The organism is Arthrobacter sp. Bi83, from assembly GCF_918698095.1.
GTDB lineage: Bacteria > Actinomycetota > Actinomycetes > Actinomycetales > Micrococcaceae > Arthrobacter.
Map to the genome: position 1 here is coordinate 1 of NZ_CAKKLY010000041.1, position 43,727 is coordinate 43,727.

Sequence of the window (43,727 nt, forward strand, 5' to 3'; positions counted from 1 at the left end):
GGGCGGGTGCGGCGGTGGCCGGCGGAGGAGGAGCGGTGGTGGGAGCCGGTGAGCCGGACTCCGCGTGCACGGCCCCGGCAATTCCCACCGCCGCGGTCAGTGCCAGCACAGTGGCAGCGAGTCCGGGGACCAGCACGGTCCGCAGGCTATTGGGTGGGATCATGGGATTACCTTTGCAGCAGCGAGCAGGACTCTCCCGCACCGAGTTGTGTCCCGGGTATCTTCCTATAGGGTTCCGTGGATCGCCAAATTTCTTACTTCCGGTCTTCCGGCGGCAGCGCGATCTGAAGTTTGCGCACCTTGCCCCTGCCCACGATGTAGCCCCGGCCCGGAATGAAGTCGGAACCGACCCGTCCGAGCGGGGTGTTGAGCAGGCTGTCGCCGTCCATATCACCAGGGTTGATCAGCAGTCCCCGCCTCCCGGATTTGAACGGCTGGGCCAGGGACCATGCCGAGGACCAGGTGGAGGTCTCGGATTCGCCCACCACCCACTGGTCCGCCTTGACCGAGGACGTGACCAGCCGCTCAAGGCCGGATTCGGCAAGGGTGTCCGTGAATTCCGTGAGCCCCTCGATGAAGATGGCGAGCTTTCCCGGGTTGGCTGAGGAATGGTCCGTGAGCTCATCGACCGCCTCCTCCACGTCGTCCGCGCCGACGAGGGAGCGGCTCCAGACGGGCAGTGACGCGACCGCGGATCTCCGCGAGGCGATGTAGACCAGCTCGGTGTCCGGGTTCGAACGGCGCAGCGCGTAAGCCAGCGTCACCAGCGCCACGGTCCGCCCGGCACCCGGAGGGCCGGCCAGCAGCAGCGGACCCTTGGCCATCAGCGCGGCGGGCTGCAGCGTTTCGTCGTCGACGCCGATCACCGGCTGGTCAGTCTGTCCGGCCGGCAGGACATCCAGATCCACCTGCTCCGGCAGGCGTTCGATCCGCGGTGCCCTTTCGACGCCCTGGCGCAGCATGGCCTCACTCAGCTTGTGGACTTCGCGCGCCTGCAGCGCCAAGTTGGAGTTGCCGCCCAGGACAGCAAGCTGCACTTCGTGGCTTCCGAGGAGTCCGCGCCCTGGAGGTGACGCCTGGCCCAGGACGTCCTTGGGGACGTCCAGCGACATGTAGTCGTCCTCCGAGGACAGCCGCAGCACCAGCCGCCGCTGGATGGAGGCAAGCAACGACGGCGGGACGGAGTTGGGGCGGTCACCGGTAACGATGAGGTGGATGCCCAAGGGACGGCCGTCAGTGGCCAGCTGCAGGAAAATATCCCACAGCCCGGACAGCCGGGTGTATTCGTAGGCCTCGCGGAAAGCGGACATGCCGTCCACGAGGACGAAAATGCGTTTCTCGTCCGGCAGTCCGGCCAGCTTCCGGTATTCCACGATGGTGGACGCCCGGACTTCGGCAAAGCGGGAGGCCCGGTCCTCGGCAAGGTCGTGCAGCCAGCGCAGGAGCCGGCCCACGCGTTCGGCGTCGTCGCCGTCGATGATTTCGCCCACGTGCGGCAGCTCATCGAGCATCTTCAGTCCGGCGGAGCCGCTGTCAATGCCGTAGACCTGAACCGGGCCGCCGCGCGGAGTGACGGCTGCGGCAATGGCAATGCCCCGCAGCGCCGCCGACTTGCCGGAACCGCCCGTGCCGTAGATGGCCATGTTGCCGTCTTTGTCCGGTTCGTAGAAAACGGTGGGCTGGTCCTGGCGCGCAGGGTCGTCGGCAACTCCCAGCAGGAGCCGTTCGTCGGTGCGGGGGTTTGGCAGCAGGGAGAAATCGTAGGTCATGGCCAGTTCGTTCAGCCACGGCTTTCGGGGCGGCGCAATGGCCAGCATGTCGGCCGCCCGGATGACGTTGGCCGTCATCCGGGCGATGTCGTTGGGCCCGGCCGGCTCTTCCTTGGCCGCAGTTTCAGGCACGGGTGCGGCCCATGCGGGCCCGGAGCCGAAGGCCATTTCCACAATGTCGATCTGCGGACGCTGAGGCCGCTCGGTGGTCCAGCCGCCGGCATAGCCGGTCTGGAACCCCTGGATGCGGCCGGGGCCGGTTTTTACTGCGCCGCGCCCGGGAATGGACGGGTCGAAATACGCGGCGTCCGGGACGCCGAGAATGTCCGTGGCGTCGTCCTCATCGGCCATGCGCAGCGCCACCCGGAGGTTGGTATTGGCGCGCAGGCTCTCCTTGATGACGCCGGCGGGGCGCTGGGTGGCGAGGATCAGGTGCAGCCCGAGGGACCGGCCGCGGGCGGCGACGTCCACCACGCCGTCCACGAATTCCGGCACCTCGGTGGCGAGCGCCGCGAACTCGTCCACCACGATCACCAGGTACGGCGGCGCTTCAGGATCGGCCTCGCGCTGCAGGGCCAGCAGGTCCTTGGCTTTCTTCCTGTTCAGCAGGCGTTCCCGGTAGTGAAGTTCGGCGCGGAGGGATGTCAGGGCGCGGCGCACCAGGTGCGGGGAAAGGTCCGTGACCAGGCCCACCGTATGCGGCAGGTGGAGGCAGTCCGCGAACGCGGCGCCGCCCTTGTAGTCCACGAAGAGGAAACTGACCCTGTCCGGGCTGTAGGCGGTGGCCATGCCCATCACCCAGGACTGCAGGAACTCCGACTTGCCGGCGCCGGTGGTGCCGCCCACCAGGGCGTGCGGCCCCTCATTCTTGAGGTCCAGGTAAAGCGGCTCGATGCCTTTGGAGCCCACCAGTGCACGCAGCGACCCGTTGTCCTTGCGGTTTGCGACGGCGATGGAGCGGACGGAGTTGTTCTCCTGCCACCGTTCGGCCACGACGTCCGGGTTGTCCAGGAAGTCCTTGCCGATCAGCGCCGCGTAAGACACTGCCCGCGGCAGGTTCGAGTCGTCCTCCAAGGGTTTTCCGGCGTCCACCACGGGCGAGAGCATGCGGGCCAGCTGGCCGGCGAGTTCGGCGTCGAGGCTCTCGCAGCTCACGGGATAGGTGTGGCGTCCCAACCTGACCTGTCCGGTGGTGGTGCCGTGTTCGCCGTCGACCTCCATGAAGTCGCGGCACGCGGCCGGAAGGGCCTCAACGCCGGTGGCCACCCACAGAACGTGCACACCGGCATCGGGCCCCCGTTCCACCAAACGGGTGAGCCGTCCGCGGTCCACTGGTGCGTCGTCTTCAATGATGACCAGGACCGATGGCAGCACAGGAGCCGGGACGTCCCCGTTTTCCTCGTGGGTGCCGGGCCGGTGGGCAGGACCGGTCGACTGGATGGCGGTTTCGCGTGATTCCACCAGGTCCTCGAGCCGCGCCAGCAGGCCTGCGCCGCTGGCAGAACCGGCCGCCAGGTGGTCACCAGGGAGCGGGCTGTGGCTCGAGCCGACATGCGGCAGCCACTGCAGCCAGTTCCAGCGTTCCCGGGAACGGGCGGAGGTGATGGCTGCCACCACGGCTTCGGCCGGCGAATGGAGGCCCACAAGCTGCAGAACCATTCCCCGGGCAACGTCATCCACCAGCCCGCGCGGCCCGGCCAGGCCGAACGACCCCGCGGAGCGCAGCTGGGAAAGGATGGGCACGCCCTCGATGTCCCGGAACTGGTCCAGGCAGTCCTGGATTTCACGCCGGTACTCCGCTTCCGTTTCCGAAGAGTTGGGCTCCTCAAACGGAACCCGTGACGGCGCCGTCCCGAGCCCGAACCGGAGGCCCAGGAAGCCGGGGTGCTCGGGCCGGTGAGTCCAAAGCAGGGGGCCGAGCTTGTAGATGGAGTCGACGGTGTCGCTGACGGACGGGGCCTCCTGCAGCCGCACGGCTCGTTCCACCTGCTGAAGCGCAACGATGTCCTGACGGAACGCCGCCATGGACTCCCGGTACTCCTTGAGCTGTTCCTTTCGTTCCCGCTTGGTCTGCAGTTTCTGGTCCACGTAGTGCCCCACTATGAACAACGGCATCATCAGCACGAACAGCATCGACAGCAGGCTCTGGGTCACAGCGAAAAGGACGGCCCCCATCATCAGCGGGGCGATCAGCATGATGTAGGGGAACGGGTGATGGTCCTGGCGTTTTGGTCCCGCGGGCGGCACGCGTTTGGACGGATTGAACCGGGGAACCACGCGCGGTGACCGGTTGAAATCAACGAGGGGCGACGTCGGTGCTGCCGCGCCGCTGCGTGCCAGCGGCACCACCGTGATCTCCGTGTCCCCCAACGTCACGGTGTCCGAGGAGCTGAGCGTGGCACGGGTGGCAGGCAGCCCACCCAGCAGGAGCCCGTTGGCGGAGTTCGTATCGACGATCTCGACGCTCTCCCCCACGGTGATGCGCGCGTGCCGCTTCGATGTCAGGGGGTCCGTGAGCCGGATGTCCGCGTCCCGGTCCCGGCCTATGTAACTGGTGCCGGACGGCAGCGAAAACTCGCGCCCGACGTCGGGCCCGGACAAAATACGGAGCGTCGCGGCGGCAGGGCCGCGGCCGGCAGCGGACCCGCCGGCCTCCGCGGTGCCGAACTGGTCGCTGACCTGGGTCAGGGAAACGACGGATCCGGGTCTCAGGCCGGACTCCAGCAGGATGTCGCCCCGGTTGAGGACGATTCCCCGCATTCCGCCGGCCACAAACGCCTCGTCAATCCTGAGTGAGAGGTTGGACGGGGCGGGTTCGCGCCGCCGACCCGGGTCCGCAGTCCAGAGTTCCGTGGCGATGTCGGCCACCGTGGCCAGTCCGTCCACCGTGACGGCGAGGTCTTTGGCGTTGGCGGGCTCGCGCCGGAGCGTCAGTCGGATTCTCATCCTTCGTCAATCCCCCTCATCTTGTCGAGCAGGTGCAGGTCGTCAGGAGTCACCAGGTGCGAGGTGACAGCATGCTCCACGAGCCGGGCGCGCCGGTTGGTGGCCAGTTTGCCGCCACCTCCCCTGAGCCCGGCCACGCCAACCCGGTCCAGCTTGTCGCACACGTTGTCCAGCTTCCGATTGAACCGGGTGATTGCCCAGCCGAGGTTCTTGGCGGCAGCCGCGGACGACGGTATGGCACTGAATCCGGTGCCTTCCCGGCGCAGCATGGGTTCGGCGAGCGCGACGATCAGCGCCTTTTGGGAGTCGGTGAAGACCACCGGGCCGATGGTGGTGTCGCCGGCGGTGTCCTCGCTTCGGGTTTCCTGCCGGAACGAGGGCGTCTTCAGGTGGACGGCGAATTCGTAGGTCGTGGGGCCCGCCGTGAAGATGATGTTGGTGTGGCTGAAGACCAATGGCAGGCGGGCGCCCGGGGAAAGCCAGGCCTGCATGCCGCCGGAGGCGTCGGCCACGGTGGCGGAGAGCATGCTGCCCACGTTGCTGAGCCACCAGATGCCGTCGTACCGGACGATCTGCAGGAAGTGCCGGTGCAGGTACGGGTTGTCATCCACTTCCAGATCACCTTCGCGGCCGATGCTGAAGACGTCGTCATCCGACGGCTCGTACCACTCGCCGCAGAAATCTACCGCCAGATCTCCCATTTTTCCGTGTCTCCTTGTTGGGCTGTTCATGCTCTGCTGAGCCATCATGCTGTCCGCGGCTGCGGGGCCTTTGGTGCCGGGCCTTCGGTGCGGGGCGTCAGGCGCACGCGATGGAATCCTCCCCTGCCGGCGACGCCGAGCCGTCGCTGCGCACGATGATCACCTGCACGCACGTGGCTTCATCGGGATTGGGGCTCACGTCCACGCGCGTCGCGGACGTTGACAGGTAGTTCCCGCCGCCCTTGACGGTCTTGATCCTCCACTTGTACGTGTCTCCCGGTTTCGGCTGCGGGTTGGTCCACGTGAACCGGACCTTGCCGGCAGCAGCGCTGCCCGCAAGCCTGGCGACGTCCGGCACGGACCCGTCGTCCAGGGCGTCCGCCGGCGGCTTGCTGGGCTGTTCGCTGGGCAGGACCTTTGGCTGCGGCGCAGCTGACGCCACCACGATCCCCACGATGATCGCGAGCACCAGGAGCGTCCCGCCGGAGATGGCCAGCCAGAGGTTCCGCTTGCCGTGATCCGGCGCGGGCTCTTCGCTTTTCGGCTCGCCCTCGCTCCCGGCCGGGTTGCTCCGGAGGACCGTGGCTTGGGCCCAGTCATCGCCGCCGGCGGTCTCTGTGGCTGGCACGGCTGGCACGGCCGGGCGAACTGGTGCGGCGGAGGGAGCTGGTGCGGCGGACGGAGCTGGTGCCGGTACTTCGCTTTTCAGGGGCCTGGTCCGGGCCGGGAAGGTGGGCGCGCTTCCTGTTTTCTCCGGGTCGACCGAGGCAACGTTGCGGACCCGGGTTTCCTCGACGCCGTCGTCGGGGTGGACGTCCTCCTGCTGCCGCTCCTCCAGGACCTCGAACGGGGTCACGGACAGGTTCAGCTCCGCCTGGATGCGCTGCATTGCCAGGGCAAAGGCGTGGGCGGACGAATAGCGGGAGGCCGGCGACTTTGCCATCGCCGTTGCCAAGGCGAGCTCCAGCGACTCGGGCACGTCGGCCCGGCCCAGCCCCGGGACGGGCATGCCGGTGATCCGCGAGATCAGCTCGCGCTGGGAGTTGTCCGCCCCGGGAAGGACGAACGGTGAGCGTCCCGCGAGCAGCGTGTACAGCGTGGCGCCCAGCGCCCACACGTCCACCATGACGCCGTCGACAGTTCCCTCCCGGAACTGTTCCGGAGGCGACCACGGAATGGACATACCGGCGTCTTCTTCCGCGTCGCTGCCCAGCGTTCCGGAGATGCCGAAGTCTGTCAGCGCCGGCCGGTTGTAGTCGGTGACCAGGATGTTGGCCGGTTTGATGTCACGGTGCGCGATGCCGGCCCGGTGTGCCGTTTCGACGGCGGACGCCACCTGGATGCCGATGGCCAGGACTTCGTCCACGCTGAAGCGCTGCCCGCGGTACCGGACGTCAAGGCTGGGCCGCGAGCAGTACTCCATGGCGAGGTAGGAATGCCCGTCGGCCGTAACCTCGGCCTCGAAAATGGTGACGATGAACGGGTGCGAGGATAGCTGCGCCATCAGGTTGGCCTCGGACTCGAACCTCCGCCGCGCATCCTCCGTTTTCAGCCCCGACAGGAGTACCTTCACCGCCACCTTGCGGCGCGGCCGGTCCTGCTCATACAGATAGACGTCCGAGAACCCGCCCGATCCGAGCAGGCTGACGTAAGTGAAACCGGGCAGGCGGGGCGGCGGGGCCGCGGGCCGCTTGGAACTCAAAGGATCTCCTCAAAACGCAACGAAACGTCGTCGCCAAGCTCGGCGATGTCGCCGTCGAGGACGATCGCCATTTCATTCTGGGCAAGGCGCCGCGGCGGCTGCCCTTCGCGGATCAGCACCGTGCCGTTGGTGGCTTTGAGGTCGCACAGCATCACGTGCCAGCCCTCAAGCCGCACCTCCACGTGGGACCGTGAAATGTTGCCGCCGGGGCTGGCCACCTGGATGAGCCGGGGCATGGAGCCGCCCTGAACCCGGGACACGGACGGCTGCCGCCCGATCACCAGCGATTCCTCCAGCTCGATCACCTCCCCCGTGGAAAGCCGCACGAGTCCCAGCCGCGGACGGGGCGTCTGGACAGCAACGTCAGGAAGCGGCGAGCCGCAGCTGGAGCACTGGGCGCTGGTGGGCGGGTTCGCGTGACCCGAGCCGCACACGCGCGCCAGGACCAGCGGGCCGTCCCCGGGCGTTGCGCCGGACGCGGCCGGAGCCTGCGCGCGAGCGGCCCTGAGTTCACTTTTGAGTACGGTCTGTCCGTCGTGGTCGCCCTCGGCGGAGTAGGGCGGTGCCGGCGCCCCGGCCGACGCTCCGGCCGTGGCTGGAAGAGGCTGGCTTTGCGCAGGCTGGCTTTGCGCAGGCTGTGACGTCTCCGCCGCGGTGGCGCGGTGAACCGGCATGGCGATGAACGACGGCGGCGCGGACGGACGCGGGGCACTCTCACCGCCGGTGACCCATGGCACGGAATCAATCAACCCTCCGGGCGCCGGCGGGCTCACCTCTGGCGCCGCTGGCGGACTCACCGCTGGCGGCGCTGGCCGGCTCTCGGCTGGTGCGGCCGGAACGTCCTCCTCATGCGCAAACCCGGCGCCAGGAACCTCAGTTTCCACGCTTGCAGCGACTGCCTGAGGCCCGCCGTCGTCGTCCTCCCCGGTGCGGACGGCCGCATCCTCGATGCTCCGCATCACGGTTTTTTCCCACAGATGGTCGTACGAACTCGTGGCTTCCGTGGCGGGCGACGGCGCCTCCGCCGGATTTCCGTCGTCTTCCAGCGGCGCGTCTTGCAGCCCTGTCTCTTCCAGCCCCACCATGGTTTCCGCCGAAGCTTCCGTCAGGGCCCCGGTCACGGCAGCGGTTCCGGTGCCAGCGACGTCCACGCGCAGGGACTGGAGAAGGACCACGCCGTCGGCCACGGGCAACTCCAACGCACCGAACCCGCCGGACTGGGCCGCCTCGCCCGTTACCGAAAGGCTGAACCGCTCCGGGGAGTCCAGCCATCGCTCGGTCCAGGTGGTGACATTTCGGCCGTCCAGCTTCAGCGGTCCGGCCGGGAGGGTGACGCTGAGGTCGAGGTCGCCGCGGAGGAAGACCCGCAGTGATTCACGGAAGCCGATGATCCCAAACGGCGGGCAGCTGGACAGCGGAATGCCGAGCCCGCCCGTCACGGCGTGGAGCACCTCGTGCACTTCGGGCCCGTTCTGGAGCAGCTCCCATACAGTCCGGATGAGTGTCGGCGGGGATCCCGGGCCCAGGATGACCGCCGTACCGGAACGAACCAGCCCAAACCAGCCGCCCGGGACGTAGCTAGCTTCGGCCATGCGCATTTTCCTCAGTTCCGGCGGCTTCGGTGCTGTCGGCAGAGCCATCCCTTCCCCCAGGACGTGGCAGCGTGTCCTCATCTTCCGCCGCGGAGGCCGTCCTCGGCGCCGTGGTGGAGACGCCATCTTCATTGAGGACGTTCCGGGCATCGACCACTATCACCGTAACGTTGTCCCGGCCGCCGCTCCGCAGCGCGGCCTGGATCAGCAGGTCAACGGCCTCCTGCGGGTCTGCTGCCGAGCTAAGGACGCCGAGCATCTGGTCGTCCGAGAGCTCGCCGTTAAGCCCGTCCGAGCAGACCATGACACGGTCACCCTCCTCGATCGGAAGCAGCCAGTAGTCGGCTTCCGTGTCATCGCCCGTGCCCAGAGCCCGGGTCACGACGTGGCGGCGGGGGTGGACCGTGGCCTGCTCGGCGGTGATCTCCCCGCTGTCCACAAGCTCCTGGACCTCGGAGTGGTCCACGCTGACCTGGGTGAGCGTGCCCTGGCTCAGCCGGTAGGTCCTGGAGTCCCCGACATTCATGACCAGCCAGTAGGGTATGCCCATTTGTTCCACCACCACCACGCCGGTCAGCGTGGTGCCCGCCCGCGATCCGGTCGCAGTGCGGATGGAATCGTCCGCCATGGCAAGGTACTGCTGCACCACCGATGCCGTGGCTGTCCGCGCTCCTGTGGCCAGCTGGGGCATCTTTGCCAGGGCCCGCACGCACATGCCGCTCGCAACTTCACCTGCCTCATGGCCGCCCATTCCGTCTGCCACGGCGAATACGGGGTCGGAGGCAATGAACGAGTCCTCATTAAGCTCGCGGCGCAGGCCACGGTCCGTTCCATAGCCGTAGCTCAGGCTAAGGCCTGGCGTGCTTCCGGCCGGTTCGGTGCGGGCTGCCTGCTGTGAGTTCATGCTTGTCCTACGGTAAAGGTGCGGTCCCCGAAGTGAACGGTGGTTCCGGGGCTGACAAATGAGGGGACGCCCGGCTGCAAGGCCGTGCGGACGCCGTCCGGTGTGGTGACGGCGCTGCCGTTGGTGGAATTCCGGTCCGTTACCCAGACGCCCGCACCATCGGTGAGCAGGTGCAGGTGGGTCTTCGAAATGGTCCGCCCGGGATCCGGCACGGCGAGCAGTTGCGCCTGTGACTCTCCGGAACCGGCAGCGGGATTGCGCCCGATCAGCGCGTTCCGCTCCAGCCGGAAGTCCCGGCCGTCGTCGAGCCGTATCCTGAGCACCGCAATGGGCGCATCCTGCCCGACACCGCGCAGCCGGGTGCGGTCGACGCCGTCGTCCGGATGGCTGACGGAGGGAACGGCGTCGTGCACATGGCCGCCGGTCCTGGTGGCCACAGCCACCGGTGACGCCACCTGCTGGACGGGAGGAAGGTCCAGCGGGGCGAAGCTATACGGTCCCTGGATGCCACCCGACGTTACGGGATTGCGTCCGGCGGTGACGTCAAAAACGAGGGTTTTCGCGGCACGGTCCTGCCAGCCCTGGAGCCCGTCGTTCCTGTCCCAGGAGCTGGACAGCACCACGAGGAAAGCCCACGCACATCCCAAAAGGGCAAGGGGAACCAGGATCCACAGGGCTGAGTCGAACCACTTGAAAAACACCACCACGGCGGCGGCGAGGACTGCCGGCAGCACCCCGGCCCCCGTGACGGTCCCCCGGAGGAAGGCGGCGCCCGTGCCGGGTGCGTACCCGTCCCTGTCTGTACTGCGGATGCCCATGAGCTGGTTGCCAACGGTGTTGCCGGAACGGCCCTCGAAGCCGGCAAGGACGAACATGTAGATGAGGGTCAGGCCCACCGCGATGCTTCCCAGCAGAACCAGCGTTCCGGTGTCATAGATGATGAAGCCGCCGCTGCGCGAACTCGTGACACTGGCGAACCCGAGGGAGAAGAGGACCACCAGGACAACCGCGGGTGCCAGCCAGTCAAGCACCGCCGCGCCAAGGCGCTTGCCCGGCGCGGCCGGGACCAGCTCCAGTTTGGCTCCCATTTCCGTTCCTTCCCCCTGCCCTACCGGGATGCTACCGGGAAATTTCGCCGGGTGCGTCGCCGCCCCGCAGGCGGCGCAGTAGCTTGCGCCGGCTCGGACCGGCTGCCCGCAGCGGCCGCAGCGCTTCCGCTGCTCCGTCGAGCCGTTAGTCATGATCGGTCCCGGCATGGTCTGTTTGCTTCCCGGCGTCCCCGGCTGCCGTGCGCCGCACTGTGGCCGACGCCCACAGCCGCCGGACACTGAAGGCGCCCCTCGCATTGAAGGCGCCCCTGACATTGGTGGCGCGACGGCGGTTGAGAGCGCTCCGGGCGTCGCCCAGCAGCGATCTCGGCGAGAAGCGCGCCTGCTGGCGCCGCCAGAAGCCCACCGTTCCAGTCATTTCCTTGAGCGACCCGTCAACGATGGTCCAATACTCGCGGACATCTTCCTCGCTGGGTTGGCCGGCGCCGAAAATCGAAGCGTCCGCCCGGTGCGCAAGCAGTGTGGTGGTGGCACTCGTGCTCGGAAAGGTCTCGGCGACCATGGCTGCCGACTCACGCCGCGTCGCGCGGCTGTCCACGGCCGCGCCCATGTCGGTGGCCAGACTCAGCACCTCGTTCCAGCCGCCGCCCACGCGTTGCGCAGGGTGTCCGTCCGTGAATCGGGCCCTTCGCCGCCGCGACTTCAGCAGGGCGATGAGCACCAGCGGGATGGCAAGGATTCCGAGCGGAATCATGGCAATGCCGATGGCGCTGAGGATCGGTCCCCAAAAGAGCCACGGGTTGTTCTTCTTTTCGTCGGCGTCCAGCGCGTCAGGTGAGGAGTCCGGTGGAAGATCGGCCGGTTCCGGCGGCGGGGGCGGTGGCTGCAGGACCTGAGGCTTGGGCTTTGACTTATTTTCGGGGTCCGGCGGGATGGGGATGTTGTCCTTGGGCGGCGTGGGGTCGAAGGTGACCCAGCCGACACGGTCGAAGGCCACCTCCACCCAGGCATGGACGTCCTTGCCCAGGATCTTGATTTCGCCGGCACCGTTTTCGGGGCCCTTCGGGTCCGGGTAAAAGCCCATGACCACGCGCGCGGGCATCCCCAGGTGGCGAAGCATGAGGGACATGGCGACGGCGTATTGTTCGTCGTCGCCGAGCATTTGCTTGGCAGTCAGCAGGTCGCGGATGCGGGCGGCGCTGTGTCCGGACACGCTCGGCAGCTGTCCGTCAGCGATGAGTCCGTTACTGAAGGCACCCGCCTTCTGGAAATGGGCTTCGATCTGCCGGACCCGGTCAATGGCCGTGGGGGCATCGGCCGAGAGATCGTTGGCCTGGGCACCAACCACCGGCGGGACCTCGGAGGCGTCCGGGAGCGTCACCTTGGCGAAGTCGTATTGGGTCAGCTGGCCGTGTTCGAGTTTTACCGGATCCGAGACCTGGACGGTGTAGGAATCACCCGTGGACAGGCCTTTCGTGGTCACTGCCGTGTCGGTTCCGGAATTGAAATACAGCCCTGACGCAGCGCTCGCGGAGCCCGGGGCGAAGCTGAGGCCGGTGGTCTTCCTGCCGCCGGGAACGAAGTAGCCCTGGTAGTCCGCCACCGTGATGTCCAGGGTGTACTCGTTCGTGGGGACAGTTCCCGTGGGATCCGCCAGTGTGTTGATCGACTTGGCGTCGCCCACCTTGCTGAAGTTGCCCGACCCGTTCGGGTCCATGGTGTAGTTGGTGCCGTTAAAGGCATCGAGCGCGCCCAGCCGGACCCGGGCATCCTTGGGGAGCCCCTTGACGACAAACAGTGCGTCGTCCTTCTTGTCCTTGACGAAGTTGCGGAAGCTCGCCAAAGGCGTGACGTAGTCCTTGGGATCAAACGGCGGCACAACAACGTTGCGCAAGACCCTGCGTTCGTCGCCTGCGGAGATCAGTGGCGATACAGCTGCCGTGACGCCCACCGTCGCCGCAATGACGGCGGCCCCCGCAGCGAGCCGCCGCGTCCGGACCCGTGCTGCGGTATCGGCGTCGTGCTGGGGACGGTTGACCGACACCTTGCGCGTGTCGGTGCTCCGCAGGCAGTCCCGGCGGAAGGACGCCCACGCAATGGCCACCACAGTCAGGGCAACGCCCCTTTCCACCGTCAGGAACCCCGCATTGGTGCTGAAGGCGATGCCGGTGACAAACAGGAGCAGCACGGGCAGCAGCGGCCAGTACGGGCTCCTGAGCCGCCAGGTCAGCACTCCTGCGGCAACCGCGGCGATGAGCGAGCTGAGGAAGGGGACGATCAGCACTCCCCCGGCCTTACCCACCGGAACCCCGACGGTGAGCATGTCCTTCCAGGCGAAAACGACTCCCAGAAGGAGCGTCCGAAGCGAGTCCGGGCTCGGGATGACTCCGGCGATGGCTGCGCCCGGCACGGCGAGGGCGGTGCCACAAACCAGATACGCGCCGAGTGCCAGGGCGGTGGTGATCAGAAGCCCCAGCCGGAAATGCGCGTTGCAGGCAGCAATGGCCAGGCCAAGAATGATGCCGCCGAATCCTGCCACGAGATAGTACGGGTCGCCGCCGAAGCTGAGGCTGAACCCGAGGACGCCAAGGCCCAGCAGGACGGTGAGCGCACCGGCGTCGAGCAGGAAATGCCACGGCGGCTGGCCGCCGGCGAAGGCGGACGACGGCGGCGAAGCCTGCCGCCGCCGTCGGAGTCCTGTTGCCTGGCTCATGCGGCTGCCTTTCGCAGGACGGCGGGAAGGTCTGACAGGTCGCCGAGGGTCAGCACCGTAAGGTCGGCGATATTCGCCCGCGCCGGTGCAGCATGCTCGTCCACCCGCACGGCAAGGCTGCGGACGCCCGGCGGCACCGAGGCGGCCGCAGAGCGGAGCTGGGTTGGCGTCACACGGCTGCCCACCACGAAGAACACGACGGACGCGTTGGGGACGGTGTCCGCCAGGGTCCGGGCGAGGTCGACGGCGGTCTTCCGCAGCGGGGTGCCCACGATCCGGGTCATGCCGTCGAGCATGGTGCGGCCCGTCTCGCAGCGGAGCGGCCCCGCCTGTGTCAGGACGTCCAGTTCGCGCTGTTCGCGGATGGCCTGCCGGCCGATCGAGGCTGCCGCGGAGATGGCCATTTCAAATTCGTGTTCGGAGGCGTACTCATCGGTGTTGATGGACAGTGAGACGGCCAGGTGGGCGCGGCGGGTTTCCTCGAACTGGCGCACCATGAGCTTGCCGGTCCGCGCGGTGGTCTTCCAGTGGATGTGGCGCCGGTCATCGCCCGGCACATAGTCGCGCAGCGCGTGGAACGATACGTCTGCGCTGGAAAGATCGGTGGTGGGCATGCCCTCAAGGTCGCGGATGAATCCGGCCGCGGAACCGGCCAGCGCCACCGTTTTCGGGTGGACGTAGAGGTCCTCGGGCTCCGTCCAGAGGACCTGGCGGCGCAGCAGGTGCAGCGGATCGGCCCGGACAGAACGCACGGGCCCCACCACGATGACCGAACGGCGTGCAGTGGGAATGGTGAACAGGTCCTCGTGCACCTGCTGCGGCTTCATGCGCGGCAGGTGGAAGACGGCCGTCGCCGAGCCAACCGGCAGTTCCAGATCTGCGGGCAGCAGAGGCCGCGCGGAGGTGTTGGACACCACAATGCTCCCCACTGCGCTGTCCCCCACCGCCACCCGGGTACGGGCCAGATCCAGCAGGACGCCGTACGAGGACCTGCCCAGGATAAAACCGACGGCGATGACGAACAGCACGAGCGCTGCGATGGCCGCGGCCTTGGCCTCCTGCCAGCCGTAAGCCTGTCCGGCAGTCCACAGGAGGACCGCTGCCCCGACAACAGACCAGCCGAGGACGCTCACGACCGCCAGCACGGGCTGGATACGGCGTGTCCACCACCGGCTGACCGCACGCCAGGCCGGAACCAGGGCCAGGCCGGCTATGCTGCTGGCCTCTGACCATACTGCCGACGGGTGAAGCCTGCCGGGCCCGCCTGCCTTCGTGACGGGCCGCCCTTCGCCGAAGGGGCGCCGTTCGCCGAACGGCCGGCGGATGCGGTCAGCAAGCCTGGTAAAGGGAGTGCCGGAGGACATGTGGAAACCTTTGTTAGCGATGCTTCGGTGGGTGTCGGTTCGGTAGCTGCCGTGCTTTAGGGGCCGCGTCCTAGACTGCCGCGCGCTGCTGCGGAGCGGCGACGTCGGCCAGTACCCGGGAGAGGACGGCCTCAGGGGTGGCCCCGGAGAACTCGGCCTCGGGGTCCATGACGAAGCGGTGGGTCCAGACCACCGCCGCGAGGTCCTTGATGTCGTCCGGCAGGACGAAATTGCGCCCCTGGCCCGCCGCCCAGACCTTGGCTGCCCGGACCATGGCCAGCGCGCCGCGGACGGAAACGCCGAGGCGGGTCTCCGGGGCATTGCGCGTCTCCTCGCAGACCCGGGAGATGTACTCGAGCACCGCGGTGTCCACGTGGGTGGTTGCGGCGAGGTCGGCCATGTCCGCCACTGCCTGGGTGGTGATGACCGGCTGCAGGCCCTTGGAGCGGTCCCTGAGGTTGGTGCCGCCCAGCAGCTGGACCGTGGAGGCGTGGTCCGGGTACCCGATGGAGGTCTTGATGAGGAAGCGGTCCAGCTGTGCCTCGGGCAGCCGGTAGGTGCCGGCCTGCTCGATCGGGTTCTGGGTGGCCATCACCATGAACGGGCGGCCGGCCTCGTAGGTGGTGCCGTCCACCGTAACGCGGGATTCCTCCATGACCTCAAGCAGCGCCGACTGGGTCTTGGGCGATGCGCGGTTGATCTCGTCGGCAAGGACGATGTTGCTGAAGACCGGGCCCTTGTGGAACTCGAACTTCTGCGTTTTCTGGTCGTAGATGGTCACGCCCGTCACGTCCGAGGGCAGCAGGTCCGGGGTGAACTGGATACGGTTGTTGGATCCCTTGACAGTCGCTGCCAGGGCGCGAGCCAGCGACGTCTTACCGGTCCCTGGGGCGTCCTCGAACAGGACATGCCCCTCGGCGAGCATGGCTGTGAAGGTCAGGCGGATGACGTGAGCCTTGCCCAGAACCGCCTGCCCCACGTTGGCCACGAGCTTCTCAAAGGTGGCTGCAAACCACTCGGCCTGCTCGGTTGTCATGGTCATGTGTCGGTCCTCTTCCATCCGGCCTGCACTTGCAAGCTAAATCCGTGATGCTTCATGTGTCCTGCGTGGCTCGAGGGATCAGCACTGGCCCACGCCGGGGCCTCTGACGTCCACCGTGATGCCTTTGACGTACCAGCCGGAGTGCGGGCCGCCGTTCATCTTGTACCACCGGCCGTTGTTGTTGTAGATGTCGGCCCAGCAGGGTGTGGCGATCCAGCCGTCCGAATAGGACACCCAGTTGGCGTCGCTCCCGCCGCAGCTGCGGGTTGCGGCGTTGTACCGGTCCGGGACGCCTGGCTTGCCGGGGCAGCTGTTGTTGTCGCTTCTCTTGACCCTGACCTCAGTCAGCGGAGGTGCGGGATCGGCCCCCGAAGTGGAGGCTGCGGTGTCGGCCGCGCCGCAGTCCTTGATCCCGTTGGTGCCGTTGCAGGCGCGGACCGCCAGTGTATGCCGCTGGCCCCAGCCGCCGCCGGAGTGGTTGTACTGCCGGGTCAGGCCGACGGACTTGAAGCCGGTGCCGTCATAGTTGACCTCATAGCGGTTGATGGGCCGCCCGTTGTTGTTGGGTGCGCTCCATGTCCAGTGCACCTGGGGGTCTCCCTTGGCAGACGTCTCGCCGGAAACCGCCGGCGTGGCGGGCGGGCCGTACGGCACTGCTGATCCAATCGCCTTGGCGTCCCCGGACACGTTGTTCTTAGTGGACGTGGCGATGATGTTGACTGTCACGTTCCTGCCGTTGGGCTGGTTCGTGATGGTTCCTCCGCCGGCGGCAATGGGCCCTGAGCCGTAGGCGGTGGACCAGCGGTAGCGGATTTCATCGGCTTGGGAGCCGTTGCGCTGGGCTTCGGTCAGCGGCGTGAACGTCACGTCCAGCTGTCCGCTGTTTCCCGGCGCGCGCACGCTGCCGCTGTTGGCCGTGCCCGGCTTTCCTGCAGCGCGTATGGCCGCCGACTGGGCGCTGGTCCCGGACGTTCCCGCTTTGTTGGTGGCCGACACAGTGAAGGTGTAGTCGGTTTCGGAGTTTGCCACCGAAACGTTCAGGGACGTTCCGGAAGCCACCTGCTGGCTCTTGACCGCGGTCCCTCCGCGCAGTGTTGTCAGCGTGTAGGCGGACACGGCGTCGCCGTTGTTGTTTGGCGCGGTCCAGTTCACCTGCAGCTGGCTCTGGTTGCCCACGGAGCCGGCGCCGGAAACTGTCGGCGCGGCCGGTGTCACGGGGACTCCGGCTGGGGTTTCCGCGGCGGAGTAGGGGCTCCATTCGGAAGGGTCCTTGGCGTCGTTCTTGGCCAGGACGCGCACTTTGTAGGCAACGCCGTTCTGGAGGCCCTTCCAGACGTAGGTCGCGGCCGTGAGGTTCTGGATCTGCGCATTCTGCCCGGCGGGCGCCGGCGAAATCTCGAGGTCGTAGGACTTGACCGGCGAGCCCTTGCTGGCCGGCGCCTTCCACGTGATGGTGAGCTGCTTGTCGCCAAACTTCATCGCGGGAGCAAGAGGGGTGTCGGGCTTGACGTCGGGGCGGACCTCAGCCGAGACCGGCGAACGATCGGAGTCGCCGAAGTCGTTCGTGGCCGTGACCTGGAAGTGGTATTTGGTGTTGTTCACCAGGTTGTTCAAAGTGCACGAGTTGGCCGGGCAATCCTGCCGGTAGCCGCCCTCGCCATAGACCGTGTACTTGGTGATGGGTGAGCCGCGGTCCGCGGGTGCGGTCCAGTTCAGCAGGGCGGTCTGGTCACCGACACTTTGCGCCTGCGGCGTGGTGGGCGCAAGCGGCTTGTCCTTGACAGTCAGCCGGATCCGGGCCGTGGCGTAGCGGGAGGCTTCGTCGGTCTTATCCGCCACGGTGTAGGACACAATGAGCGTTCCGGAAAAACCGGCCGACGGCGTGACCGTCACCGAGTCCCCCGAGGTGGCCGCCGAGCCCTGGCCGGTTTCGGTCGCCACGCCAATGATCTTGAGGGGCACGTCCGGGAAGGGGTTGGAGTCGTTCGCCAGCACCTTCACAGTCACGGGCTTGCCGGCCGCCGCATCGGCCTCGATGTCGTCGTTGGCCACCGCCTTGGCGCGGTTGGAGGCAGTGACAGAGAGGCGGAACGTTGCGACGGCTTCCAGCCCGCGCGGGTCCTTCGCCTTGACCTGCACAGAGCCGGCCTCGCCCGGACGCACCCCGTCCCTCGCCGAGACCTTCAGGGATGCGCCGTCAATGTCCGCGCTGAAGCCCTGCGGCACCGCGCCGAGGACTTCGTACTTCATGTTCGGCACGTCGTCCCGGTCCGGGTCGGAGGTCAGCCCGGCCAGGTCTGTGCGCGCTGAGTCGCCCTGCGGGACGTCGACGGCTCCGCCCAGCAGCGCAGGCGGGTTGTTTCGGTTCGGATCAGGCAGGACCTTGGTCCGGATGCTCAGGGTGGACTTCAGGCCGGCAGGATCATCAGGGCCAGAGCCGTCCGTGACTTCAAAGCTGATGGACCCCGGGCCCACGTAATCCTTGCCTGCGGTGTACTTGACTGCGGTGCCGTTGCCTGCCACGGGGTCGCTGCCGTCCGCCCCGATGAGCTTGATCCGGTCGGTCTGGGTCAGGCGGGGTGAACGGCCTTCCCGGACTTTCACCCACTCCGCCAGGTTTGCCGTGACGGACTGGCCGGCAATGACCTCCAGGACGTCGTCCTTGGCGAGGGTCGGGACCTGCTGCCCGATGCCCGGCACCCAGATAATCGCGGTGGACTTCTTGCCGTCAACGTCCTCGACGCTGTACGGCACCAACTGCGGCTGCTCGGTCAGTTCGACGATCATGTTGCCGTCCTTGCCCGGGCGGGCGGTTTCGCTCCCGCTGGTGACCTTTAGGTTCTCACCGACGCCATCCGGGTCTTCGTCGTTTTTCAGCACAGGGACGTCGACGGCGGTTTTGCCCAGGGTCTGGGCAGACGTCACCCGGTCATCCCTGGCGATGGGCGCCTGGAGCGGGACCTTGCTGTCCACTTGCATGGTGATGGCCGCCTGCGCAGAGGCGCCGCGCTCGTCGGCGACGGTGTAGCGGACGTTGACGGTGCCCTCAGCTGCGGGTGCCTGCAGGAGAATGCGGCCGCTTTGCTTGCTGACTTCGGCCTTGAGTGCGGCGTCCGCCTCGATGCCGTCGCCCAGGATGCGGATCAGGTCGCCGTCGGGGTCGGTGTCGTTGCCGGCGGCGTCAACGGCGATCTGCCGGCCGGGGCGGACTTTGACCTCATCGTCCACGGGCGTGGGCTTCTGGTTGGTATCGCCCCGCGGCGCGATGCCCACGGTCACGGTGCCCGTGTTCACTGCCCCCTGCCGGTCCACCACCTTGTAGCGGAAGGAATCTGTCCCGCCGCCGTCTCCGGCTGCGACAAAGTCGATGAAGTTGCTTCCGGCCGTCGCGGTGCCCATGCCGGGCGTGCTGTCGATGCCGGTGAGCTGGACGGAGTCGCCGTCGGGGTCTATGCCGTCCAGCGGCACCGGGATGCGCACGGTGCCTGCGGCGACTACGCGGGCTGTCAGGTTCCTGGGCTGCGGACGGGAGTTCTCGGCACCCTCCAGGGGCAGGATGTGGATGGTGACGGCTGCAGCGCTCTTCTGGCCCTGCGGGTCCACGGCGTTGTAGATGGCCCGCACGGTCTTGGGTTGGCTTCCGGCGATGAACCGGAGGGTATTTTCCGACACGAAGCTCTTGCCGTCCTCGGCGGCCACGGGCTGGGGCAGGAGCGGGTCCACGGTCAGTTTTTCGCCCTGCGGATGGGTGTCGTTGTCCAGCACGGGTATGGTGACCACGTCGTTGACGCGGACGTTGACTTCATCGGGTTTGGGCTGCGGCGCCTCCACCACCGCAGGAGCGGGAACCGGGACAACGGAGACGCTGCCTGTGGCGGACGTCCTGCCGTTTGACATGGTGTAGCGGAACAGGAACGGGTCCTTGGCGCCGGCGATGTCGGTGATCCGCAGGACGCTGTGATCGAGCACGCTGACCGACGCGGTGGTATTTTCCGGCAGTGAGACGGATTGCAGCACCAGGACGCCGCCGGACGGATCGGAATCGTTGGCGAGAGGGTCCAGGAGCACACTGCCGCCCACCGGCATGAGGGCGACGTCGTGCACTGCCACGGGCTTTCCCGTGTCCTTGCCTGATTCGACGTCCACCCGGATCAAGCCCTGGCTGCTCTGCGGACCGTTGCTGGCAATGTACGTCAGGTAGACGGGGCCGGGAGTCCGGCTGCGGAAGGTGAAGGTCCCGCCGTCCGTGACGGGGCCGAGTTCCGCGGGCCCGCTGGCCTCCACCTGAGCGAGGCGCAGGGCGCCGCCGTTGGGGTCGACGTCGTTCTTCAGGGGCGCGATGACAAGGTCCTGGCCGACGACGGCGGTCACATGGTCGGCGTTGACGACGGGCGCCAGGGCGCCAGGCGGCTGGACGCTCACCACCACTTTTCCGGTGGTGGTGGCCCGTCCGTCCCACACGGATACCGTGACGCTTTTCTTGCCGGCAGTTGCCCCGGAGTCCTGGAAGGTGAGCAGCCCGTCGCGACGGACCTTCACCTGGTCCTGCTCGTTATCGGCGGTCGCTGACATGAGGACGAGGTCGTCGCCGTCGGGATCCGCCCAGTCCGTGAGGATGTTCTGGCTCACGGTCTTGCCCTGCTCCACGAGCAGGGTGGTGGGATCGCCGCGCTTGAAGGCCGGCGGCCTGTTCTCGTCCGGGCCCACCACGTTCAGCGTGACCTTGCCGCCGGCAGACAGCCCGCGGCCGTCGGCCGCGCTGTAGTCGAAGGCCTCCGTCCCGGGTGCAGCGTCGGCGGGGACGGTGATCTGGAACGCTGATCCGCCGTAGATGCTTTCGAGGCTCCCCGATCTTGGGCTCTCGTTCCCCACGGAGGCGGTGAGGACGTCGCCGTCGGGGTCGGAGTCGTTGTCCAGCACGCTCAGGACGGTGGTGCGGCCGGGCCGTACGCCGACGGCGTCGGATTTGGTTACCGGGGGACGGTTCGGTTTGGTGCGGTCCGGCAGGATGTTGATGGTGTTGTTGTCCGCGGATTCCTCGTCCTGGTCATCGGATTGGTTCTTCGGCGGAACCACATCGTCCCAGTTGTTGACCAGCTGCATGTTCTGGTTGACCAGCCAGACGTTCCCGGAATTGACGTCGTTGAGCACCACGACGTCACGGTTGACGCGGAACACGTAGCTTGGCGACGCGCTGGCCTTGGGGACCGCCACGTTTTTGTCGTCCGAGTCGTTGGCGCAGTCGCGGACATACTTGTTTGCACCGGACCAGGCGGCGTGCACGCAGCCGCCAAGTTGCACGGGGGCAGCGGGAACGCCCTGCCCGCCAAAGGTGACGGTCTTCGCCGTCGAGCCGTCCAGCGGCTGCTTCAGCAGCGCCTTGGGAGTGGCCAAGGCCACGGACTCCGACGCCGGACCGGACTGCTGGAGCTTCGCGTCCCGCGCGTCCGGCAAAGCCACCTCGCGGCCGCCCGGAAGGAACAGCCGGCCGGCGGCGGCATCCAGGGCCACCGGCTGGTCCCCCACCACAGCAAGCTGGAGATCGCCCGCGCCCTTCAGTCCGTTCCACGTGCTGGACTGGGTATCAGTGGGTTCGCCGTTGGAGTTCACGGCGGTGACCGTCACCTGCCCGGTTTTGGGATCCGCGGAATAGACCCTGTCATCGGACCCGACGGCGGACACCAGCCCCTGCGAGCCCGCCACCGCCGGATCGCTGGACTCCTCATCGAAGGCATTGACGGTTGACGGCGACATCGCCCACATCTTGCCGGCGGCGGGGTCCGTGACGGAGATGACCTCTGTGCCGAAGCTGACCTGCGCAGAGCCCGGAAGCTTTTTGTCCCCGCCCAGCCGCATGTTGGCCGCAGAAACCTGGTTCAGGGTTGAGCCCGACGCGTCATCAACAAACACTTTGCCGGCGTTCTGCAGGACGTCGAACGTGGTGCTGGCCGGGGTCACGGCTCCGTCCAGGACGCGTGACGGGTAGTTCAGCCGGCCCACGGCGTTACGGGCCTTGCTGACCACCCATACGCCGCCGTCGTTCAGGTCCACCTCGGTGGTTTTGAAGCCAGGGTAGATGACGGCGCCGGCCACGAGGGCTGCTGCGGCCGCGGAAAAAACGGTACCGGTGATGAGCTTGTTGCGGCGGTTCCTGAGCCCCAGCCTGCCGAACAAAGTTGACACAGCGTTATTATTCCCCCGAAATCACAGCCGCCTGAGTGCAGCCTGCGGGCCCCTGGTGAACACCAGAGGCCGTGACATTCCGCCACTCCCCCATAGAGACGCCGGAACAATTCTGAGTTTCGACTATTACATGGGCGCTGGCGGCTTGTCCAAGGAAAGCCCGGTGCGGGGCTCGCCGTTACCCGGCAAGCCTACCCACGGGCGCTGCGATCCGCGATGGGGAGGGCTGCCCACTGGCCTCAGTCCAGGACCAGGCCCTTGCCCTGGCCCCGTGCCAGCATCACGGGCTGGATCTCGCCGAAGCCGCGGACGTTCTCCGCTTCCTTGGGGAGGAGGACAAAGCGCTCGTCCCGGTCGAGGGCGGCGGCGGTCATGGAGTCCACCAGCACAGTGCCCGGATCAGCCAGCGTCGTCAGGCGCGCGGCAAGGTTGACTGTGGGCCCGTAGATGTCGCCCAGACGGGACAGAATCCGTCCCCACACCATCGCAACCCGGGCCTCGGGAAGGATTTCGTCCCGGGTGAAGGCCTCAGCCAACGCCAGTGAGATCTCCGCGCCGGCCGCGGGGGTCTCGGCGATGTAGAGCACTTCGTCGCCCACGGTCTTCACAAGCCGGCCGCCGCCTACGGAGATGATCTCGGCGCATTTGTTTTCAAACCGCTGCACCAGCTTGGCCAGGGTTTTTTCGTTCATCCGGCGGGAAAGGCTTGTGTAGGACACCAGGTCGGCGAAGCCCACGGCCCGCGCCAGGGGCAGCGGAGCGTCGTCCTCGTCCCCTTCGCGGCCTTCCTCACTGGCTTGAAGCCCGGCCTCGGCCCGGACGGCCAGTCGCTGGACCGCCGCGTTAAGCTGGCGCCGCCACGAGTAGACGAGCATCTCCTCAAGCGGGTCCACAAGCGCGGGAAGCTCGTTCACGAGGCGCTTGCGGGCCATGGCGTCCGTGACGCCCTGCTCATGGACCATGTCCTCCACGAGTGCCTCGATCTGCCAGACCACCATCCGGTCGGTCATCTGGCCGATGGCGCGTGTGACGGAAATGGCTGCCTCTTCGGTGAGCTTGCCGGTGCGGACAAGGTCCACCACGGTATTCAGGGCGGCCTGGTCGCGTTCGGTGAAGGCAACGTCATCGTCACCGAGGTTGGGGAACCCGAGGGCGCGCCACAGCTTCCGCGCCGACAGCAGCGAGAGTCCGGCACCACCGGCCACTTCGCGGCGGCGCAGCTTGCGCTCACCGCCTAGCAGCCTGGTCTCCAGGGCCTTCATGGCTATCCGCTCGGCGGACATGGTTCCGGTGGGAGGAGACCCGACGGCGGCATCGGTCACCTCGCCGGCACCCTGTCCCTGGCTCATGCGCTGATCCTCATCGCTCATCTCTTCCACCTTCTCTCACATCCCGCGGAAACCCGGCGTCGGACTCGTCCGCCGCGTGACCCCATTCAAAAAACTCTTCCTTCGGAAGCTCGTCCAGCGCGTCCAGTACGAACCTGTGAAACGTGGCCACTTCCGGCACATCCCGGAGCACGGCGCTGAATTGGTGCCCGGCATCCAAGGATATAGTCCCCGAGCGCAACATCCGCTGGAGCACGGTCTGGGTGACCGTGACATTACGCACCGACGCCAGGAACACCTGCTGGTCGCGCCGGCGGAGCATGCCGTAGCGCGCCAGTATCCTCCGGTTCGTCAGGAAGTAGCGCGTGCCCTGCCACCGCAGCAGCCGCGGCAGGCAATAGCCGCACATGGCCCACAGCGCGGCGAGCACACATCCGGTCACCAGCCAGAAGGTCCAGTCGGCGGAAACCACCGGAAGCAAGCTCCGCAGCCCGCCCCGGATGATCCAGGCGCTGGCGAAGGCGGCGAGCGCCGGGACGAGAATGAACACCACCGCCGGCATGAACAGCATCCTGGGCTGCGGGCGGGTCACGACTATGACCTGCTCCCCCGGCAGAAGGTCTTTACGCATTGCCGCTTTCCGTGGACGCCCCCGGCGGGGACCAGGGACGCAGGTGGACCACGTCGCCGGCCGTCACCACATGCTCGTGGGCCGAGGCGTCCACCACCAGGAGGGAGCCGGAGTCGTCGAGCCGGGACGCATGCCCGGTGATTTCGTGGTCGCCGGGGAGGTGCGCGCGCACCTGCTGGCCCAGCGTCACCATGACGGCTTCAACCCGCTTGTGGAGTGAGGGACCGCCGGCGAGACCGGCTGTGGGGTCGCCGTCGGCGTTGCAGAAACTGCGGTAGAGCGTGCAGAAGCGGGACAGGTAGCTTTTCAGGAGTGCGGTGCGGTCCACTGTCCCGGCACGTTCAAGCTGAACCGAGGTGGCGGTGGGGACCGGCAGTTCCGGCTCGGTCAGGGTGACGTTCAGCCCGGTGCCCAGGATCACGGGGGGCACGGAGCCGTCCCCCATCGGACCGAGCTGGGCCAGGATGCCGGCGATCTTCTTGCCCCGGACCAGGACGTCGTTGGGCCATTTGAGTTCAGCCCGCAGCCCGGCAGTCTCCAGCAGTGCGTCCCGGAGCGCGAGGGCGGCCAGGAGCGAGAGCCAGGAGTAGGTCTGTGTGGGCAGCGGCCGGCCGTCCGCGTTGACGGGTCGAAGGACGATCGAGACCAGGACTGAGCTGCGCGCGGGCGCCTCCCAGATGCGGTCCAGCCTCCCGCGGGCGGCCGTCTGGTGCTCGGCGGTGAGGACGGCAAGGTCCTGCCACGCCTTAGGCTCGACGGTGACGGCGCGCAGGAGGTCGGCGTTGGTGGAGCCGGTGGTGTCCACCACCTGCAGCTGGGAGATGCCGTGTGCGGACAGGAATTCCACGCTGGACAGGGCATCCCGGTCCAGGGCCGGGCGCTCCGGCAGCCCCTTCGCTCCGGTCAGGTTTTCCTGCGCTTCAGGGCTTTCGTCAGGGCGTGCGGCATCCATAGTTGCATCCTATCGAGTTGCCGGGCCGGAGCGGCCGATCCGGGGCAGCGGCCAGGGAAATCAGAGGAAGATGTCAGGAACCAGCCGATCCTCGGCGGCGCCCAGGCTGTAGGGCCGGAAATCAGTCACGCCCGTGGCGGCAAGCACCTGTTCATCCGTGTAGAAGTTCCCCGTTGCCGCGGCGCCCTCCTTGACGTTGCTGCCGGTCAGCACGGCGTGGGCCGCGTCCGCCATGATTTGGGGGCCGCGGGCGGCTTGGACGATCGCCTCCCCTCCCGGCATGTTCCGGATGGCGGCGGTATCAATCAGGGTGCAGGGCCACAGTGAGTTGACGCGGACGCCGTCCGCTTTGAGCTCCTCCGCCAGGCCCAGGGTGGTCAGGCTCATGCCGTACTTGGCCATGGTGTAGGCGAGATGCATGCCTGCCCACTTGGGGTCAAGGTTCAGGGGCGGCGAGAGCGTGAGGATGTGGCCGCCGTCGGATTTTCGCAGCGCAGGCAGGGCCAGCTTGGACAGCAGGAAGGTGCCCCGGACGTTGATGTCCTGCATGAGGTCGTACCGCTTCATGTCCACTGCGTCCGTCCGGGACAGATCAATGGCTGACGCGTTGTTGATCACTATGTCGATCCCGCCAAAGTGTTCGACGGCGGCGGCGACTGCGCGCGCGACGTCGTCGTCATTGCGGACGTCCCCGACCAGGGGAAGAGCCTTTCCGCCGGCGGCTTCCACCTCCCCGGCGGCGCTGAAGACAGTGCCCTGGAGTTTCGCGTGGGGCTCGCCGGTCTTGGCCAGCAGCACCACGTTGGCACCGTCGCGCGCCGCGCGCAGCGCGATCGCCAGGCCTATGCCGCGGCTCCCGCCGGACATCAGAATGGTGCGGCCCTGAAGCGAACCGGCGGCTTGGTAGGGCGTTGCAGTGGGAGGAAAAGCATCATCGCTTGAAGTCATAGGGACACTCTAGCCGCATTATGTTACCGGCGAGTAACATGCATGTCCCCGCCGCCGCCCGGACGAAAATTGTAGGATCCCTACAGCGGCCTGCGCAATAAGCGTCACTAGACTAGCCATCAGGGCCTTTGATTTGTACGGAAGCTACTTAACGGAGTTTCTCACCATCGCAACAGGTGCCCGCGTTACGCTGCTACAGCACCGATCAGCTACAGAGCCGGAGACACTTCATGAGCCACGATCTGACCACGACGGCGGGAAAGATTGCCGATTTCCGCGACCGCCAGGCCAGCGCAGAGCAGCCCTCCGGCCCGGAAGCGATCGAGAAGCAGCATGCCCGCGGCAAGAACACCGCCCGCGAGCGCATCGACCTGCTCGTGGACGCCGGCTCCTTCGTCGAGTTCGATGCCCTGGCCGTGCACCGCTCCACAGCGTTCGGCATGGAAAAGAAGAAGCCGCTGGGCGACGGCGTCGTGTCCGGCTACGGCACCGTGGACGGACGCCTTGTGGCGCTCTACAGCCAGGACTTCAGCGTCTACGGCGGTTCGCTGAGCCAGGTTAACGGCGAAAAGATTGTCAAGGTCCAGGAGTTCGCGCTGCGCAACGGCTGCCCGGTGGTGGGCATCAACGACGGCGGCGGCGCCCGCATCCAGGAGGGTGTGGCCTCGCTGGCGATGTTCGCGGACATCTTCCGCAACAACGTGCACGCCTCCGGCGTCGTCCCGCAGATCTCCCTCATCATGGGCCCCTGCGCCGGCGGCGCCGCGTACTCCCCCGCCCTCACCGACTATGTGGTGATGGTGGACAAGACCTCCCACATGTTCATCACCGGCCCCGACGTCATCAAGACCGTCACCGGCGAGGATGTGGACATGGAGACGCTGGGCGGCGCCCGGCAGCACAATGCGACCACGGGCACCTCCACCTACCTGGCGTCGGATGAAGCCGATGCGATCCTGTTCGTCCGGGAACTGCTGGACTTCCTGCCCTCCAACAACCTTTCCGAGGCTCCCGTCCTGGAGCACCAGCAGGACCTGGAGCTCGACGACGACGACCTCGCCCTGGACACGCTGATCCCGGACTCGGCGAACCAGCCGTACGACATGCGCAAAGTCATCGAGCAGATCGTCGATGACGCCCACTTCCTGGAGATGCAGTCCCTGTACGCCCCGAACGTGATCATCGGCTACGGCCGGGTCGAAGGCCACACTGTCGGCATCGTGGCCAACCAGCCCATGCAGTTCGCAGGCACCCTGGACATCTCGGCCTCCGAGAAGGCAGCACGCTTTGTGCGGCACTGCGACGCCTTCAACATTCCCATCATCACCCTCGTGGACGTGCCGGGCTTCCTGCCGGGCAAGGACCAGGAGTTCCAGGGCATCATCCGCCGCGGCGCCAAACTCCTGTACGCCTACGCCGAGGCCACGGTGCCCAAGCTCACCGTGATCACGCGGAAGGCCTACGGCGGCGCCTACATCGTGATGGGCTCCAAGAAGCTCGGCGCCGACCTCAACCTCGCCTGGCCCACTGCCCAGATCGGCGTCATGGGCGCTCAGGGTGCCGTCAACATCCTCTACCGGCGCGAGCTCGCCGCCGTCGCCGAGGCGGGCGGGGACGTTGAGGCCAGGCGCGCCGACGTCATCCGGCAGTACGAGGAGGAGCTGCTCAACCCGTACCAAGCTGCGGAACTCGGTTATCTTGACGCGGTCATCGCCCCGTCGGACACCCGGCTGCAGATTATCAAGGGACTCCGGGCGCTCCGCGACAAGCGCGCCAGCCTCCCCACCAAGAAGCACGGAAACATCCCGCTGTGACCCCGGCAACCGATCCATCGGAAATTCCGGCCGCAAAGCGGCCGGTTGAGCCCGTCGAAACCGCGGCGCCCGAAACCCCGCTCTTCTCGGTCGTCAAGGGAGAACCGACGCCCGAGGAGCTGGCGGCGCTGACCGCCGTCGTCCTTTCCATCGGCTCAGCCGAGACGGCCGATTCCACGAAGCCAAGCGTTCGCCACTGGGTGCGCCGGGAGCAGCTGCGGCTGGCGCCGACACCCGGTCCGGGCGCCTGGAAGCGAAGCCGGGGCTAGCCCCCGCAAAGTTCAGTAAGTCTTTCATAACTGGGCTTCCGCGGTTAGTCTCTTGGGGTGACTAGTGAAACCTCAGCGCCCGTGCGCCCCAAAACCGCCATCGATGCCGTCGCAGACGCCTACACGGACACGCTCATCCGGCTCGATCCGAGCCTTGCCACCACCCTGGGCGTGCCTGGCCACGACACGGAGTTTCAGGACTTTTCGCCTGCCGGGATCGAAGAATTCGCTGCCGCAGCCCGCGAGACCCTCGATGCCCTCGCTGGGCTGGCTCCCGTGGACGACGTGGACGCCGTCACGCTGGATGCCCTGCGTGAACGCCTCGGGCTGCAGCTGGAGTTCCACGAATCGGGCTGGGATACCGCCGAACTGAACAACATTGAATCTCCGGCCCAGAACATCCGCTCCATCTTCGACCTCATGCCCACGGAGACTGAGGAGCACTGGGAACACATAGCCGGCAGGGCCGGCAACGTACCCGGCGCCATCCGCGGCTACATCGAGTCCCTCCGCTCAGCCAGGCAAGCCGGTCGGGTATCCGCTTCGCGCCAGGTGTCGATCGTCATCGAACAGGCCACCAAGTACGCAGCAGGGGACGGTTTTTTCGCGAAGCTCGCGGCCGGCGCCAAGACCGCCGACGGCCCCCTGCCGGCCGGGCTCCAGGAAAAACTCGACGCCGGCACTGCCGCCGCCCGCACCGCCTATGCCGGACTCGCAGCGTTCCTCAAGGATGAACTTCTGCCCGCCGCCCCCGAAAAGGACGCCGTCGGAAGGGAACGGTACGCCCTGGCCTCCCGCGGTTTCCTCGGGGCGGCGGTGGACCTGGAGGAAACGTATGCGTGGGGCATCGGGGAACTCGAGCGGATCATCGCCGCGCAGGAAGCCGTTGCCAGTGAGATCCGGCCCGGGGCTTCGATCGCGGAAGCCAAGGAAATCCTGAACGGCGATCCGTCCCGCCAGCTGAAGGGCACCGATGCCCTGAAGGCGTGGATGCAGGAGCTTTCGGACCGTGCCGTGGCCGACCTGGCCGACGTTCACTTTGAAATCCCGGATGTCATGAAGACTCTGGAGTGCCTCATCGCTCCGACAGACGAGGGCGGCATCTACTACACCGGCCCGTCGGACGACTTTAGCCGTCCCGGACGCATGTGGTGGTCCGTGCCGGCCGGCGAGGACACGTTCACCACCTGGGCGGAAACCACCACCGTGTTCCACGAGGGCGTGCCCGGGCATCACCTCCAGATCGCCACTGCCGTCTACCGGCGCGAACTCCTGAACAGCTGGCGCCGCAACGTCTGCTGGACCTCCGGACACGGCGAAGGCTGGGCACTGTACGCGGAAAAGCTGATGGAGGAGCTTGGCTACCTCAAGGATCCCGGCGACCACATGGGCATGCTGGACATGCAGCGGATGCGGGCTGCCCGCGTGGTCTTCGACATCGGCGTCCACCTGGAGCTAGAGGTACCGGCGCGCTGGGGATCAGGTACGTGGACGCCGGAAAAGGGCTTCGACTTCCTCAAAGCCAACCTGGAGATCAGCGAGGGGCAGCTGCAGTTCGAATTCGCCCGCTACCTCGGCTGGCCGGGCCAGGCACCGTCCTACAAAGTGGGCCAACGGCTGTGGGAGCAGATCCGTTCGGAACTGGAATCCCGGCCCGGCTTTGATCTCAAGGCGTTCCACACCAAGGCACTGAACATCGGGTCCGTCGGGCTCGACACACTCAAGCGCGCGATGCTCGGGTAGGTCTCACGCTGATTGAGCCTGTCGAAATCCCGGGCCCAACCGCCCACCGCTGATTGAGCCTGTCGAAATCCCGGGCCCGGGGAGATGTCTGCCATATGCGCTGTGGGAACTGCTTCACAAAGCGTTGGATTGGTGCCGAATGTACGGCGATCACAGCGTGACGGGCAGAGAGCACTTAGGCCTCTCGGTCACCTAAGCCATTGGAGCGAACGCTGGACTGTGCCTGATCACCGTCCTGCTCGTGGCACTGCTGCTGCGTAAACCGGCGAAGTCATGATCCTTGCTCCCTAGCGATTCGCCTTCGAATGGCTAGGGGGCAAAATTGTCCTCGTAGGTTCCTCGAACCGAATAGCGGAGCCGATGATCAGCTGGCCCAGCGGGCCGATGTCGGGGCAGTGAACGTCGCTATTTAATAATCCTCTGCGACCACTTGCTCGCTTGCTGCCACTCGGACGCACTCCAGCACGGGTGTCCGGAGTACGTCTTCGATGCACTCTGCAGATCCCCCTACGTACACGCTGCGCGCATAGATGTCATTGCCGACTGCCCAGGAACCGTCCTCGGGGATCCACCAGAGAGGCATATCCGCCTCTCTAGCCGCCGCAGATGGGCCCACATCTGCAAGCGAACCGTGCAGCACATGCATCTGCCTGCCATAAGAGCCAAGGACAGTCTCCGAACCACGGTAGGCATCATTTAGGCCGGCGTAACCCTCCCACGCAAGAAAATAGACAGGGTCTGGAGTCTGGGTGTGTTCACCCAAAACGGACGCCAACGCAGCCGCTACCTCCATGTCGATGCCGCCCATTATCGGGTCCAAGCGGGGCAGTCCAGAGGCACCGGGCTGGATGGCGACATCCCGCCATTGCGTGCGACCGGTAATAGTGGCGGCCTTTCCAGCCACTTCTGTCCAGCTCCTGGAGACTCCGGTAGCGCGAGCAGGGTTGAAGACCCGGCAAAATGCTGGAAGGTCCATGGGAAAGAACTCAGACACAGTGAGTTCCGTTTTTGCATTTCCACCGCGCATTTCAGAAAGCCAGGAAGGGAGAGCTGATCGCGCCGGCGTCTTCATTCCGACATGGTAGTCCTACTGTCCTAAATCGAATCGCAGGAGTTGTGGGGCATCCAGAACGCCAAGATCAGAAGCGCAGAGACAACCGGGGCAATGGCCCGGAAAATATTTCCGACGACTTACCCAGCCGGCAGCAACCAGATCGCCACGAGTGACAATCCGAACGAAATGGCAAATACAAGAACGGTCAGTACTGCTTCTGCGGGTCGCATCGTGGCTGGTCTTGACCAGATTCGGCCCACTCGTGGGCGAATTGGGGGGCCGCGATTGAATTGAAGGCCGGATTGGCTTAGGAGGAAACCCTGTCGGCGACCCGCCGCCGGAGGCGGTCGGCGAGGATGCCATCCCGTGCTAGCATCGCCACAATCCACACGCGACCGCATGCAAGTCGCATTGACTCAGGAGGTTCGCGGTGCCAGACACCACCTGCCACATGTCAATCTCGCTGGACGGCTTCGTCGCCGGGCCGGACCAGAGCCGCGAGGACCCTCTGGGCAAGCGGGGGCTGGAGCTGCACGGCTGGCACATCGGCGACCCGCGAGCGAACCATGCCGACAAGGTCGCGAACGAGTGGCTCATGCGCCCGCGGGGCGCGTATGTAATGGGTCGGAACATGTTCGGCCCGATCCGCGGGGACTGGGATGAGGAATGGACCGGGTGGTGGGGAGCCGAACCGCCGTACCACGCGCCGGTGTTCGTGTTGACCCATCACGGCCATGACCCCATCCAGATGGACGGCGGGACGACCTTCCACTTCGTCACCGAGGGCTTCGACGCGGCCTACTCCGCAGCGTGCCAGGCCGCCGGGGACAACGGCGTGGACATCGCCGGTGGGGCCTCGACCGTCCGACAGGCACTCATCGCCGGCGTGATCGACGAGCTCACCCTCGACATCGCACCGGTCCTGCTCGGTTCGGGCGAGCGCATCTTCGACGGGGTTGAATCCTTCGGCTTCGAACCCGCCGAGGTGCTTCACTCACCGCTGACCACCCACATCCGCTATCGCCGGCGTCAGCTAACTCCGTAGGCGCTGCCGGCCTCCCGCACGGCTGTCAACGTGGCCGGGCAGGCCCTCGTACCCGCCCCTGTGGCCAAGCGCCGGGGCATCCTGGACGAGGCGCTCTGCACCGCCCCCTCCAGTGATCCCTTCTCGGATGACTCCCCCGCGGATGACCGGGCAGCCGCCGATGGTTCCGCCGCGGCTGCGCAGGGCCGGGAGCTGGCCGACCCCAGGCATAGCTTAAGCCGAATCGCCGCCGGGGCACCTGCCGTGCGCGGGCGTTGGGGTAGGGTACCGTCCATGGACGTCATCCTGGTTCCCGGATTCTGGCTGGACGCTTCTTCGTGGTCGGAGGTGACGCCCCCGCTCGTCGCGGCGGGGCACCGCGTCCACCCCATGACGCTGCCCGGCCTGGAGGCAGCAGACGCACCGCGTGCCGGCATAGGCTTGCGCGACCACATCGACGCCGTCGTGGCGGCGGTAGACGCGCTCGACGGCCCGGTGGTGCTTGTGGGCCACTCGGGCGGTGGCGCGATCATCCATGGCGCCATCGACAGGCGTCCGGACCGCGTGGTTCATGCCATCTACGTGGACAGCGGTCCGCTGGGAGAGGGCGGCGTCATCAACGACCAACTACCGGCCGAAGGGGACGACGTGCCGCTTCCGCCGTGGGACGGCTTCGACGACGAGGACCTCGTCGATCTGGACGACGGGCTGCGGACCATGTTCCGGGCACGCGCCATCCCGGAGCCCAAAGGCGTGGCTTATGACCGGCAGCATCTTCATGACGAGCGGCGTTACGAAGTCCCGGCCACCGTGATCGCCTGCGAGTTCCCGACGACCCTGCTCACCGAGTGGATGGACGCGGGCCACCCGTACGTGGAGGAATTGGCACGCATACGCGACGTCGAGCTGGTGGACCTGCCAACGGGGCACTGGCCGCAGTTCACCAAGCCGGCCGAACTGGGCGCGGCTATCCTGGCCGCGGTCAACCGCGCCTCATAGCCCGCGCCGGACAGGGCACGCAGCATTCGGAAGCGGCGCAGCATTCGGAAGGCTAGTGGCCGCCGCCGATCACGCCGTTTTCGACCGCCTTAGTCACCGCGTCCGCCTCAGCCTGCGTCAGCGTGCCGTCAGTAACCGCGTGGTCGAGGCGCGACTTCAAAGCTGCCGCCCGGCTCTTCTGCGCCTCAGTGCGCAGTTCTTCCAGTGCGGTCTTGACCTTGGCCTCGTCTATTCCGAGGGACTTTGCCAGCGATGCGGCCAATGCCGACTCCATCGCAGCCTGGTCCGGCTTTTGCCCGTCGGCGCGGGGCGCAGAAGGCCGGTTTGCATCACGGAATGTCCTTAGCGCGTCGGCGACCTTGGCCTGATCGACGCCCAGTTTGGACGCGAGCGCCGCGGCCCTGTCGCCGTGTTCCCCGTGTCCGTGCCCATGCCTGCCCCCGCCGTCGAACCGCTGCGCGTCGGGAGCATTGCCGGAAGGGCTACTGGAGCTGGGCGTTGGAGTCGGAGTGGCCGTCGAGGCGGCAGCCATTCCCGTCACGCCAAACCCGGCACCAAGCGCCACGGCCGCCATGCCAAGGCTGAGTGCCATTTTCTTCGTACGCTTCATGATCTCTCTCCTGGATCTGCCTTACGGAGACGACGGCTCCATCCTCGCCGGCCGTACCGGCCATGAGACCAGCTTGCACCACCCACATAAGTGGCGGCTATGAAGGGCCTGTGAAGTACATATGAATCCCGTGCGGAACCTATGACGGCTGAGGCTGACGTTGAGGGCTTTTCTTGCGCAGAGTGCAAAGATGCACGTAGTGTAACTGCGTGTTCACTTCCATTTCTCCGCCGGCCGCCCAGCCGCCGGCACCACCTTCGCGGCGCGAACTCAACAAAGCCGCGACCCGCCAGGCCATCTCGGATTCAACCCTCGGGCTTCTGCGCAGCGCAGGCCCCGGCAATTTCACCGTGGAGGACATTGCCGAGTCGGCAGGCATCTCCCGCCGCACTTTCTTCAACTACTTCAGCAGCACCGAGGCGGCCATCGCTTCGGTGACGCACGGCTTCCTCGACACTGCGCTGGAGCAGTTCCGGCTCCGACCGGCGGACGAGCCCATCCTTGAGTCAGCCCGCGCAGCCCTCGTTGAGCTCGCCGACCCCATGACGGTCGCACCGATGGCCGAGCTCTTCAGCCTGACTCAGGCCAGTCCCCTGCTGGCCCGGTCCGAGCTTGAGGCGTGGGACCACTGCACCGAGCAGATCATCGCTGCCGCCCGAGAGCGCGCCGCCCGGAACCCGGCCGTGGACATGGACGGGGACATGGACGAGCTCTACCTGCGATCCCTCGCCGGTTCCGTCATCTCCTGCGGGAAGGCCGCGATGGAGGTGTGGTTCAGCCGCTGCGGAACAGACCTCTCGGCGGAATCACTGGCCATCCTCCGGCAACTGCTGATCGATTCGATGGCACTGCTGGGTTCCGGCTTCGCCGCCTCGGCTCCGCAGCACCCGGATTCTCCGGCATCCCAGCCCCTACAAAGCGACTCCCCTGCCCCGCACTCCTCAGAACGGTCCTGACATGGCACTTCTGCTTTACCGACTCGGCAAGTTTTCCTACGGGCACCGGTGGATCGTCATCTCGCTCTGGCTGGCGGTCCTCGTGGCTGTCGGCGGCTCAGCAGCCGCGTTCCACGGAACCATGTCCAACAATTTCCAGATCCCGGGTACTGAAACCCAGCGCATGCTGGACAAGCTGAAGCAGGATCTTCCCCAGTCTTCGGGAGGTTCCGCGGGAATTGTCTTCGAAGCCAATGACGCCCGGTTCAGCCAGGCCGGAAAGGACGCCGTCTCCGCCGCCCTCGCCAAGCTGGAGACTCTCCCCGATGTCCAGGGGACCGTGGATCCGTTCGCCACCCAGGCGCAGGTGGACAAGGCCGCCGAGGCCATCACCGCCGGTGAGCAGAAGGCGGCGGCGGGACAGACCGAGCTGGATAGGGCACGCGCTCAGCTCGTGGCGGGCAAGGCCCAGCTCGACGCCGCCGCGCAGCAAATGTCTGCCGCCGGGCTTCCGGCGGCAGCGGTTGAAGGGCAGCTGGCGCAGCAGAAAGCAGCCCTCGCTGCGGGTCGGGAAAAGCTCGACGCCGGCATCAAGGAACTGGAGACCGGCGCGGCAAATCTGGCACTCGCCAAGCGCCAGCTCGCCGCTTCCCAGGGGATGCGTTTTGTCTCCGCTGACGGCAAGGCCGCCATCGCCCAGGTCCAGTTCAAGACCTCGATCAATGCCCTGGCGCCCTCGGTCAGGGAGCAGGTCCAGGACATCGCCAGTGGGGTGGACTCCGCTGGGGTCACCGCCTTGGCCAGCAAGGAAATCACCGAGGATGTCTCGGAACTGTTCGGCATCTCCGAGATCGTAGGCATTGCCATCGCCGCCCTGGTCCTCATCGTCATGTTGGGCACTCTGATTGCGGCCGGGCTCCCGCTGCTCATGGCCCTCGTGGGCGTGGCGGCCGGGGTGGGCGGAACCTTTGCCCTGACGGGGGTAATTAGCATGAGCTCCATCTCGCCCATGCTCGCGCTGATGTTGGGCCTCGCTGTCGGCATCGATTACTCACTGTTCATAGTCAACCGCCACCGGAGCCAGCCGCTGGCCGGCATGGAGGGCGAAGAATCGGTTGCGCTGGCGACGGGCACCTCCGGCAACGCCGTACTTTTCGCCGGGCTGACCGTGATCATTGCCCTGGCCGCACTGGTGGTCCCCGGACTGCCGTTCCTCGCTGTCATGGGTGTGTCGGCCGCCGCGACCGTGGCCGTCGCCGTCGTCGTGGCCCTGACCCTGACTCCGGCAGTCCTCTCGCTAGTGGGCAGGAAGCTCATCTCCAAGAGGGCCTGGGCGAAAGCCGAGGCGCACAACGCCGCGCCCGGCCACGACGCAGAGGACCGGGCCAAGGAAGAGCACCGGAGCAGCCACGGCTGGGGTGGGCTGGTCACGCGGCACCCAGTTCTGGCGCTGCTCGCCGGCGTGGTCCTGCTCGGTCTGGTGGCGCTGCCGGCCAGCCAGCTCCGGCTGGCGCTCCCCGACGGCGGTTCCGAACCGGTGGATTCCCAGGCCTTCAAAGCCTATGACGTCACCGGCCGAAGCTTCGGCGAAGGCGTCACCGGCCCCATCGTGGTGGTGGGCGATTTCCCCGCCGGACTTAGCGAGTCCGAAGCGCAGACCAAGCAGTTCGACGTCGCCGACATCCTCCGAGGCGTGGACGGCGTCACCGCCGCGGTCCCCGTGGCGCTGAGCGAGGACCGCCGCACCGCGGTGTTCCAGGTGATCCCCAAAGAAGGCCCGGCAAGCGCCAGCACCGTCAGGGTGGTTTCCGAGCTCCGCGGCCGGAACGCGGAAATCAGGGACGCCACGGGAGTCAGTATCGGGCTCACCGGCCAGACCGCCGGCAACGTGGACGTCTCCACGAAGCTCGGTGACGCCCTGCCGCCCTATCTGGCCATCGTCGTCGGGCTTTCCCTGATCCTGCTGCTGCTGGCGTTCCGCTCCGTCGTGGTGCCGCTGCTCGCCACCGGCGGTTTTCTGCTCTCACTCGCCGCCGCGTTCGGCGCGGTGGTTGCCGTCTACCAGTGGGGCTGGCTGGGGACCGTGTTCGACGTCGCAAACCCGGGTGCGGTGCTGAGCTTCCTGCCCATCATCCTGATAGGCGTGCTGTTCGGGCTGGCCATGGACTACCAGGTGTTCATCACTTCCGGAATGCGCGAATCGTACACGCATGGGCAACCGGCCAGGCACGCCGTTCGCAGCGGGTTCAGCCACGCCGCAGCCGTGGTCACCGCCGCTGCGATCATCATGGTCAGCGTCTTTGCCGGCTTCATCTTCTCGCACCTGACCATGGTCCGGCCGCTTGGCTTCGCGATGGCCTTCGGCGTGCTGGTGGACGCGTTCGTGGTGCGCATGACGATCGTCCCGGCCGCAATGTACCTGCTCGGCGATAAGGCTTGGTGGCTGCCTCGCTGGCTGGACCGCATCCTGCCCGACGTGGATGTGGAAGGCGCGCGCCTCCGCAAACCAAGCACGACGGCGGCCGCTGCCTCTGTGCCCGAACCCGCCGAAGCTCCGGCCGGCTGATCTCGTCTGGCGCTGCTGGCAGCTTTCGCACCGCTCCTGCGACGTGGAGGTGCATTCTCATCCTGTCGCCCCACCTGATGTTCAAGCAGCTGATCGCAAGTGGGACGCCTACGCTGCCTCGCATCCCTAGGCCGTCGCCGCGTCGCCCGACTGCACGCTCGAACACTTCGGTGATGCGAAACGACTCGCCAACGAACTCCTCGGCGTTGTCCTGAGCGGAAGAAAACGCGCGACATCGGTCTGGCCACCCGAGCACGCGGACGGGCACGCGCCGCAACAGTGAAGGTGCACGGCTGCATGACACGGCGGACCACTCGCTGCCAGCTCAGGCCGCGCGAGGAGCTTCCGCCGCGAGCACACCCCTTGCCCGCCTACGAACCTTCGCGGAGCGCCGGAGTTCACGTCTGCGCCGGCAGGCTTCCGCGTTCGAAGCGTCAAGCTGAGTTCCGGGCAAAGGTGGCGCAGTGGAGCGGTAACTGTGGTCCGTCGGGGTCCGGATTTCGAGAGTGTGCCTGAACCGGCCGGCGTCGCGGGAACCAAGGGGCTTCACTGTCCAACCAGGCGCTTCTTTAGTGTGGTTGCAGGCTTCGCAGAGCCCGGCACCGTTTCCGTGGGTGGTGGGTCCGCCGCGATGCCACGGAACGATGTGGTCATAGTGGCGGACCGGAGCATCACAGTACGGGGCGCGGCAGGTGTGGTCGCGGGCCTCGATGAAGCGGCGCAGCCCGGCGGGGAACAGTCTGGCCCGGGAATCCATCGCAACCAGCTCTCGGGCACCCGGAGCCGCGTAGAGCCGTCGCAGCCATGCCTCAACGTCGTTGGAAGCGGAGAACACGCCTTCCATTGCAGCGGCTTCCTTGACGGCATCCCTTGCCCAGCCCGCCGGGACCACACCGTAACCGGGCAGCCGGGCCGGTTCGGAGTCGCCCTGGAACAGCGTGCGGTCGGTCATGATGAGCTGGATCTCGATCCCCGTGATCCCGCCTGGTGTAACCGTGATCCTTTCAACCAGGGCGTCGGCCATGATCTGCCCCCGGGAACGTTCATCCCCGCCGGAGCGGAGGGAGTCCGCGTGGCGGCTGAGCGCTGCGTGCACGGCCACACCGGCCGAGACGGGCAACAGGGCGGTCAAGTAGCACATGGTGTCCGGAGCGGGACGGAGGCTGACGTGCCGTTCGGTGGCGGCGTGGGCGGCGCGCTGCGTGACGGAGCGCGGGTCGCGGCGATAGGCGGCGGTACGGGCGGCGGCCACCAGTGCCCGGTCTCCTACACCGGCCAGCGTTCCTGCGTCGGGCGCGAGTTCCTCGTCGACGCCACAGCGGTCCGCGGAGGACAGACACGCCGTTTCGCGCACCAGCAACGTGGCCCGCCACTCGTTCAGCTGCCCCGCCTCCAAGGCAGCGAGCGTGTGCGGCATCTCAATCACCAAGGCCTTGGCCAGGCCCAACAACCGGTTTCCCTTGGCCGGGGATTCGCGACGCGCGAGGGCAATCTGTGCTCCAATGCCTGCCCCGAGCTGGTCAGCGGGGATCCCGACGTCAGACTTCTGCCGGCGCTGCAGCTGGTCGAAGGCGACGGACAGGCGGGCCTGACGGGCAGCCAAGGCAGACTTTCTGTCTTCCAGTGTCCGGATCTCATCAATCAGGCGGGCACCGTCCTGCTCGGCCATGCCTGCGCACAGGGCTAAGGCTGCATCGTCCGTTGCCGGCGCCTGACAGCAGCTGCAGGCGCAACCGTACCCCACTGCGGCCGGAACCGCGTCGGACCCCCAATTACCGTTCATAGCTCAAGTGTCGCTGTGGGCTCTGACAATAAGGGCCATCACGTTACTGAGGGCCCGCCGAAGCCGATCATCCGCTTCGGCGGCCATCGGGGAGGCCCCCATCCCGGACGTAGCTGCCGGCACACGGCTGAGGACGACCGCGACTTCAAGACGCGTCCTAACGGTCCTCAGTGCAGAGCTCAGCTCGTCCAGCCGCCGGTAGTGTTCGATCAGCCCGGCAGTATCCTCGGGCAAAGTCATTTCCCGAAGCATGCGGTTCCCCATGGTGATCAAGCCACGGCTGTCGTAATCATCGCGTCCGGCCATTGTTGAGGCCCCTTCCGATCCCTGATTCCGTCGATGATGCAAGTGTTCCTGTGGGCTGTGACATTTAAGGGTGGGCTGTTGCAGCGGATCCGAAACGGCTTCCGGGATTAGGCTGGAGCGGTGACCCGCCTCATTCTTGCCTCCCAGTCCCCCGCCCGCACCAAGTTGCTCAGCAACGCAGGCATCGCTCACAAGGTCCTCGTCTCCGATGTGGACGAGGACGCCGTTCAGGCCCGCTACGGCGTGACCGACCCGCACGATACCGCCCTGCTGCTGGCCCGGGCAAAGGCCGAGGCCGTAGCCTCGCTTCCGGAGGCCGAGGGCGCCCTGGTGATCGGCTGCGATTCGGTCTTCGAGTTCGACGGCGAGGCCCACGGCAAGCCCTACACCCCGGAGGTCGCCAAGGAGCGGATGCTCCGGATGAGCGGCAGCATGGGCGTGCTGCACACCGGACACTGGCTCGTGGACTGCCGGGACACCGATTCAAATGACGACGGCGGCCCCGGCTCCGGGGCGACGCTCGGTTCCGTCTGCTCCGCCGAGGTGCACTTCATGGACATGAGCGAGGCCGAGATCGACAGCTACATCGCCACCGGCGAGCCGCTCCAGTGCGCGGGCTCCTTCACGATCGACGGCTACGGCGGAGCCTTCATCCGCAAGGTCGACGGCGACCCGCACACCGTCGTCGGACTCTCCATCTCGACCCTGCGCGGGTTGCTGGGGCAGGCGGCGGTGGACGTCACCGACCTTTGGACCGGCGGGGCCGTTGATCCCGCGGAGGTCCGCGCAGAGTGAGTTGATTCGCAGCTCTTTGTAGCTTCCCTACAAAGGTTCGGGGCATTACGCGCGGAATCCGCAAGCAATATCGGCGGAACCCTCAAAATCGCGCTAGGCTCCCTGAAGGAAAGAAGGAGACGCCTTGTCAGCAAATTCGGAGCAGTCCGCAAGTCCAGAGCAATCCGCGGCGAGCGGCGGCCCTAACGCCAGCGCCATCGCAGGTGCCGGCACCACCGTCCCAAGCTCCGCAGGCGCCGCCCTGACGAGCTCCAAGCGACTGACCAAGGTTCTGATCGCGAACCGCGGTGAGATCGCAGTCCGCATCATCCGCGCAGCACGTGACGAAGGCATAGCCTCCGTTGCCGTCTATGCCGATCCCGACCGCGATGCCCTCCATGTCCGGCTGGCAGACGAGGCCTATGCACTGGGCGGCAATACCGCCGCAGAATCCTACCTGGTGATGGAAAAGCTGATCGAGGCAGCCCACCAGTCCGGCGCCGATGCCATCCACCCCGGTTACGGCTTCCTCGCTGAAAATGCGCAGTTCGCGGCCATGGTCATCGGGGCAGGCATCACCTGGATCGGACCGTCCCCGGGAGCCATTTCCGCCCTCGGCGACAAGGTCCAGGCCCGCCACATCGCCGAAAAGGTTGGCGCCCCGCAGGTTCCCGGCACCGCCGATCCCGTTGAATCCGCTGAGGAAATCCTCGAATTCGTGGACAAGTTCGGCCTGCCGGTCGCCATCAAGGCGGCCTTTGGCGGCGGCGGACGCGGCATCAAGGTAGCCCGCACCCGCGAGGAAATCCCCGAGCTCTTCGAATCCGCCGTGCGTGAGGCCACCGCGGCGTTCGGCCGGGGCGAGTGCTTCATCGAGCGCTTCTTGGACGCCCCCCGCCATGTTGAGACCCAGTGCCTCGCCGACGCGCACGGCAACGTCGTCGTCGTCTCCACCCGTGACTGCTCGCTGCAGCGCCGCAACCAGAAGCTCGTCGAGGAGGCGCCTGCCCCCTTCCTCACCGAAGAACAGAACCAGCGCCTCTACCAGTCCTCCAAGGCCATCCTGAAGGAAGCCGGGTACCTCGGCGCCGGCACCTGCGAATTCCTTGTGGGCCAGGACGGCACCATCTCCTTCCTTGAGGTCAATACCCGCCTCCAGGTGGAGCACTGCGTCTCCGAGGAAGTCACCGGGATCGATCTCGTCCGCGAACAGTTCCGCCTCGCCCGCGGCGAGGAACTGGGCTACGGTGATCCCGAGGTCCGCGGGCACTCCATCGAATTCCGCATCACCGGCGAGGACCCGGGCCGCAACTTCATGCCCGCCCCGGGCACGATCACCGCGCTGAAGAACCCCACCGGCCCGGGCATCCGCATCGACTCGGGCGTGGAGCAGGGCGACGTCATCAGCGGCAATTTCGACTCCATGCTGTCCAAGCTGATCGTCACCGGCAGTACCCGCGCCCAGGCCCTGCAGCGTTCCCGCCGGGCTCTGGAGGAGATGGTGGTGGAAGGCATCCCCACCGTCATCCCCTTCGACCTGGCCGTCGTCAGCAACCCGGACTTCGCTCCCGCCGAGGGCCCCTTCAAGGTCCACACCCGGTGGATTGAAACGGCGTTCGTCAACGACCTCCCCGCCTGGACGCCCGCTGGAGCCGTCTCCGAAGCGGAGGAAGCCGGCGAACGCCGGACCGTCGTGGTGGAGGTTGGCGGCAAGCGCCTTGAAGTGGCACTGCCCGCGTCACTCGGATTCGGCGGCGCGCCCACCGGCGGCGGAAAGCCGGCCAAGTCCAAGAAGCGGAGCCGCTCAGGCGGCGCCGCAGTGGCGGCCGGCGGCAATGCGCTGACCTCGCCCATGCAGGGAACTATCGTGAAGGTGGCCGTGTCCGACGGTGACGTCGTCGCCGAAGGGGATCTCGTCGTCGTGCTTGAAGCCATGAAAATGGAGCAACCGCTGACAGCCCACCGTTCCGGCACAATCACCGGACTGGCCGCAACAGCGGGTCTGACGGTGGCCGCGGGCGCCGTCATCACCACCATCGAGGACTGATCCGCTCTAAGGCCGCCCCACCCCGAGGTGACGCGAAACAGCACATGAAAATGCCCGGTGTGAATTTCACACCGGGCATTTTCATCTGCCGAACCAGTGGGCCGGCAGGAACCGAGGCGTCAGGCCACGTTGTTTTCGTAGTCCAGGTCCCGGGTTTCCTTGCTCAGGAAGAGTGCAATCAGCGTCAGCACTGCCATGACGCTTAGGTACACGCCCACCAGGACCGGGCTACCCTTCGCCGTTTCCCACAGCCACACGGCGATGAACGGCGCCACGGCCGCACCGAGGATGCTGGAGACGTTGTAGCTCACGGCCGATCCCGTGTATCGGACGTTGGTCGGGAACAGCTCTGGCAGCAGGGCGCCCATGGGTCCGAAGGTGAGGCCCATCAGGGTGAAGCCGAGGATCAGCACAGCCATGGTGCCCACGAAGCCGCCGCTGAACAGCGGGACGAACAGCAGGCCGAAGACAAAGATGCCCGAGGTGACGGCGATTAGCATCTTGCGGCGCCCGTACTTTTCGGCCAGCGGGCCTGAGACCAGCGTGAAGATTCCGAAGAACACCACGCCCGCGATCAGCATCCACAGGAAGTCGTTGCGCGTGTAGCCCAGGCCCGGGACAAAGGCAGCGGCTGCGGCCTCGGTCATCGGCTTGCCGGTCTTTTCCGCTGCCGCTTTGGCCGCTTCCAGAGTGGCCGGGCGGGTGCCGTAGGTCAGCGTGAAGGTGGTCATGAGGTAGAACAGCACATACGTTGCCAGCATGATGAACGTGCCCAGGATGAGCGGACGCCAGCTGGACTTGAAGACCCGGCCGATGGGGAGCTTGGCCACTTCGTTGGATTCGAGGACCTTTGTGAAGGCCGGCGTTTCGATGAGCTTGAGCCGCACGTAGAGGCCGATGATCACCATGACGGCGCTGAGCAGGAACGGCACCCGCCAGCCCCAGGCTTCGAAGGCGGCCGGGGTGAGGGTGTAGTTGGCCACCAGGAAGATCACGTTGGCGATGATGAAGCCGATGGGCGCGCCCAGCTGCGGGAACGTGCCGTAGATGGCGCGTTTGTTGGCCGGGGCGTTCTCGGTTGCAAGGAGGGCCGCTCCGCTCCATTCGCCGCCGAGGGCCAGGCCCTGTGCAAAGCGCATGATCACCAGCAGCGCCGGAGCCCAGAACTGCCAGCCCGGGACCGTGGCCGTTGGCAGGCAGCCGATCAGGAACGTTGCAATACCCATGGTCAGCAGGGACGCCACGAGGGTGCCCTTGCGGCCGAACTTGTCCCCGAAGTGGCCAAAGACCACGGATCCAAGCGGGCGGGCGATGAACGCGACGCCGAAGACTGCGAAGGAGCTCAACAGCTGGGTGGTTTCGTTCTGGCCCGGAAAGAACAGCTTCGGGAAGACGAGCACCGCGGCGGTGGCGTACACGTAAAAGTCGTAGAACTCGACGGTGGTGCCGATGAGGCTCGCGACGATCACGCGGCCGCGCGAGTTCACCTGCTTGGCGGAGCCGGGCTGCGAGGTGGCAGTGGATGACATGTAGTGGCGCTTTCACTAGGACTGGACGGACGATGCTTCCGACCGCCGTCCAACTACGGGATAAAACAGAGTTCAATATTAGTTCCCGCAGTCCATTCAATGGACAAATCGTCCACCATGCGGACAAATCGGGTTGTCTCAAAATGGCGTCGCCCAGTTAGCCTAACGCTGCAGGCAGAAGGCTGATAGGCAAATGTCACAGCACGTTAACAAACCGCGACCGTCCGCGAAACGCGGCTTCCCTACCTTGGAAGAACAACATTCCCCAAGGAGGTACACCGTGACTGCTGACCGCCCCGCAGATACCGGCACCGGCAATTCCCTCGATCTTGCCGCCGAGCCGTGGCTCGGAAGCGCCTCAGGTTCCGCCAACGCGCAGCCCGCTTCAGCCCCCACCACAGACGCCCCCGCCCTTGAGGTCCACCCCGTCCGCTTGATCGCTAACTCGGA

At 66.7% G+C, this 43,727-nt stretch carries 28 protein-coding genes; 9 read left to right on the plus strand and 19 right to left on the minus strand.

Annotated elements, in window-relative coordinates; all coding sequences use genetic code 11:
• Positions 1-254 precede the first annotated feature (254 nt).
• From LQ144_RS17090 to LQ144_RS17155, 14 genes are all read right to left on the minus strand, one after another.
• Positions 255-4,715 carry an FtsK/SpoIIIE domain-containing protein gene (locus LQ144_RS17090; RefSeq protein ID WP_230119900.1) on the minus strand — a complete coding sequence of 1,487 codons (4,461 nt, stop codon included), beginning with the start codon at positions 4,713-4,715 and terminating at the stop codon, positions 255-257.
• Positions 4,712-5,416, minus strand: a complete 705-nt coding sequence (locus LQ144_RS17095) for a hypothetical protein (protein ID WP_230119901.1) — start codon at positions 5,414-5,416, stop codon at positions 4,712-4,714. Before LQ144_RS17095 ends, LQ144_RS17090 begins: the two co-directional genes overlap by 4 nt.
• 97 nt (positions 5,417-5,513) lie before the next feature.
• The gene (locus LQ144_RS17100) at positions 5,514-7,118 is read right to left on the minus strand and encodes a serine/threonine-protein kinase (protein WP_230119902.1); all 1,605 of its coding nucleotides are present in this window, start codon (positions 7,116-7,118) and stop codon (positions 5,514-5,516) included.
• The gene (locus tag LQ144_RS17105) at positions 7,115-8,710 is read right to left on the minus strand and encodes an FHA domain-containing protein (protein WP_230119903.1); all 1,596 of its coding nucleotides are present in this window, start codon (positions 8,708-8,710) and stop codon (positions 7,115-7,117) included. Before LQ144_RS17105 ends, LQ144_RS17100 begins: the two co-directional genes overlap by 4 nt.
• A complete protein-coding gene (locus tag LQ144_RS17110; protein ID WP_230119904.1) occupies positions 8,697-9,614 on the minus strand; it encodes a protein phosphatase 2C domain-containing protein in 918 nt (305 codons plus the stop codon). The genes LQ144_RS17105 and LQ144_RS17110 overlap by 14 nt, the downstream gene beginning before the upstream one ends.
• On the minus strand, positions 9,611-10,702 hold the full coding sequence (locus LQ144_RS17115) for an RDD family protein (RefSeq protein WP_230119905.1): 1,092 nt from the start codon (positions 10,700-10,702) through the stop codon (positions 9,611-9,613). The genes LQ144_RS17110 and LQ144_RS17115 overlap by 4 nt, the downstream gene beginning before the upstream one ends.
• Positions 10,703-10,847: 145 nt before the next feature.
• Positions 10,848-13,376 (minus strand): transglutaminase-like domain-containing protein, encoded by a 2,529-nt coding sequence (locus LQ144_RS17120; RefSeq protein ID WP_230119906.1) that lies wholly within the window; start codon positions 13,374-13,376, stop codon positions 10,848-10,850.
• Positions 13,373-14,740: a DUF58 domain-containing protein gene (locus LQ144_RS17125; protein ID WP_230119907.1), complete on the minus strand. Its 1,368-nt coding sequence runs from the start codon at positions 14,738-14,740 to the stop codon at positions 13,373-13,375. The genes LQ144_RS17120 and LQ144_RS17125 overlap by 4 nt, the downstream gene beginning before the upstream one ends.
• A 70-nt stretch (positions 14,741-14,810) precedes the next feature.
• On the minus strand, positions 14,811-15,782 hold the full coding sequence (locus LQ144_RS17130) for a MoxR family ATPase (protein WP_230119908.1): 972 nt from the start codon (positions 15,780-15,782) through the stop codon (positions 14,811-14,813).
• Between the two features lie 78 nt (positions 15,783-15,860).
• Complete coding sequence (locus LQ144_RS17135) at positions 15,861-21,965, minus strand: Ig-like domain-containing protein (RefSeq protein ID WP_230119909.1); 6,105 nt, start codon at positions 21,963-21,965, stop codon at positions 15,861-15,863.
• A gap of 239 nt (positions 21,966-22,204) precedes the next feature.
• Positions 22,205-23,314 (minus strand): adenylate/guanylate cyclase domain-containing protein, encoded by a 1,110-nt coding sequence (locus tag LQ144_RS17140; RefSeq protein ID WP_230119924.1) that lies wholly within the window; start codon positions 23,312-23,314, stop codon positions 22,205-22,207.
• Positions 23,315-23,324: 10 nt separating this feature from the next.
• The gene (locus LQ144_RS17145) at positions 23,325-23,924 is read right to left on the minus strand and encodes a PH domain-containing protein (RefSeq protein WP_230119910.1); all 600 of its coding nucleotides are present in this window, start codon (positions 23,922-23,924) and stop codon (positions 23,325-23,327) included.
• Positions 23,917-24,876 carry a biotin--[acetyl-CoA-carboxylase] ligase gene (locus tag LQ144_RS17150; RefSeq protein ID WP_230119911.1) on the minus strand — a complete coding sequence of 320 codons (960 nt, stop codon included), beginning with the start codon at positions 24,874-24,876 and terminating at the stop codon, positions 23,917-23,919. Before LQ144_RS17150 ends, LQ144_RS17145 begins: the two co-directional genes overlap by 8 nt.
• Positions 24,877-24,936: 60 nt before the next feature.
• Positions 24,937-25,824 (minus strand): NAD(P)-dependent oxidoreductase, encoded by an 888-nt coding sequence (locus tag LQ144_RS17155; RefSeq protein ID WP_230119912.1) that lies wholly within the window; start codon positions 25,822-25,824, stop codon positions 24,937-24,939.
• A gap of 230 nt (positions 25,825-26,054) precedes the next feature.
• On the opposite strand from LQ144_RS17155, the gene LQ144_RS17160 reads away from it, so the two are divergent.
• From LQ144_RS17160 to LQ144_RS17170, 3 genes are read left to right on the plus strand one after another with little or no spacing between them, the layout of a single operon-like run.
• Complete coding sequence (locus LQ144_RS17160; protein ID WP_230119913.1) at positions 26,055-27,638, plus strand: acyl-CoA carboxylase subunit beta; 1,584 nt, start codon at positions 26,055-26,057, stop codon at positions 27,636-27,638.
• Between the two features lie 23 nt (positions 27,639-27,661).
• Positions 27,662-27,907 (plus strand): acyl-CoA carboxylase subunit epsilon, encoded by a 246-nt coding sequence (locus LQ144_RS17165; protein ID WP_230119925.1) that lies wholly within the window; start codon positions 27,662-27,664, stop codon positions 27,905-27,907.
• 57 nt (positions 27,908-27,964) lie between these two features.
• Entirely contained in the window at positions 27,965-29,650 is a 1,686-nt protein-coding gene (locus LQ144_RS17170; RefSeq protein WP_230119914.1) for a DUF885 domain-containing protein, read from the plus strand.
• 409 nt (positions 29,651-30,059) lie between these two features.
• On the opposite strand, the gene LQ144_RS17175 is transcribed toward LQ144_RS17170, so the two are convergent.
• Complete coding sequence (locus tag LQ144_RS17175; RefSeq protein ID WP_230119915.1) at positions 30,060-30,722, minus strand: hypothetical protein; 663 nt, start codon at positions 30,720-30,722, stop codon at positions 30,060-30,062.
• A gap of 412 nt (positions 30,723-31,134) precedes the next feature.
• Here LQ144_RS17175 and LQ144_RS17180 point away from each other — a divergent pair, with 412 nt between their 5' ends.
• Entirely contained in the window at positions 31,135-31,749 is a 615-nt protein-coding gene (locus LQ144_RS17180; protein ID WP_230119916.1) for a dihydrofolate reductase family protein, read from the plus strand.
• A gap of 273 nt (positions 31,750-32,022) precedes the next feature.
• Positions 32,023-32,727, plus strand: coding sequence for an alpha/beta hydrolase (locus LQ144_RS17185; RefSeq protein ID WP_230119926.1), 705 nt, complete (start codon positions 32,023-32,025; stop codon positions 32,725-32,727).
• 52 nt (positions 32,728-32,779) lie between these two features.
• On the opposite strand, the gene LQ144_RS17190 is transcribed toward LQ144_RS17185, so the two are convergent.
• Complete coding sequence (locus LQ144_RS17190; RefSeq protein ID WP_230119917.1) at positions 32,780-33,337, minus strand: Clp protease N-terminal domain-containing protein; 558 nt, start codon at positions 33,335-33,337, stop codon at positions 32,780-32,782.
• A gap of 209 nt (positions 33,338-33,546) precedes the next feature.
• Here LQ144_RS17190 and LQ144_RS17195 point away from each other — a divergent pair, with 209 nt between their 5' ends.
• Both LQ144_RS17195 and LQ144_RS17200 read left to right on the plus strand, forming a co-directional pair.
• Positions 33,547-34,293 carry a TetR/AcrR family transcriptional regulator gene (locus tag LQ144_RS17195; protein ID WP_230119918.1) on the plus strand — a complete coding sequence of 249 codons (747 nt, stop codon included), beginning with the start codon at positions 33,547-33,549 and terminating at the stop codon, positions 34,291-34,293.
• A gap of 1 nt (position 34,294) precedes the next feature.
• A complete protein-coding gene (locus LQ144_RS17200; RefSeq protein WP_230119919.1) occupies positions 34,295-36,838 on the plus strand; it encodes an MMPL family transporter in 2,544 nt (847 codons plus the stop codon).
• Between the two features lie 325 nt (positions 36,839-37,163).
• Here the strand turns inward: LQ144_RS17200 and LQ144_RS17205 are convergent, their stop codons facing one another.
• Complete coding sequence (locus LQ144_RS17205) at positions 37,164-38,507, minus strand: HNH endonuclease signature motif containing protein (protein ID WP_230119920.1); 1,344 nt, start codon at positions 38,505-38,507, stop codon at positions 37,164-37,166.
• Positions 38,508-38,624: 117 nt separating this feature from the next.
• Positions 38,625-38,861, minus strand: a complete 237-nt coding sequence (locus LQ144_RS17210) for a hypothetical protein (RefSeq protein WP_230119921.1) — start codon at positions 38,859-38,861, stop codon at positions 38,625-38,627.
• A 186-nt stretch (positions 38,862-39,047) separates the two neighbouring features.
• Here LQ144_RS17210 and LQ144_RS17215 point away from each other — a divergent pair, with 186 nt between their 5' ends.
• A complete protein-coding gene (locus LQ144_RS17215; protein ID WP_230119922.1) occupies positions 39,048-39,722 on the plus strand; it encodes a nucleoside triphosphate pyrophosphatase in 675 nt (224 codons plus the stop codon).
• Between the two features lie 241 nt (positions 39,723-39,963).
• On the plus strand, positions 39,964-41,748 hold the full coding sequence (locus LQ144_RS17220; protein ID WP_230119927.1) for a biotin carboxylase N-terminal domain-containing protein: 1,785 nt from the start codon (positions 39,964-39,966) through the stop codon (positions 41,746-41,748).
• 119 nt (positions 41,749-41,867) lie between these two features.
• Here LQ144_RS17220 and LQ144_RS17225 read toward each other — a convergent pair whose 3' ends face one another.
• Positions 41,868-43,277 carry an MFS transporter gene (locus LQ144_RS17225; protein ID WP_230119923.1) on the minus strand — a complete coding sequence of 470 codons (1,410 nt, stop codon included), beginning with the start codon at positions 43,275-43,277 and terminating at the stop codon, positions 41,868-41,870.
• Between the last annotated feature and the right edge of the window lie 450 nt (positions 43,278-43,727).

Bases quoted from the DNA above. Each gene is read 5' to 3' on its own strand.
- LQ144_RS17090 (WP_230119900.1), bottom strand. From the start codon at position 4,715: ATGAGAATCCGACTGACGCTCCGGCGCGAGCCCGCCAACGCCAAAGAC.
- LQ144_RS17095 (WP_230119901.1), bottom strand. From the start codon at position 5,416: ATGGGAGATCTGGCGGTAGATTTCTGCGGCGAGTGGTACGAGCCGTCG.
- LQ144_RS17105 (WP_230119903.1), bottom strand. From the start codon at position 8,710: ATGGCCGAAGCTAGCTACGTCCCGGGCGGCTGGTTTGGGCTGGTTCGT.
- LQ144_RS17110 (WP_230119904.1), bottom strand. From the start codon at position 9,614: ATGAACTCACAGCAGGCAGCCCGCACCGAACCGGCCGGAAGCACGCCA.
- LQ144_RS17115 (WP_230119905.1), bottom strand. From the start codon at position 10,702: ATGGGAGCCAAACTGGAGCTGGTCCCGGCCGCGCCGGGCAAGCGCCTT.
- LQ144_RS17120 (WP_230119906.1), bottom strand. From the start codon at position 13,376: ATGAGCCAGGCAACAGGACTCCGACGGCGGCGGCAGGCTTCGCCGCCG.
- LQ144_RS17125 (WP_230119907.1), bottom strand. From the start codon at position 14,740: ATGTCCTCCGGCACTCCCTTTACCAGGCTTGCTGACCGCATCCGCCGG.
- LQ144_RS17130 (WP_230119908.1), bottom strand. From the start codon at position 15,782: ATGACCATGACAACCGAGCAGGCCGAGTGGTTTGCAGCCACCTTTGAG.
- LQ144_RS17140 (WP_230119924.1), bottom strand. From the start codon at position 23,314: ATGAGCCAGGGACAGGGTGCCGGCGAGGTGACCGATGCCGCCGTCGGG.
- LQ144_RS17145 (WP_230119910.1), bottom strand. From the start codon at position 23,924: ATGCGTAAAGACCTTCTGCCGGGGGAGCAGGTCATAGTCGTGACCCGC.
- LQ144_RS17150 (WP_230119911.1), bottom strand. From the start codon at position 24,876: ATGGATGCCGCACGCCCTGACGAAAGCCCTGAAGCGCAGGAAAACCTG.
- LQ144_RS17155 (WP_230119912.1), bottom strand. From the start codon at position 25,824: ATGACTTCAAGCGATGATGCTTTTCCTCCCACTGCAACGCCCTACCAA.
- LQ144_RS17160 (WP_230119913.1), top strand. From the start codon at position 26,055: ATGAGCCACGATCTGACCACGACGGCGGGAAAGATTGCCGATTTCCGC.
- LQ144_RS17175 (WP_230119915.1), bottom strand. From the start codon at position 30,722: ATGAAGACGCCGGCGCGATCAGCTCTCCCTTCCTGGCTTTCTGAAATG.
- LQ144_RS17185 (WP_230119926.1), top strand. From the start codon at position 32,023: ATGGACGTCATCCTGGTTCCCGGATTCTGGCTGGACGCTTCTTCGTGG.
- LQ144_RS17190 (WP_230119917.1), bottom strand. From the start codon at position 33,337: ATGAAGCGTACGAAGAAAATGGCACTCAGCCTTGGCATGGCGGCCGTG.
- LQ144_RS17200 (WP_230119919.1), top strand. From the start codon at position 34,295: ATGGCACTTCTGCTTTACCGACTCGGCAAGTTTTCCTACGGGCACCGG.
- LQ144_RS17205 (WP_230119920.1), bottom strand. From the start codon at position 38,507: ATGGCCGAGCAGGACGGTGCCCGCCTGATTGATGAGATCCGGACACTG.
- LQ144_RS17210 (WP_230119921.1), bottom strand. From the start codon at position 38,861: ATGACTTTGCCCGAGGATACTGCCGGGCTGATCGAACACTACCGGCGG.
- LQ144_RS17225 (WP_230119923.1), bottom strand. From the start codon at position 43,277: ATGTCATCCACTGCCACCTCGCAGCCCGGCTCCGCCAAGCAGGTGAAC.